The sequence below is a fragment of the Streptomyces sp. WMMB303 genome (assembly GCF_029351045.1).
Lineage (GTDB): Bacteria > Actinomycetota > Actinomycetes > Streptomycetales > Streptomycetaceae > Streptomyces.
On record NZ_JARKIN010000001.1, the window covers coordinates 1,536,153 to 1,593,823 of the forward strand.

Here is a 57,671-nt window from a genome sequence, read left to right on the forward strand (position 1 = left end):
GTCTTCTTCGCGGCGCTCTCCTCCGCCACCATGACCGCGGCCCCTTCACATTTTGTGATCTTGCTCGCGAAACGTGACCGGAACGATAAATCGACTTCAAGCGCACAGCAACGGGGCACGCCGGTCTGCCACCTTTGTGCCCCGCCCGGCCGCGCGAAAACCGCTCCGTACCCGGGGCGGAATCCCCGTACACTGGGGACGGCGAGAGGCGAGGACGGGGACGAGTAGCGTCTGTGAGCGGCCCAGAGCGATCCGGGGACGGTGGAAGCCCGGAGGCGAGCGCGGCGTGAAGATCACCCCCGAGCCGCCGGAAGAAAGCCCGGAGCACCCCGCTCCCGGGCGAGTAGAACCGGCAGCGCTACCCCAATGAGGGGACGGCGGGCACCGCCCGCCGTCAAGGAGGGTGGTACCGCGGGTCCGCCGCCGGCCAGGCAGGCGAGCTCGTCCCTCCGACGGAAGTGAAGAAGCGCAGCATCTTCCCGATGTCCGCCGGAGGAAGAAGACCCGCCGATGCAATACAACCAGGTGCCCGCCCAGGTCGACCTGCCCGCGCTGGAGCGCGCAGTGCTCGACTTCTGGCACGAGAACAAGGTGTTCGCCCGCACCCTCGAACAGTCCGAGGGCCGCCCGGAGTGGGTCTTCTACGAGGGCCCGCCCACCGCGAACGGCATGCCCGGAGCGCACCACATCGAGGCCCGCGTCTTCAAGGACGTCTTCCCCCGCTTCCGCACCATGCGCGGCTACCACGTGGCACGCAAGGCCGGCTGGGACTGCCACGGCCTGCCGGTGGAGCTCGCCGTGGAGAAGGAACTGGGCTTCAACGGCAAGCAGGACATCGAGAACTACGGCATCGCCGAGTTCAACGCACGGTGCCGGGAGTCGGTGACCCGGCACACCGACGCGTTCGCCGAGCTGACCACCCGGATGGGCTACTGGGTCGACCTGGACGATGCCTACCGGACGATGAATCCCGAGTACATCGAGTCGGTGTGGTGGTCGCTCAAGCAGATCTTCGAGAAGGGCCTGCTGGTCCAGGACCACCGGGTCGCCCCCTGGTGCCCCCGCTGCGGCACCGGGCTGTCCGACCACGAACTGGCGCAGGGCTACGAGACGGTGGTGGACCCCTCCGTCTACGTCCGGATGCCCCTCACCTCCGGTCCGCTGGCCGGCGAGGCCTCGCTGATGGTGTGGACGACCACGCCGTGGACGCTGGTCGCCAACCTGGCCGTGGCCACCCACCCCGACGTCACCTACGTCGTGGCCTCCGACGGCACCGACAAGATCATCGTGGCGGAGCCGCTGCTGGACAGCGCGCTCGGCGAGGACTGGCACATCACCGGCGAGCGCTACACGGGCCGGGAGATGAACGGCTGGAGCTACCGGCGCCCGTTCGCACTGGTGGACATCCCCGGGGCGCACTTCGTCGTCAACGACACCTACGTCACCACCGAGGACGGCACCGGCATGGTGCACCTGGCCCCCTTCGGCGAGGACGACTTCCGGGTCGCCCGCGCCAACGGCATCAGCCCGGTCGTACCCGTCCGCGCCGACGGCACGTTCGAGCCCGGCCTGGACCTGATCGGCGGCCAGTTCTTCAAGAAGGCCGACGAGGCCCTGGTCGCCGACCTGGACGCCCGCGGTCTCCTCTTCCGGCACGTGGCCTACGAGCACAGCTACCCCCATTGCTGGCGCTGCCACACGGCCCTCATCTACTACCCACAGCCGTCCTGGTACATCCGCACGACCCGGATCAAGGAAGCCCTGCTCCGGGAGAACGAGGCCACCAACTGGTTCCCGGACTCCGTCAAGCACGGCCGCTTCGGCGACTGGCTGGACAACAACGTGGACTGGGCGCTCTCGCGCAACCGCTACTGGGGCACCCCGCTGCCCGTCTGGCGCTGCGAGGAGGGGCACCTCACCTGCGTCGGCTCGCTGGCCGAGCTGAGCGAACTGTCCGGCACCGATCAGTCGGGGCTCGACCCGCACCGCCCCTACATCGACGCCGTCACCTTCGGCTGCCCCGCCGAGGGCTGCGCACTGCAGGCGGAACGTGTCCCGGAGGTCATCGACGCCTGGTACGACTCCGGCTCCATGCCCTTCGCGCAGTGGGGCTACCCGTACAAGAACAAGGAGCTGTTCGAGAAGCGCTACCCCGCCCAGTTCATCTCGGAGGCCATCGACCAGACCCGCGGCTGGTTCTACACGCTGATGGCGGTCGGCACCCTGGTATTCGACAAGTCCTCCTACGAGAACGTGGTCTGCCTGGGCCACATCCTGGCCGAGGACGGCCGCAAGATGTCCAAACACCTGGGCAACACCCTGGAGCCGATCCCCCTCATGGAGCAGCACGGCGCCGACGCCGTCCGCTGGTTCATGGCCGCGGGGGGCTCGCCCTGGGCAGCCCGCCGGGTCGGCCACGGCACCATCCAGGAAGTCGTCCGCAAGACGCTGCTGACCTACTGGAACACCGTCGCCTTCCAGGCCCTGTACGCGCGGACGAGCGGCTGGGCGCCCTCCGGGGCCGACCCGGAGCCGCACCTGCGCCCGCTGCTGGACCGCTGGCTGCTGAGCGAGCTGCACGCGCTGATCGACCAGGTCACCATCGCCATGGACGGCTACGACACCCAGCGCGCGGGCAAGCTGCTGTCCACCTTCGTCGACGACCTGTCCAACTGGTACGTCCGCCGCTCCCGGCGCCGCTTCTGGCAGGGCGACGCCGCCGCGCTGCGCACCCTGCACGACGTGGTCGAGACCGTCACCAAGCTGATGGCGCCGATCACGCCGTTCCTGGCCGAACGGGTCTGGCAGGACCTGGTCGTCCCGGTCACCCCCGACGCGCCCGACTCGGTGCACCTGTCCAGCTGGCCGCAGGCCGACCTCAGCCGCATCGACCCCGAGCTGTCCCAGGACATGCTGCTGGTGCGGCGCCTGGTGGAGCTGGGCCGTGCCTCGCGCGCCGAATCCGGTGTCAAGACCCGCCAGCCGCTGTCCCGCGCGCTCATCGCCGCACAGGGATTCGAGACCCTCTCCCCCGAGATGCGCACCCAGATCACGGAGGAGCTGAACGTCGAGCAGCTCGCCTCCCTCGCGGATGTCGGCGGCTCGCTCGTCGACACCACGGCCAAGGCCAACTTCCGGGCGCTGGGCCGCCGCTTCGGCAAGGACACGCAGGCGGTCGCCAAGGCCATCGCCGGGGCCGACGCCGCGGCGCTGTCGGTGGCCCTGCGCGAGGGCACCGGCAGCGTGGAGGTGGACGGCGAGACCGTGGCGCTGAGCCCCGAGGAGGTCATCATCACCGAGACGCCCCGCGAGGGCTGGTCGGTGGCCTCCGACCCCGGTGCCACCGTCGCACTCGACCTGGAGATCTCTCCCGAGCTGCGGCGCACCGGACTGGCCCGGGACGCCATCCGGCTCATCCAGGAGGCCAGGAAGAACTCCGGCCTGGACGTCGCCGACCGGATCGAGCTGCGCTGGCAGTCCGACGACGAGGAGGTGGCGCGGGCGCTGGCCGAGCACACCTTCCTCATCGCGGAAGAGGTCCTGGCCGAGGAGTTCGCCCAGGGCGACCCGGAGGAACTCGAGGGCCCCACCTTCGAGGACGAGGCGCTGTCCCTGAAGTTCCGGCTCCGCAAGGGCTGAGCCGCGCGCCGTACCGCAGTACCGCACCGCCCCCGTCCGCCGACCGCGGCCGGGGGCGGTGCCGCACGCAGCCGCGGTGGCTCCGCGAGGCTGCGGCCGAGCCCTGGGGCGGGGCGGCGAAGCGACCCGGGGGCCGACAGCACGAACGGGCCGGGCCCGGAAGCGGAAGATGCTCCCGGGCCCGGCCCGTCGACAGTGGGCGCTCAGCGCGCCCGGGTCAGCCTTCGTCCTCGTCGATGAGGAAGCCCCGCATCGGCGACGGCGCCTGCTGGCCCTGCGGTCCGCCCTGCGGCCGGACCGGTGCCATCGGCTGGGTCATGGCCGGCGACATCTGCTGCTGGCCGCCGTAGGACTGGCCGGCACCGCCCTGGGTGTGCGGACCGCCGCCGGGGCCGCCACCGGGGCCGCCCATGGAGTGGCCGTTGCTGCCCATGGACTGGTGTCCGCCCATGGTGCCGCCGCCGTTGTTGGGTGCACCGGCGGGAGCACCGGCCCCGGCCGGGGCCATCGACGGCGAGGGCGCGGGCAGCGACGCGGTCGCGGGCGTCCGCGGCGGCGCGAGCGAGTCGTCGGCCTGGTTCTCCAACTGCCGGAGCTGGCTCTCCAGGTACGACTTCAGTCGCGTGCGGTACTCGCGTTCGAAGCCGCGCAGGTCCTCGACCTTGCGCTCCAGGGTGGCGCGGGCGGACTCCAGGGAGCCCATCGCGACCCGGTGCTTCTCCTGCGCGTCCCGCTCCAGCGCGTCGGCCTTGGCGCGGGCGTCCCGCTCCAGGCCCTCGGCGCGGCTGCGGGCCTCACCGACGATCTTGTTGGCCTCGGAACGGGCCTCCGCGATCGCGTGGTCGGCCGTCTGCTGGGCCAGCGACAGCACGCGGGCGGCGCTGTCGTTGTTCTGGCCACCGCCGCCGGGCATCTGGGGACCGCCCTGCGGGCCGCCCTGCGGACCGCCGGGGCCCATCGGACCACCCTGCTGCGGACCGGGGCCGCCGGGACCCATCGGACCGCCCTGCGGGCCCGGACCGCCGGGACCACCGGGACCACCGGGACCACCGGGGCCCGCGGGGAGCTGCGCCTGACCGCCGGGAAGCTGCGGCGGGCCGCCCATACCCTGCTGCTGCTGGGGCGGGACGGGCTGCGGTCCGGATATGGCGGCGGGCACAGGGGCCCCACCTTGCTGCTGCTGCCTGTCCTGAGGTTCAGGAGGCTTTCGCATGCCGCCCTGTTGCTGTTGCTGGTTCTGGGCCGCCGCGCGCGTGGCCGCAGCCAGCTTGGCGCGCAGGTCCTCGTTCTCCCGCAGCAGCCGGGTCAGCTCGGCTTCGACCTCGTCGAGGAAGGCATCGACCTCGTCCTCGTCATAGCCTTCGCGCAGACGGACGGTCGTGAACTGCTTGTTCCGCACGTCCTCGGGGGACAGGGGCATCTCTTCACCTCAACGTAAGTCGTCGGCATATCGGCAAGACCATTCCGATCGTTCACAGCCTGGCCACGACGTTGATCAGGATGTAGACGATGATCATGAGTACGAAGAAGGACAGGTCAAGCGCCACGCCCCCGAAGCGCAGCGGTGGGATGAACCGCCGCAGAAGCTTGAGTGGCGGATCGGTGACAGTGTAGGTCGCCTCGAGAACGACCACCATCGCCTTGCCGGGTTGCCATGAGCGGGCGAACTGAAAGACATAGTCCATCACCAGCCGGAAGATCAGCACGAGCAGGAAGCAGTACAGCGCGATTTGGACCACGTCCAATGCGGTTCTCATCTGCGCGTCCCTCTCCCCTGGGGCTCTCGTGCCGCCTTGGCGGCCTGTTCCTGGACCCTGCGTCTCAGCTCTGGTTGAAGAACCCGCCCTCTGCGATGCGGGCCTTGTCCTCCGCCGTGACATCGACGTTAGCAGGAGACAGCAGGAACACCTTCTGCGTCACTCGCTCGATACTGCCGTGCAGACCGAAGACGAGACCAGCCGCAAAGTCGACAAGTCGCTTCGCATCGGTGTCGTCCATCTCCGTCAGATTCATGATCACCGGAGTGCCCTCACGGAAGTGTTCCCCGATGGTACGGGCTTCGTTGTAGGTCCGGGGGTGCAACGTGGTGATCCGGTACGGCTCACGTTCGGACACAACCTTGGGCATGATCACCGGGGCGCTCTTCTCGACATTCTGGCGTTCAGGTGTGATGGATGACACGGGAGCAATCCTCCCGGCTCGTCCGCTTTCGGCGGCAACCGCCGGAGGGGCCTCCGGCTCCCGCTCCCGCTGCGCCGGAGGGTGAGCAACCCTCACCGGCTCCTCGGGATCCGTCTTTTGGAGCGAATGGTGTGATTGTTCCGACTCGTACCGCCGATGATCCCGTTCGGGCTCGGGCTCGGGCTCGAACTCGTCGTCAGGGTCGAATCCCCGGCCGTCGTACCCATCGTCCTCCACGAGGCCGAGGTAGACCGCCATCTTGCGCATCGCGCCGGCCATTCTCTGCGTCCTCCGCTCTGTGGTGGATCGACTCCATCGACGCTGCCCCCGTCACCGGTGGCCCTGGGATGATCCACGCAGCCTCTCCGACCGGCCTTTTCCGGCGGAAATGACCATATATTCTGCTGTGGCCCCACTCGCTTCGCGACGTTACCGGAGCCGAGGTCGGTCTCCGAGTACCGCACTGCCGACGCGCACATGTGTCGCACCCGCGAGCACCGCCTCTTCGAGATCCGAACTCATTCCCGCCGACATCATCGTCGCAGCAGGATGCGCCACCCGCAGGGTGGTTGAGACTTCCCACAGCCGGTCGAAAGCCGCCCGGGGCCGCCCCGCCAACGGGCCTGCCAGCGGCGCGACGGTCATCACTCCGTCGAGCCGCAGCCCTTGGGCCACCGCCACCGCCTCCGCGAGATCCGCCACACCGTCGGGCGCCACGCCGCCCCGCTCCCCCACCGAACCGGACGGGGCGTCGAGGGCGACCTGGACCAGACATCCGATCTCCCGCTCCGCGCGGACGGCGGCGGCCGAGAGGGCGGTCACCAGCCGCACGCGGTCCACGGAATGGACATGCCTCACATAACCGGCAACCGATCGGGCCTTGTTGGTCTGCAACTGCCCGACGAAGTGCCAGTCGAGTCCCGCGTCCGCACAGTCGGCCGCCTTCTGCGCCGCCTCCTGGTCGCGGTTCTCCGCCACGTCCCGCACCCCCAGCTCGGCCAGCAACCGGACATCGGAGGCGGGGTAGGTCTTGGTCACGACGATGAGCGTGACCTCGGCGCGCCGGCGCCCCGCCAGGCGGCAGGCACCCTCGATGCGCTCCTCCACCCGGGCGAGATTGGCGGCCAGCTCCGCCTTGCGCGCCACCTCGGAGGAGGCCGACGCCGCGGAGTCCGCGAAGGCCGCGGACCGCCCACCCGCGGACTCCGCGGGCATCTCCGACTCGGGGCGCGCAGAAGGCATATCGTCGGTCATCTCTCAGTCCGCCTCGATCCAGACATATCCCGCGAGTCTTCCCGTGGTCCGGTCCCGGCGGTAGGAGAAATGATCAGCGGACTCCAAAGTGCACACGGAGGAGTGACCACGGTCGACGACCCCCGCACGGGTGAGCTGCGCCCGCACCCCGGCGGCCATGTCGACGGCGGGGGTCCCCGCCCGGGTCGTCGCGTACGCCTCGGGAACGGCGGCCGCCACTTCGGCGCGCATCTGCTCCGGAACTTCGTAGCAGCTCCCGCAGACCGCGGGCCCGGTGCGCGCGACGATGCGCTCCGGCACGGCGCCGAGCCCGGCCATCGCCTCGATCGTCGCGCCCACCACACCGGCCTGCACGCCCGGCCGCCCCGCATGCGCGGCGCCGACGACCCCGGCGACGGGGTCGGCCAGCAGCACCGGAGTGCAGTCGGCGGTGAGCACGGCGAGCGCGAGCCCCCGACGCGCCGTCACCACGCCGTCGACGGGCGGCGCCTCGCCTGGAAAGGGGCGATCGACGACAGCGACGTCACGTCCGTGCACCTGATGCATCCAGACCACCGCCTCGGGCGACAGCCCGAGCGCCTGCGCGACCCGCTCCCGGTTGGCGCGCACCGCCTCGGGGTCGTCGCCCACCGCGCCGCCGAGATTGAGCTCCTCATACGGAGCGGCGCTCACCCCGCCCCACCTGTCGGTGAAGGCGAAATGCGCGCCGCTGACCGTCTCTTGTGCCGCTATCACTTCAGGAAGTCCGGCACATCCAGCTCTTCCGCCTGACTGTCGTGGTACGGGCGGGCCGGCGGCACCTGCGGGGTGGCGGACGGCGGCGGGACCTCGCTCACCGGTGCGGGCTCCGGGCGCGGCGGGGCCTCCTCCTCGCGCGGCGGGGCGACGGCACCCAGGCCGCCGAACGAGGGGCGCTCGGGCTCCGGCTCGGCGGCGGGCGCGGGTTCGTCCTGGTAGGCGGGGGCCGAGGAGGCCGCTGCGGACGACTGGCCGAGCGCCTTCTCCCCCTTCTTGGCGGGCGGCTGACCGCCGTCGAACCCGGCGGCGATGACGGTGACCCGCACCTCGTCGCCGAGCGCGTCGTCGATGACGGCGCCGAAGATGATGTTCGCCTCGGGGTGGGCGGCCTCGCTCACCAGTTGGGCGGCCTCATTGATCTCGAACAGACCGAGGTCCGAACCGCCGGAGATGGAGAGCAGCACGCCGCGCGCCCCGTCGATGGACGCCTCCAGCAGCGGCGAGGAGATGGCCATCTCGGCGGCCGCGACCGCGCGGTCGTCGCCGCGGGCCGAGCCGATCCCCATCAGGGCCGATCCGGCCTCGGACATTACGGACTTGACGTCCGCGAAGTCGAGGTTGATCAGACCGGGGGTGGTGATGAGGTCGGTGATGCCCTGCACGCCCGAGAGCAGCACCTGGTCCGCGGACTTGAACGCGTCCAGCACGCTGACCTGGCGGTCCGAGATGGACAGCAGCCGGTCGTTGGGAATGACGATCAGCGTGTCGACCTCGTCGCGCAGTCCCGCGATGCCGTCCTCGGCCTGGTTGGCCCGGCGGCGGCCCTCGAAGGTGAAGGGGCGGGTGACGACACCGATGGTGAGAGCGCCGAGCGAGCGGGCGATGTTCGCCACGACCGGCGCGCCGCCGGTGCCGGTGCCACCGCCCTCGCCGGCCGTCACGAAGACCATGTCGGCCCCCTTGAGGACCTCTTCGATCTCCTCGCGGTGGTCCTCAGCCGCCTTGCGGCCGACGTCCGGGTTGGCGCCGGCACCGAGGCCGCGAGTCAGCTCGCGGCCCACATCGAGCTTGACGTCGGCGTCGCTCATCAACAGGGCTTGCGCGTCAGTGTTGATCGCGATGAACTCGACGCCCTTGAGACCGACCTCGATCATCCGGTTGATGGCGTTCACGCCACCGCCGCCGATACCGACGACCTTGATGACTGCGAGGTAGTTCTGCGGTGCTGCCACGTCGAAGGCCTCTCGCCTCGAGTTACGTATCCCTGTGGGGCGGTTCGAACGCCGACCCGAACCCTAAGTGTGAAGTTTAGGGTTACCAGTGCCTGTCTTACTCGGACTCTTCGCAACGGACACTAAGTCGACAAGTGCTGGGTGTTCAACGAACACGCCGAACCTCCCGTTTTTCTTTTCACCCTATGTGATCAGACCGAGCAGTAGCCATCCAGGGTGCTCACCAGCGGCGATACGCGTCAACTGACACGGTCCCGACCGACGGTGGACCCGGCGCCCGCACCGATCCGCGACCGCAGCCCGTCCGGGGCACGGGATACTCCGCTCCCGCTGCCGATCACGGCCGGGGACCGGGGGTTTGCCCCGGGCGGAACGAGGTACCTGTGCGGGCGGGCCGGGCAGCGGCCGTCCGAGGTGCTCGCCGGCAGCGGGGACCACCCATGGGGACGGACCGCTCCCGGCGAGAACATCAGCCTGATCATGCTGGGCAGCCCGGGTCAACTGACGCGGCCACGGAACGGCGGACTCCAGCCGTTCGCCGAACCCGGCTGGGGGTACGGCGGTTAGCACGGGATGCGGCTAACTGTCCGACGCCGCCGGGGCACTGGGGGCCGTGACATCGAAGTGGGTGGCGTCCTCGGCGGCTTTCATCAGCGCCGTCAGCGCGGCGGCCTTCGCCCGGCCGCGTTCGGCACTTCCCCACCGGACCGTGCGATCCCCCGTCAGTTCCAGGGTGATGTCGTCGAAGGAGCGGACCCGGACGGTGCGGGTGGCGCGGTGGACGGATTCCGGAAGTGCGGCGAGAGCCCGGGCCGCCGCCCGGCGCAGCCGCCCGGAGGAGAAGTACTGCTCGTCGCCCGCCCGCCGCGCTGCGAGGACCAGAAGCGGAACACCTTTCGGCGGCTTGCCGACTGTGGCGAACCGCACGCCTTCGGAGTCGACTTCCACATAGTCGCCCGCTTTCTTCATCACCAGCGACGGGCGGCGTTCGGTGACGGTGAGCGTCAGTCCGTGCGGCCAGGAACGCTCGGCCACCACCTCGCGGACTCTCGGGAGCGCCCGGCGCACCCCGTCCTCCAGTGCCGCCTTGTCGACGGTGACGAGCGGCGCGCCCTCGGGGGCCGCGGCGGCGCGGCTGACGTCGGCCTCGCTCAGCACCCGGGTGCCGGTCACCGAGACGTTCCGCAGCCGCAGCCACGGCGAGCCGTAGAGCACCCAGGTACCGAAGCCGCCCAGCGGGACGGCGAGGAGCAGCAGCAGGGCGAGGGCGCGCCGACGGCGCAGCCGAGGCCCGAACCGGCCGGGGCGCGCCCGTTCCTCCGGGCCGCCCCCGGAACCGGAGTCCGGATCGGCGCCGGCCGCGGCGTCGACGGCGCTGCTCCGGTAGGCGGTCCGGCGGCGCGGCGGCGCCTCACCGGTACCGCCGGACGGCCGGCCGCCGCCCGGCCTTCCGGCCGCTCCGGTTGCCTTGCCGGCTCCGGCAGCTCGGGCTGCTTTCACCACGAGGACCACCCTGCTCTCTGCGTGCTCGGCGAGGCGCCGGTTCCGCGCCGCGCCGGGTCAGTCCCGGCGGTTGGCGGCGATCGCCTCGTTCACCATGCCGACAAGCAGTTCATCGGCGTCCGGACGGCCGAATTCGGCTGCCGCACGGGACATCGCGGTGAGCTGCTGCGGGTCGGCGAGGACCGGGAGCACATTGCCCTGGATCCACTCCGGCGTCAGTTCCGCGTCGTCGACCAGGAGTCCGCCGCCCGCCTTGACGACCGGCTGTGCGTTGAGCCGCTGTTCGCCGTTGCCGATGGGCAGCGGGACGTAGGCGGCGGGCAGCCCGACGGCCGACAGTTCCGCCACGGTCATCGCGCCCGCGCGGCAGAGCATCATGTCGGCCGCGGCGTACGCGAGGTCCATCCGGTCCACATACGGTACCGGCACATAGGGCGGCATTCCGGGCATGTGGTCCACGTGGGGGATCTCGTTCTTGGGCCCGACCGCGTGCAGGATCTGGATACCCGCGCGCTGCAGATGCGGAACGACCTGCTGGACGACCTCGTTGAGCCGGCGCGCGCCCTGCGAGCCGCCGGAGACCAGCAGCGTCGGCAGGTTGGGGGCCAGCCCGAAGGCGGCACGGGCCTCGGGCCGCACGGCGGAGCGGTTGAGGGTCGCGACGGAGCGGCGCAGCGGGATCCCGACGTAGCGGGCACCCCGCAGTTTGCTGTCCGGCGTGGAGACTGCGACACCGTGCGCGTAGCGCGAGCCGATCTTGTTGGCGAGCCCGGGCCGGGCGTTGGCCTCGTGCACCACGATGGGCACCCCGGCGCGCTTGGCGGCCAGGTAGCCGGGCAGGGCCACATAGCCGCCGAAGCCGACGACGCAGTCGGCCTTCGTGCGCTCCAGGATCTGCTCGGCGGCCTTGATGGTGCCGCGCAGCCTGCCCGGCACCGTGATCAGCTCGGGCGTGGGTTTGCGCGGCAGCGGAACGGCCGGGATCAGTTCGAGTTGGTAACCGCGCTCCGGCACCAGCCGCGTCTCCAGGCCGCGCTCGGTACCGAGCGCCGTGATCCCCACGGTCGGGTCCTGCCTGCGCAGGGCGTCCGCGAGGGCGAGCGCGGGCTCGATATGGCCGGCGGTCCCCCCACCGGCGAGTACGACGTGCACGCTGTTTCACCGCTCTCCGGACGGCGGCCTTCCGACGCGCCGTCTCATCGTCTTCTCTCTCTTCCGGCCGGGGGCGCTCCCCGATCGCAGCGCCCCTGCCGACCCTCCCCGGGACGTGCGCTGCCACAGGAGGGGCTGTCGCACGGCCAGGGCAGCGCGCGCCGCCGGATCGCTGCGCGCGAAGGCGATCAGCAGTCCGACCGCGAACATCGCCGGCAGTAGGGCGGACCCACCGTAGGAGAACAACGGGAGGGGGACACCGGCGATCGGCAGCAGACCGAGCACCGCGCCCACGTTGATCACCGCCTGAGCGATGATCCACGTCGTCACGCCTCCCGCGGCATACCTGACGAAGGGTTCCTCCGTGCGTCCGGCCACGCGGATACCCGCATAGCCTAGAGCCGCGAAGAGGGCGAGCACCGACAGCGTCCCCGCCAGTCCGAGTTCCTCCCCGGTCACGGCGAAGATGAAGTCGGTATGGGGTTCGGGCAGTTGACCCCATTTTTCCACACTCGCGCCGAGTCCGGAACCGAACCAGCCCCCGGAGGCCAGCGCGTAGATGCCGTGCACGGCCTGCCAGCACCGGTCGTCCGGGCCGGGGTCGGTGGCGCCGATGCAGGCCAGCCGGGACATTCGGTTCGCGCTGGAGGTGACCAGCAGCACCGCGGCGGTGAGCGCCACCGCGAGCACCCCCGTGAACAGCCGGGTGGGTGCGCCCGCCAGCCACAGCAGCCCGAACAGCACGGCGGCGAGGATGATCGCGGTACCCATGTCCCCGCCGAGCATGATGAGCGCGAGCAGCAGGAAGGCGACCGGGACCAGCGGCACCAGCAGATGCTTCCACTGGGTGAGCATCTTCTTCTCGCCCTTGCGCGCGAGCAGGTCGGCGCCCCACAGGACCAGGGCCAGTTTGGCGAACTCGCTGGGCTGGAGCTGGAACGGGCCGCCCAGGTGGATCCAGTTCTGATTCCCGTTCACCTCCTGCCCTATACCGGGGACCTGTACCAGGCACATCAGGAAGACCGAGGCGACGAGCAGTGGATAGGCCAGCGCCCGGTGCATGCGCACCGGCATCCGGCAGGCGGCCAGCAGCAGAACCGCGCCGATCGCGGCGGCCACCACCTGCTTGCGGAAGTAGTAGGTGGAGGGCAGTCCGGACTGGAGGGCCTGGATCTGCGAGGCGGAGAAGACCATCACCAGGCCCAGGACGATGAGGAGCACGCTGCCGCCGAGAATCAGATAGTAGGCGGTCAGCGGACGGTCCCAGGCGCGCTTGGCCCGCGCGAACGCCCGCTGCGGCGCCGAGGTGCCCTGCGGTACGCGCGGGTGCCGCGGCGGGCGCACGGGTGCGGGCTGACTGCGCGCGCGCCGGGGCGTGGGTGGTTTCGCGGATCGCGCCGTCATCCGTATCCCCTCCGTCTCACCCCCGTCCTCGGTCGGCGGGGAGCGGGGTCACTGCTCGCTCGGGCCCACGGCGGCGAGGGCTCCGACCGCATCGGCGAACGCGTCGCCGCGTGCGTTGTAGTTGACGAACATGTCCATCGAGGCGCACGCGGGTGCCAGGAGCACGGTATCGCCGGGTCGCGCCAAGGACGCCGCCCGGTTGACGGCCTCCGCCATCGCCCCAGTGTCGGTGCGGTCGACGTCGGCCACGGGCACATCGGGCGCGTGTCGCAGCAGCGCTTGACGGATCAGCTCCCGGTCGGCGCCCAGCAGCACCACGCCCCGCAGCCGCGGGGCGGCCCCGGCGACCAGTTCGCCGAACGTCGCGCCCTTCGCCAGTCCGCCCGCGATCCACACCACCGAGGGGTAGGCGGCCAGGGAGGCCGCCGCGGCGTGCGTATTGGTGGCCTTGGAGTCGTCGACGTAGGCCACACCGTCCGCCTCGGCGACCCGGGTGATGCGGTGCGCGTCCGGGGTGAAGGCGCGCAGCCCGTCCCGTACCGCTGCCGCCGGTACGCCGAAGGCGCGGGCCAGCGCCGCGGCGGCGAGCGCGTTGGCGACGTTGTGCGGCGCCGGGGGGACCGCGGGGGCGGCGTCCGGGGCCGGGCTGAGGTCGCCGACCTCGGCCAGCTCCTGCGCCTGCTCCTGCCGGTCGGCGACGAAGGCGCGGTCCACCAGGACACCCTCGACGACGCCGAGTTGGGAGGGCGCCGGGGTGCCGAGGGTGAAGCCGATGGCGCGCGCGCCCTCGACCACGTCGGCGGCCCGCACCAGGTCCTCGGTGCGGGGCGCCGCGCCGTCCGGGTCGACGGGCTCGTCGGCGTTGTAGACGCAGGCGACCTGGTTGCCCTCGTAGATACGGCCCTTGGCGGCGGCGTACGCCTCCATGGAGCCGTGCCAGTCGAGGTGGTCGGGGGCGAGGTTGAGGACGGCGGCGGAGTGCGCGCGCAGGCTGGGCGCCCAGTGCAGCTGGTAGCTGGACAGCTCGACGGCGAGCACATCCAGGTCGCCGTAGGGCTCCTGCCCCAGGACGACGTCGATGAGCGAGACGCCGATGTTGCCGACCGCCGCCGTGCGCAGCCCGGCCGCGCGCAGGATGCAGGCCAGCATCCGGACCGTGGTCGTCTTGCCGTTGGTGCCGGTGACCGCGAGCCACGGCGGGCTGCCGGGACCGCGCAGCCGCCAGGCCAGCTCCACATCGCCCCACACCGGTACCCCGGCCTCGGCCGCCGCCGCGAAGAGCGGACTGGTGGGCTTGAAGCCGGGCGTGGTGACGACCAGCTCGGTGCCCTCGGGGAGGGTGCGGTCGTCGCCGAGCCGCACGCTGATCCCGAGCGCCTCCAGTTCGGCGGCCTGCCGGCGCGGGCCCTCGCCGTCGCCGCCGTTGACGGAGGTGACCCGGGCCCCGAGCCGGTGCAGCACCTTGGCCGCGGGCATGCCGCTGACGCCCAGTCCGGCGACGGTGACGTGCTTGCCGGACAGCTCGGCGCCCAGCTCCGCCAGGTTCGTCCGGTCCTCGCTCACTTGCTCGCCGCCCAGCCCGCGTAGAAGATGCCGACACCGACGATGGCGCACATGCCCTGGATGATCCAGAACCGCACCACCACAAGGACTTCGGACCACCCCTTGAGTTCGAAGTGGTGCTGGAGCGGAGCCATCTTGAAGACCCGCTTCCCGGTGAGCCGGAAGGACCCGACCTGGATCACCACGGACATGGTGATCAGCACGAACAGGCCGCCGAGGATCGCCAGCAGCAGCTCGGTGCGCGAGCAGATCGCGAGCCCGGCCAGCGCGCCGCCCAGGGCCAGCGAGCCGGTGTCGCCCATGAAGATCTTCGCCGGCGAGGTGTTCCACCACAGGAAGCCGAAGCAGGCACCCATCAGCGCGGCCGCGACCACGGCCAGGTCGAGTGGATCGCGGACCTCGTAGCAGCCGGGTCCGGCCGTGGCGATGTGCGCGCAGGACTCCTGGTACTCCCAGACGCAGATGAACACGTAGGCGCCGAAGACCATCACCGAGGCGCCGGTCGCCAGGCCGTCGAGGCCGTCGGTGAGGTTCACGCCGTTGGACATGGCCAGGATCATGAACAGTGCCCAGACCACGAACAGCACCGGTGGCAGTGCCCAGCCGAAGTCCTGGGTGAAGGAGAGCTTGGTGGAGGCCGGAGTGAGCTGCCGGGCGTCCTCGAAACTGAGTGCGAGGAGGGCGAAGGCGATACCGACGATGAGCTGGCCGGCCATCTTCGCCTTCGCGCGCAGCCCGAGGCTCCGCTGCTTGACGATCTTGATGTAGTCGTCGAGGAAGCCGACCAGGCCCATCCCGGCGAACAGGAAGAGCACCAGCACACCGGAGAAGCTGGGCTGCTCCCCCGTGATGAGCTTGGTCAGCACGTAGGCGAGCACCGTCGCCAGGATGAAGGCGATACCGCCCATCGTGGGGGTACCGCGCTTGCTGTGGTGGTTGCGCGGGCCGTCGTCGCGGATGAACTGGCCGTAGCCCCGTCTGGCGAGCAGCTTGATCAGCAGCGGAGTCCCGATCAGGGACAGGAAGAGGCCGATGACCCCGGAGAAGAGGATCTGCTTCATCGTCATCGGGCGGCGCCCTCACCCTCCCTCGACCCGTCCGCGAGGAGAGCCGCGGCCACCTTCTCCAGCCCCACCGACCGGGAGGCCTTCACCAGTACGACATCTCCCGCGCGCAGTTCCCCGCGCAGCAGGCCGACGGCCGCCTCAGTGCCGGACACATGCACCGACTCCTCACCCCACGAACCCTCGTTCTTGGCACCCATGTCGAGCCAGGCGGCCTCCCGGCCTCCGACTGCCACGAGTTTGCTGACGTTGAGCCGGACGGCGAGCCGTCCGATCGCGTCGTGCTCGGCGAGCGCGTCGTCGCCGAGCTCGGCCATCTCGCCCAGCACCGCCCAGGTCCGGCCCCCCCGGGCCTTCGCCGCCTCCCCCATGGCGGAGAGCGCACGGAGCGCTGCCCGCATGGAGTCGGGATTGGCGTTGTAGGCGTCGTTGACGACCGTGACGCCGTCGGCGCGCTCGGTGACCTCCATCCGCCAACGGGAGAGCGTGTCAGCGGAGGAGAGCGCATCGGCGATGTCCCCAGCGGACATGCCCAGTTGGTGGGCGACGGCCGCCGCGGCGAGCGCGTTCGACACGTGGTGCTCACCGTACAGGCGCATGGTCACATCGCCGCACCCGGTAGGTGTGTGAAGGGTGAAGGCTGGTGTGCCGCGTTCCGACAACCGCACGTTTTCAGCCCGTACGTCCGCTTCCGGGGCCTCACCGAAGAACAGCACCCGCGCGCTCGTCCGAGCCGCCATGGCGCGGACGAAGGGGTCGTCGGCGTTGAGCACCGCCACTCCCCCCTCCTCGGCCGAGGGCAGCGTCTCCACCAGTTCACCCTTGGCCTGGGCGATCTGCTCCCGCCCGCCGAACTCGCCGATGTGGGCGGTGCCGACATTGAGCACCACCCCGATCCGCGGCGGTGTCAGTTCGGTGAGGTAGCGGATGTGGCCGATACCGCGGGCGCCCATCTCCAGCACCAGGTGCCGGGTGGTCTCGTCGGCGCGCAGGGCTGTCAGCGGCAGACCGATCTCGTTGTTCTGCGAGCCTTCCGGCCACACCGTGGGTCCCAGCCGCCCCAGCAGCTGGGCGATCAGATCCTTGGTGCTGGTCTTGCCGCTGGACCCGGTCAGCGCGACGACCTGGGTGCCGAGCGTCCGCACGGCGTGCCGGGCCAGCGCGCCCAGGGCCCGGGGGACGTCGTCGACGACGACAGCCGGAACACCGACCGGGCGGGTGGCGAGCACGGCGACGGCACCGGAGGCCACGGCGTCGGCGGCGAAGTCGTGGCCGTCGGCCCGCTCCCCGGCGAACGCCGCGAAGAGCGTGCCGGGGCCCGCTTCCCGGGAGTCGATCACCACCGGCCCGGTGATCCGCGCGTCCGGGTCCGTCATGTCGTGCTGCCGTCCGCCGGTGAGGGCGGCGATCTCTGCGAGGGAGAGGGGGATCATCGCTTCTGGTTGTCTGTCCGGTGCTGCGCGGCGGAAGGGGACGAAGAAGACAGGGGGTCGGAGGCGGACACAGGGGACGGGGACGGCGGTGCCGCCGGGGCGGCCGCCGCCTGCTCGGCCGCCCGGGCGCGGATGGCGTCGTGCAGCACCTGGACGTCGTCGAAGGGGCGCACCACTCCGGCGATGTCCTGGCCCTGCTCGTGGCCCTTGCCCAGGACGAGGACGGTGTCGCCGGGTCCGGCCCGGCCGACGGCGGCCCGGATCGCGGCGGCGCGGTCCTCCTCCAGGAGCACCGTGCCGCGCTCGTAGGCGGGCACCTCGGAGGCACCGCTGAGCATGGTGGCCAGGATCGCGAGCGGATCCTCCGAGCGCGGATTGTCGGAGGTGAGCACCGCCGTGTCGGACAGCCGGGCGAGCGCCGCTCCCATGCCGGGCCGCTTGTGCGGGTCGCGGTCGCCGCCGCAGCCCAGGACGGCGTGCACGGCGCCCTCGGTGACCTTGCGGACGGCGTAGAGCACCGACTCCACGGCGTCCGGCTTGTGTGCGTAGTCGACGATGGCCAGGTAGTCCTGCCCGGCGTCCACCCGCTGCAGCCGGCCGGGGACGCCGGGGACGGTGCCGATGCCCTCGGCGGCCGTGCTCGGGTCGATCCCGGCGACGACCAGCGCGGTGAGCGCGGCCAGCGCGTTGGCCACGTTGAAGGGTCCCGCGAGCGGCGCGGCGGCCAGTACTTCCCGTCCGTCGGGTCCCACCGCGGTGAACGTGGAGCCGAGCGGGCCGACCTCCACGTCCCGGGCCCGCCAGTCCGCGTCCGGGTGGCCCTCGGCGGAGAAGGTGGTGACGGGGAAGCCCTCGCCGCGCAGTTCGGTCAGCAGCCGGAAGCCGTACTCGTCGTCGAAGTTGACCACCGCGGCCCGCGAGCGCTCCGGGGTGAAGAGCTGCCGCTTGGCCTGGAAGTAGTCCTCCATGTCCGGGTGGAAGTCGAGGTGTTCGGGGCTGAGGTTGTTGAACACCGCGACGTCGAAGACGCAGCCGTCGACCCGGCCGAGGACCAGCGCGTGGCTGGAGACCTCCATCGTCACCGAGCCGACGCCACGCTCGCGCATCACGCCGAACAGCGCCTGCAGGTCGGTGGCTTCGGGCGTGGTGCGCTCCGACTTGATCCGCTCGTCGCCGATCCGCGACTCGACCGTGCCGATCAGCCCGGTCAGCCCGCCGCCGTCCACGGCGCCCGCGGTGCGCGGCTCGCCCTTCTCGGCGGCCTTGCGCAGCCCGCCGTCCACCAGGTACGCGGTCGTCGTCTTGCCGGAGGTGCCGGTGATGCCGATCTGGAGCAGATCGTCGCCGGGAGCGCCGTAGATGGTGGCGGCCAGCTCCCCCATCCGGCCGCGCGGGTCGGGGACCGTCAGCACCGGCAGCCCGGTGGCCTCGGCCCGTGCCGTTCCCCCGGGGTCGGTCAGCACCGCCGCGGCACCCAGGCTCTGGGCCTGCTCGACGAAGTCGGCGCCGTGCAGCCGGGCGCCGGGCAGCGCGGCGTAGACGTCGCCCGGGCGCACGGCGCGCGAGTCGTGGGTGATGCCGGTGACGGACACGCCGGCGTCCGCCGCTCCGCCCCCTCGCGGCGCATCGCCGGGACCGGTGGCGGACGCGTCGGCGCCCAGCAGTCGGGCCAGCTCCGCGAGCGGAACGGGTGCGACCCGTGCGGGCCGGGGCGGCCCGGGGAAGGACTCGGGGGAGGTCTGATCAGCTTGTGGCACGGCGGTGAGCGTACCGGGCGGGGAGCCCGCGTCGCGAAGCGAGGGGCGCGGCGGGGCCGCCCCCTGGGGGTTGTACTCGCTGTCAGTGATCGTTCTCACGTGGCGCACGCCTCAGTCGTTCCGGCTCTTCCCCGCGCTCACGGGCAGCTTCGCGGGCTCGGCCCCGGTCGGGGGGATCTGCAGGGTCTTGAGGGAGAACTTCATGACCTTCTTGTAGACGGGACCGCACACGTCGCTGCCGAAGTAGCTGCCCTTCTTGGGGTTCTGGACGGCGCAGTAGACGGTGATCCGGGGCTTGTCGGCGGGCGCGAACCCGGCGAAGGAGGAGGTGTAGCCGTGGTAGCGGCCGGTCTCGGGATCCACCCGGTTGGCCGTACCGGTCTTCCCCGCGACGCGGTAGCCGGGGATCTTGGCGGTGGTTCCGGTGCCCTCCATGTCGGAGACCACGGATTCCAGCATCCGGGCGAGGGTCTTGGCCGTCTTCTCGCTGACGACCCGGCGCTTGTCCGGTGCGTCGGCGGGCCGGAATCGGCCGTCCGGGCCGGTGGTGCCGCGGACGAGTGTGGGGGCGATCCGCTCCCCGCCGTTGGCGATGGTGGAGTAGATGGAGGCGGCCTGCACGGCGTTGAGGGACAGTCCCTGCCCGAAGGGGATCGTGTACTGCTGGGAGGCGCTCCACTTCCCGGGTTCGGCCAGCAGGCCGTCGGTCTCGCCGGGGAAGCCGAGCCCGGTGGGCCGGCCGATGCCGAACTTGCGCAGATAGCGGTAGAGGACCTTGTTGGCCTGCCGCTGCGTGCTGCCGAGCTGCTCGGTGGCGAGGATGGTGCCGATGTTGCTGGATTTGGCCAGGACGCCGTTGAGGGTCAGGTGCCAGGTGGGGTGGTCGATGTCGTCGGCGAAGGACCGGTCGGCGCGCTTGAGCCGGTTGGGCACCGTGACCGCCGTCCGGGGAGTGGCCTTGCCCTCCTCCAGGACCGCCGCCATCGACATCACCTTGCTGGTGGAGCCGGGCTCGTAGGCGTCCTGGACCGCGGGGCTGCCGAAGGAGTCGACCTGCGCACCGCGGATGTCGTTCGGGTCGAAGCCCGGCGCGCTGGCCATGCCGAGCAACTGGCCGGTCCTGGTGTCCTGCACGACGACATAGCCGCTGTCGGCGTGCGACTCGGCCACCTGGTCGGAGATGGCCTGCTGCGCGGACCACTGGATGTCGCGGTCCAGGGTGAGCTCCACGTCGGAACCCGGCTCGGCCGCCTGCTCGCGGACGCCCGCGGTGGGGACCTGGCGGCCGCCGGACTGGGCGTAGGTGACCTTGCCGTCCTCCCCCGCCAGCGTGCCGTTCAGCTTCGCCTCCAGACCGGCGCCGCCCTTGCCCGCGGAGTTGACGAAGCCGAGGACCGTGGCGGCCAGCTCCTTGTTCGGGTAGACCCGTTTGGCGTGCTTCTCCTGATAGATCCCGGCCAGCACGTCGGGCTTCCCGCCCTCGGGCGCCGCCGCGGCCTCCTCGGCGAGCCGCGCCTTGAGCTTCTTGACCTTGCGCCAGGTCTGCGGGCTCTGCTGCCGGGCGAGCAGCACATAGCGGGTACCCTTCCGCGAGAGCTTCCCGGCCAGCTCGGCGGGCTTCTTGCCGAGCAGCGGCGCCAGCAGTTCGGCGGCCCGCTCGGGGGCGTCCTCGATCTTCGTCTGCTCCGGGCTGAACAGATACGGATCGGCGGTGATGTCGTGGGCGTCCACGGTGCTCGCCAGCGCGGAGCCGTCCCGGGCGGTGATGGTGCCCCGCTCGGCCGCGAGGGGGACGGTGATGTAGCGGTTGACGGCGGCCTTGTCCGCGTACGCGCTCGCGTCCACGGCCTGGACCTGCAGCAGCCGCACCGTGAAGACCAGCATGACCAGCGTCAGCCCTACGGCGACCAGCCGCAGCCGGGGCCGCGGGTTCACCAGCCGCAGCCGGGCCGCGCCGCCCCGCGGGGGACGTGCGCCGCCGCCCCGGCGCGCCGCGGAGGGCCGTGCGCCGCGGGACGCCGCTGCGGTGGCCGGCCGGCCCGGCCCGGGGACCCGGCGCGGCTTCGCGGCCCGGCCCCGGTCGGCGGTGCGGTTCCGGTCGGGGGTGCGCTCCGGCCCGGACGCCGTCCCGGGGCTCCGGCGGGCGCCGCGCTCCGACTCGCGGGGACGTTCGCTCATGGGTCCTCCCGCCCACCACGCGCCGGGCGGGGATCGCCGCGCACGGTGCCGTCGGGGTCCAGGAAGACGGGGGTGCCGCTGGGGACCAGGCCCTGCTCCCGGGCCCGCTCCTCCAGCCGGTCCGGCGCGGAGTAGCCGTCCACCTCCTGCTGGAGGGCCTGCTGCTGGTCGGTCAGCTCCTCCGTCTGCTTCTCCAGTCTGCTGAGCTGGAAGGAGCCCTTGTTCAGGGAAGCGTTCAGCAGCAGCAGGGCCAGCAGGCCGCTGCCCAGCAGCAGGACGATCAGCAGGACGAACGGGGCGCGGGCGGCCGGCGACCCCCCGACGGGGACCAGCCGGGCCAACCGCGCCAAGCGTCGCTGCGCTGTCATGTCCCCTCCCGGATATGGCGGCCGGTCATGTCGCCTCCCTGATCCGCTGGGCGGCGCGCAGCCGCGCCGGCGCCGCCCGCCGGTTCTCGGCGATCTCCTCGTCGGTGGGCACCTCGGCGCCGCGGGTCAGCAGCCGCAGCCGGGGCTGGTACTGCTCGGGCACGACGGGCAGCCCGGGTGGCGCCGTGTTCCGGGAGCCGGTGGCGAACAGTTGTTTGGCCAGCCGGTCCTCCAGTGAGTGGTAGGCGAGGACGACCATCCGGCCGCCGACCGCGAGCGCCTCCAGCGCGGCGGGCAGGGCCCGCTCCAGCACCGCCAACTCCCCGTTGACCTCGATGCGCAGCGCCTGGAAGGTGCGCTTGGCCGGATTGCCGCCGGTGCGCTTGGCGGCCTGCGGCAGCGCCTCCCGGATCACCTCGACCAGCCGGCCGCTGCGGGTGAACGGCTCCTTCTCGCGCTCCCGCACGATGGCCTCGACGATGCGGCGGGCCTGCTTCTCCTCGCCGTAGGAGCGCAGGATGCGCACCAGGTCGCCGGGCGGGTAGGTGTTGAGCACCTCGGCCGCGCCGGGCCCGCTCGTCTGGTCCATCCGCATGTCCAGCGGCGCGTCCTGGGCGTAGGCGAAGCCGCGGTCGGCCTCGTCCAACTGGAGCGAGGAGACCCCCAGGTCGAACAGGACCCCCTGGACGCGCGGCACCTCCAGCCGGGAGAGCACCTGTGGCAGTTCGTCGTAGACGGCGTGCACCAGCGTGGCCCGGTCGGCGTAGGGGGCCAGCCGTTCGCCCGCGAGTTCGAGTGCGGCCGGGTCCCGGTCCAGGCCGACGAGGCGGGCCGCCGGGAAGGTCGACAGCAGCGCCTCGCTGTGGCCACCCAGGCCCAGGGTGCAGTCGACGACGGTCGCGCCGGGCTCCGCCAGCGCGGGAGCGAGCAGGTCCAGGGTGCGCCGGAGCATCACCGGATTGTGGCGTTCGCCGACGGGCCGCTCGTTGGTGGTCACTGTGCCCTCTCAGATCTGGCGGGCACCGTGCACATGCTCCTTGGTCCCCGCCCGCTCGAAGGGGAGTGGCCGCCCGCGCCGAACGGGCGCCGGAGGCCGGGAGCGGGAGGAGGCCGAGCCGCACGTGCGCGCCCGCGCACGCGAGGGGATTCGGGGATCCTTGGGGAGAGTGTTCGCCTCCCACTTCGCGTCACTTTAGTCCACTCGTCCCCTCGGTCAACTACGGGACCAGGCGCGTCCCGACAACGAGTGACAACCGCGCGCGCGGTCGGCGGCACCCGCGCACGCGACTGCGGTGTGCACCCGGGCGGAGGAGACGACAATGGGCCGTGTGGGTTACCTCACACCCTCGCGCGCCGCCCGATTTCACCGCTCTCCGGGCAGGCCGTCCGCTCGGGGAACGTCTAACGTCGTACACATGTCGATACCCACACCTGACCCGCAGTCCGCACCGTCCGTGACCGACGAGATCGTCACCGCGAACCAGGAGTACGCGGACGACTTCACCGACCCCGGCATGGACGCCCCCCCGGTCCGCTCAGTCGCCGTCGTCGCCTGCATGGACGCCCGTCTGGACCTGCCCGCCGCGCTGGGGCTGGAGCTGGGCGACTGCCACACCATCCGGAACGCGGGCGGTGTGGTCACCGACGACGTCATCCGCTCCCTCACCATCAGCCAGCGCGCCCTGGGCACCCGTTCCGTGGTCCTCGTCCACCACACCAACTGCGGACTGCTCAACCTCACCGAGGATTTCCGCCACGAACTGGAACTGGAAGTGGGCCAGCGGCCGTCCTGGGCAGTCGAGTCCTTCAAGGATCTGGACCAGGACGTGCGCCAGTCCGTCGAACGGGTACGGACCTCGCCCTTCCTGCCGCACCGGGACGACGTCCGCGGCTTCGTCTTCGACATCACGACGGGCCTGCTGCGCGAGGTCGCCCCGGCCTGACCGGCAGGGCCGCGGCCCGGAGTCACCCGGGAGAGTGACGGGAGGGCCCGTCGACGTGAAGAATACGCAACGACGCACACTGCAGGGCCCGGTGGCAGGCACGCGGCGGGCACATACAACGGGGATGGGGCCGAGGAGGGCCGGTGACGACCTATGACGAGCGGGCGGACCTGAGCGAACTGAGCGCCACGGCGGGCGAGGTGCGCCGCTGTGTCGAATCGGTGATCGAGGGGAAGCCCGACGTCGTCCGGCTCTCGCTCACGGTGCTGCTGGCCGAGGGCCACCTGCTGATCGAGGACGTGCCGGGCGTCGGCAAGACGATGCTCGCCAAGGCGCTGGCCAGGACGATCGACTGCTCGGTGCGGCGGATCCAGTTCACCCCTGATCTGCTGCCCTCCGACATCACCGGGGTCAGCGTCTACGACCAGCAGCGCAAGGACTTCGAGTTCAAGCCCGGGGCGATCTTCGCGCAGATCGTGATCGGCGACGAGATCAACCGCGCCTCCCCCAAGACCCAGTCGGCGCTGCTGGAGTCGATGGAGGAGCGCCAGGTCACCATCGACGGGCAGACCTACGAGCTGCCCGACCCGTTCATGGTGGTCGCCACCCAGAACCCGGTGGAGATGGAGGGCACCTACCCACTGCCCGAGGCGCAGCGCGACCGGTTCATGGTGCGGGTCTCCATCGGCTATCCGAGCCCCGCGGCCGAGCTGGAGATGCTCGATGTGCACGGCGGCGCCTCCCCGCTGGACGACCTCCAGCCGGTGGCGCACGCGCACGACATCGCCAAGCTGATCGGGACCGTGCGCGGCGTGCACGTCTCGGACGCGGTGCGGCGGTACGCGGTCGAGCTGGTGGCCGCCACCCGCTCCCACTCCGAGCTGCGGCTGGGCGCCTCGCCCCGCGCGACGCTGCACCTGCTGCGGGCCGCCAAGGCGTCGGCCGCGCTCGGCGGGCGCGAGTTCGCGCTCCCCGACGACGTGCAGTCGCTGGCGGTCCCCGTCCTGGCGCACCGGCTGCTGCCCACCGCGCAGGCCCAGTTGAACCGCCGTACCGCCGAGCAGGTGGTGGCCGAGATCGTGCGGCAGGTGCCGGTGCCCGCCGTCGGCCCCGGCCCCGCCGCACCCGGAACGGCACCGCCCGGTCCGGCTCCCTACGGGCCGCCGCCCGCCCACGGACCGCATGCCCCCCTGAACCGGCCGCAGACCGGGCAGGCCCGGGGCTACTGATGGCCTACGGAGCGGTCCCGGGCGCCCCGACCGCCTCCGGCCCGGCCCCCGGCGCGGCGGCGTCCGGTGACGGTTCCGGCCCGGAGGAGCGGAGCGGCTCGCTGCGCCACGCGTTCGGCGGTCTGACCACCCGCGGCCGCTCCTTCCTGGCGGCCGGGCTGGCGGCGGTGCTGTGCGCGTATCTGCTGGGCCAGGACGAACTGCTGCGGGTGGGGGTGCTGCTGGGGGTGCTGCCGCTGGTGTGTGTGCTGGTACTGCACCGCACCCGCCACCGCGTGGCGGGCTACCGCAGGCTGTCGCCCTCGCGGGTACCGGCGCGCTCGGAGGCCCGTGTGCACCTGCGGGTGGACAACGTCTCCCGGCTGCCGACCGGACTGCTGATGCTGCAGGACCGGGTCCCCTACGTCCTGGGACCGCGGCCCCGGTTCGTGCTGGACCGGGTGGAGCCGGGCGGTCGCCGCGAGGTCTCCTACCGGGTCCGCTCCGACCTGCGCGGACGCTATCCGCTGGGCCCGCTCCAACTGCGGCTGACGGACCCGTTCGGGATGTGCGAGCTGACGCGCTCGTTCAGCACCTGGGACACCCTCACCGTCGTACCGCCGGTCGAGGCGCTGCCGCCGACCCGGTCGGCCGGGCGGACCGGCGGCTACGGGGAGGGCCGGCAGCGCGCGCTCGCCCTGGCCGGGGACGACGACGTGATCCCGCGCGGCTACCGGCACGGCGACGACCTGCGCCGGGTGCACTGGCGTTCGACCGCTCGCTACGGCGAACTGATGGTGCGCCGCGAGGAGCAGCCGCAGCAGGCCCGCTGCACCGTCCTGCTGGACACCCGCCGGGCCGGCTACCCCGGCTCGGGGCCCGACTCCCCGTTCGAGTGGGCGGTCGCGGGCGCCGCGTCGGTGTGCGTGCACCTGCTGGAGCGCGGCTGCTCGGTACGGCTGCTGACCGACACCGGAGCCGCCGCACCCGGGCCGGAGAACGGCGGATTCCTCGCGGAGAACCCGGACACGGCCGGACTGCTGCTCGACACCCTCGCCATCGTCGAGCACTCGAACGAACAGGGGCTGGCCGGGGCCTATGAGGCGCTGCGCGGCGGGGACGCCGGGCAGCCGGGGCTGCTGATCGCGTTCCTGGGAGCACTGGACGAGGAACAGGCACTCACCGTCGGCCGGCTGCGGCAGCGCTCGGACCGCGCGGTGGCCTTTCTCGCCGCCCCCGCGTCCCGCCCGCAAGACGGCACCGGGCAGGCGGCAGGGGGCGCCGCCGGGCCGCCCGGGACCCCCGCCGAGCCACCCGGATCCCGCGCCGCGCTCCGCGTCCTGCACGAGGCCGGGTGGACCGCGCTGACCGGCGGACCCGGAACGCCGCTGGCCGCACTGTGGCAGGAAGCCGAACACGCGAGCGCGAAGGGAGCCGAACGGTGAGCGGACGGGGACGGCTCGCATTCTGCGCCGCGCTGGCGACGCTGGCCGCGGCCTGCGCACTGCTGCCGCTGGTCGAGCCGGCGGCCTGGCTGATCCAGGCGGCGGTGCTGATCGGGGTGCAGGCCGGAGTGGGCGCCGCCGCCCGCCGGGTCCCGCTGGCCCGCCCGCTGACCGTGCTGGCGCAGGCGCTCACCTCGCTGCTGCTGCTCACCGTCGTCTTCGCACGCTCCGCCGCGCCTGCTGGATTCCTGCCGGCACCCGGGGTCTTCACCCACTTCTCCGCGCTGTTCGAGCAGGGCGTCCAGGACGTGAGCCGGTACGCGATACCCGCGCCGCTCACCGACGGCATACGGCTGATGCTGATCGGCGGGGTGCTGCTGATCGGGCTGCTGGTGGACACGGTCGCCGTGACCTACCGGAGCGCCGCCCCCGCCGGGCTGCCGCTGCTCGCCCTGTACTCGGTGGCGGCCGGACTCTCCGAGGGCGGCGCACGCTGGCTGTGGTTCCTGTGCGCCGCGGGCGGCTATCTGCTGCTTCTGCTGGCCGAGGGGCGGGAGCGGCTCTCCCAGTGGGGCCGGGTCTTCGCCGACCGCACCCGGCCGGGCGCGGCGCCGCACCAGCCGGGCAGCGTCGCGGGCCCCGCGGCGGCACCCGTGCGCACCGGTCGCCGGATCGGAGTGCTGGCCCTGGGCGTCTCGCTGCTGGTGCCCACCGCACTGCCCTCGCTCAGCGGCGGCCTGCTCGACGAGGTGGGGACGGGTGGCGGAGGGGGGCGCGGGCAGGGCGGCGGCACGGTCTCGGCAGTGAACCCGGTGGTCGCGCTCAAGAACAGCCTCGACCAGCCGCAGGACCGCACCGCGCTCGTCTACCGGACGGACGGCGAGGACGACAGCGAGGACGAGGGGCTCTACCTGCGCATCGTCGCGCTGGACAGGTTCGACGGCGCCCAGTGGAAGCCCTCCGAGCGGCGGATCGGCGAGATCCCGGACCGGCTGCCCGCCCCGCGCGGGCTGGGGCCGGACGTACGGACCAGCACCGTGCGCACCACCATCCAGGCCAGCGACGCCTACGCGCAGGACTGGCTGCCCATGCCGTTCCCCGCCGACCGGGTGCGCCTGGAGGGCAAGTGGCGCTTCGAGCCCGAGGGCCGCACCCTGGTCGGCTACGACAAGCAGACCACCCGCGGACTGCGCTACACGGTCGAGAGCCTCCGGGTCCGGCCCACCGCCGAGCAGCTGCGCAACGCGCCCGACCCGCCGCCCGCACTGGAGCGCGAGTACACCGCCGTTCCCGGCACACTGCCGGACGTCGTCCCCAGGACCGCGCGCCAGATCACCCGCGGTGCGGCGAACGACTACGAGCGGGCGGTACGGCTCCAGGACTGGTTCGCTGTGGAGGGCGGCTTCTCCTACGACACCGAGGTGGAGGCGGGCACCGGCGTCAATGCCATCGCCGACTTCCTGCGGCAGAAGGAGGGCTTCTGCGTCCACTTCTCCTTCGCCATGGCCTCGATGGCCCGCACCCTGGGCATCCCGGCCCGGGTCGCGGTCGGTTTCACTCCCGGCACGGCGCGCGGCGACGGAGCGATGGAGGTCGGCTTCCAGGACGCGCACGCCTGGCCTGAGCTGTACTTCGAAGGTGTGGGCTGGACACGTTTCGAACCCACCCCCACCCGCGGCAGCACCCCGCCCTACGCCCGGCCGGACGCACCGGATCCCGACCGCGACTCCGGCGAGGTGCTGCCCGACCGCGGCGGGAGCGACGAGCCCACGGTCGCCCCCTCGCCGTCACATGAGTGCACCGCCCAGCAGAAGCGCTCCGACCCCGAGTGCGGGCTGGCGGCTCCGCTGCCCGGCTCCGGCAGCTCCGAGGAGGGGCCGTCCGCGGCCACCGTCGCCGGTATCGGCGCCGCGTCACTGCTCCTGCTGGCGCTGTTGCTGCTGCCGATGCTGCTGCGGATGAGGAGACGCTCCCGGCGGCTGCGGTCCCCGTCCCGGGGCACCGGTCCGGAGAGCGCCGAGGGGGTGCTCGCCGCCTGGCAGGAGCTCCTGGACACCGGATGGGACTACGGCATCGTGCCGGAGGACTCCGCGACCCCACGCACGGCCGCCGAGCGGCTGGCCCGGGTGGGAGAGCTCCAGCCCCCCGAGGCCGAGGCGGTACAGCGGATCGCACTCGCGGTCGAACAGGTGCTGTACGCGCCCGAGCCGCAGCCGGCCCCCGGGATCACCCGCGACGTGCAGCGCGTCCGGTCCGGGCTGCGCGCTGCCGCGCCCCGCACCCTGCGGGTCCGCGCCCTGCTGCTGCCTCCGTCCACCGGACGGCTGCTGCGGGCCGCCGGCCACCGTGGGCGGGTGCTGCGGGCCCGGTGGACCCGCGTGCTGCGCCGCCCACGCCCGGCCGAGTAGCCGGCGCGGGGCAGCGCGGACCCGGTTCCCAGGCCCGGTCGGCGGAGGACCGGGGGCTGCGTCCGCCGGCCACCCCCGTCACCGGCCGGGCCGGTGCTCCGGGCGATCCGGCCGCCTGGCGCGCCAGGATCGCCGCAACCCGAGGGACGCCGTCCGGCACACCAACTCCGGGCCGACCGCCGACCGGGCACCGGAACACATACGGCGGTGCGGGAACCCGGCGAGGGTTCCCGCACCGCCGAAGACCTGCGCTGTCGTTGCTCTGGGGAGTCGTCGCCGCGCGGCAGGGGCACTGCGGGCACGGCACGGCCGGAAACCCGGTCCGGGCCGCGGCACGTCGCCGCGTGACGTTGCGAGGAAGAGCGAAAGTATGCGGAACGGGGCGGTGACCCCGCTGTCAGTGGTGGCCCTCGTCGCGGCGGCGCTGCCACCGCTCCTCGATACGGGACATCACCGACCTGCGGTTCCGTGGCTGCTGGCGGCGCGCCGAATCCGAGCCCTGCGAGGACTCGCCCTCGCTCGCGGCCTGCTCCTCGCCCTGCTTGGGCGCCTTCCGCCACCCGGTCACGGCGAGGACCGCACAGCCCAGCATGACCAGGAAGCCGACGACGCTGATCCAGATCTGCTGAGCGACCATTCCGGCCATGAGGAGCGCGATACCCACCAGAAAGCCCGCCACCGCTTGGTAGACCCGCTTGCGGGTGTACCGACGCAGCTCACTTCCCTCGAGCGCTGTTGCGAACTTGGGATCTTCGGCGTACAGCGCTCGCTCCATCTGCTCGAGCATCCGCTGCTCGTGCTCAGAGAGCGGCACGGAGTCCTCCTACTCGTCGGTCGCGGGGGCGACCGGATGCGACTCTTTCAGGATAGGCAGGGAATCGCCCCCGTGAAACCCGCCCCTCTACGCCAATTCCTCCCACCACACCCGATATGACGGACGGGGTGCCCACGGTGTGCTCCGTTCATTCCCGCACCACCTTTCCGCCATGCCGGACGGCGTGCTTCGATCATACGGCGCGCAGCGGCTGATCGGGCGGTCGTGCGAGCAGACCCCCGCCGGGCGGCGGGTGCGCCCTCAGCGGTCGGCGGGCCGCGTGCCGGAGGGCGGGATCTCGGCGAGCACATGGAGCCGGCTGGCCACGGACTGGAAATCGGGCAGTTCGGCAGCGGCCGCCTCCAGCCGGGCCAGCGCGTCCAGCGCGTCGGGCTCGGTGTCCACCAGCGCGCCGGGCACCAGGTCGGCGAAGACCCGTACGCCGTGCACGGAGATCACCTCGAGCCCGGTGCTGGTCACCAGCGCCGTCAGCTGTTCGGGGGTGAACCGGCGGGGCATGGGATCGCTCTCGCCCCACCGCCCGCCGGGCGAGGTGAGGGCGTGCCGGGCCTCGGTGAAGTGCCCGGCCAGCGCCCGCGCCAGGACGGCTCCGCCCAGTCCGGAGGCCAGCACACTCAGCGTGCCGCCCTCCTCGCGCAGCGCGGCGACGGCGTTGCCGAGGCCCTCGGCCGGGTCGTCGACGTACTCCAGGACGCCGTGGCAGAGCACCACGTCGTACGCACCCCGCTCGGCGACCTCGAAGAGTCCGCGCACATCGCCCTGGACACCGCGCACCCGGTCGGCCACCCCTGCTTCGGCGGCACGTCGCTCCAGCGCGAAGAGGGCGTCGGGGCTGGGGTCGACGACGGTGACGCGGTGCCCGAGCCGGGCGACGGGCACCGCGAAACTGCCGGTGCCGCCGCCGGTGTCGAGGACCTCCAGTTCGGCGTGGTCCGCCAGTTCGGCGCGCTGGTCGAGGGCTCCCCTGAGGACGTCCCAGACCACGGCGGTCCGGAGGGTTGCGCTGGGGCGGGACATGCGGTTGCTCCTCGGCTCAGGGACGGGCGGGTCCCACCCTATTGCCTCCGCCGCCCACCGATCCGCCCGGCGGGGCCCTGACCACCGGGCCTCCTCACCCCGCCCGCCGGTCCCGGGGGTGGACGGGGCGCTCGTCCCCCTCGGCCGTGCGGGGCTGCGGCAGGGCCGGCTGGGTGAGGAGCATCCGCTCGACCAGCCGGAGGAACATCCCGGCGTAGTGGATCAGGTCGTCGGCGTCGCGCGGGTCGGCGGCTCCGGCTATGCCCGCTTCGGCCCGCGCCCGGCGGTCGGCGCCGGAGGCGAAGAGCGCCGCCCATTCGGTCAGTTCGGGGGCGACTTCGGGCAGCACTTCCCAGGCGCTGCGGATGGCGGGGCGGCGCGGCCGGCGCGGGGCGCCGCCCCGGCGGCGGGCGGGGGCCGGGTCGGCGGTGCCCCGTACGGCGAGGACGGCGGCGGCCGTGCGCAGTGCGGCGAGGTGGGCGGTGGCGTAGCGCTCGTTGGCCGGTTGCAGCGCCGCCGCCTCGTCGAGCCCGTGCCGGGCCTGCGCGAGCAGGTCGCGTGCGGCGGGCGGGGCGGTGGCCCTGCGGAGCACGGGGTGGATGTCGTGGGGGTGGCTGGCGGGCGGCGCTGTCGGCTGCGGGGGCACCGGGCGTGCTCCCCGGGACGGACGCTTCACGTGGATCAACCTCCCGTCGGCTGATACCGGTTCGGGAACCGGTCGTATGGGCACATCGTGACGCATGCCACTGACAATCGGCCTGACCAGCACATACGCCGTGCCGGGCAGCGAACTGCCGGGGCCCGGTCGGATGGAGGAGCCGCCGGTTGGCGTGCCGGGCCCGGCCTGCTGCATACTTTGAACTGACCAGTCAGTTCAAAAGTCGCGGTGCCCGGCGCGGGGGCCGGGCACGGCGCGCCCGTCGGCGCAGCGACACGCAGCGGGACGCGACACACAGCGGGAGGGGCCGTGGCACACGGGCGAGGAGCCGCCGTCTCGGCGGCGGACTTCGGGCTGACGGGGCCGCGCGGCCCCGTCTTCGACGGAGTGGGATTCACCGCCGGAGCGGGCTCGCTGATCGCGGTGACCGGGCCGTCGGGCTCCGGCCGCACCTGCCTGCTGCTGGCGCTCACCGGCCGGATGAAGGCCGGCAGCGGACGCGCCGAGGTGGCCGGACACCCGCTGCCCAAGCGGCTCGCCGCCGTCCGCCGGATCACCGCGCTGGGCCCGGTGCCCGGCGTCAACGACCTGGACCCGGCGCTGACCGTCACCGAGCAACTCCGCGAGCGGGTGCTGCTCCAGCGGCGGTTCGGCGGTCCGCTCCGCGGGCTGCTGCGGCCCCGCCGGGAGCGGGCCGCGGCCAGCCGGGAGCGGCTGCAGACGGCTCTGGACACCGCGGGTCTCGACCTGGACGCGCTGCCCAGGGGCGGGCGCACGGCCGTACGGGACCTGGGGCGGCTGGAGGAGCTGCGGCTCTCGATGGCGCTGGCGCTGCTGGGCGAGCCCGGGCTGGTGGCCGTCGACGATGTCGACCTGAAGCTGTCGGAAGCCGAACGCGCGGCGGCCTGGGAGCTGTTGCGCACGGTGGCCGACGGCGGCACCACGGTGCTGGCGGTGTGCAGCGAACCGCCGCCCGAGGGCGCCGTGGTGGTCCGTACCGGTGCGGCGCGCCCAGGCGGTGCACAGACCGGCCCGGACGGCTCCGCGCCCGCAGCCGAAGCGCACGAGGACGCCGATGACGCCGATGACGCCGAGAAGGACGAGAAGGACGAGAAGGAGGGGGCGGAGGATGCGCTCGCCGAGGCTAGCCGCGCTTGAGCTCAAGCGATTCGGCAGAGGGCGGCTGCCGCGAGCGGCGATGGCCGCGATGCTGCTGCTTCCGCTGCTGTACGGAGCCCTGTACCTGTGGTCGTTCTGGAATCCCTACGAGCGGCTGGACCGGGTACCGGTGGCGCTGGTGAACGAGGACCGGGGCGCCACCGTGCAGGGAAAGAAGGTCGACGCGGGCGACGACATCGTCAAGGGGCTGCACGACAGCGACTCCTTCGACTGGCAGGAGACCAGCGCGGCCGACGCCCGCAAAGGGGTCGAAGACGGGCGGTACTACCTGTCGCTGACGATACCCGCCGACTTCAGCAAACGGGTCTCCTCCAGCTCGGGCGACTCCCCCGAGACAGGTGCGCTCAAGGTCCGCACCAATGACGCGAACAACTACATCGTCGGACAGATCTCCCGCACCGTCTTCTCCGAGGTCCGCTCGAGCGCCTCCAGCAAGGTCTCGCGGAGCTTCTTCGACAAGATCTACGTCTCCTTCTCCACGCTGCACGGCAAGACCGCCGAGGCCGCCGAGGGCGCGGACGACCTGGGCGACGGCATCGGCAAGGCGAAGAAGGGCGCGGGCAGGCTCAAGAACGGACTCGGTGACGCCGAGGAGGGCAGCGGCCGCCTGAAGAACGGTACGGCCGACCTGCACAAGGGCGCCGGATCCCTGGAGACGGGCGCGGACCGGGTCGCCGAGGGCACCCAGAAGCTCGCCGACAAGGTGAACGGCGGAGTCGAGAAGGTCCGTCCCTTCCTGCGGGCGCACAGCGGCGACGTCGGCAAGGCGGCGCGGGAGGTGGCCCGGACGAGCAAGACGCTGAAGAAGAACCTCGGCAAACTGCCCGGCGAGGCGCGGCGTGCGCAGACCGACACCCGCAAGGCCGCCGACGCGCTCTCCACGCTCTACGAAGCACGCTGCGGAAAGGGCGCCCCGGGAACCGCCGCGCCGTCCCCTTCCGGGGCGCTCCCCGAAAGCGGCAAGGACTCCGGCGGCGAAGGCGCCGACGGCGGCGGTGTGCCGCAGTCCGGGGGCGGGGCCTCCGCGACCGGACGGCCCGCCCCGGCCCCCGCCGTGGCCCCCGACTCCTGCCCGAAACTGAAGAAGGCCGTCGCCGCCGCCGAACGTTCGGCGAAGGTCGCCGCGAAGGTCAACGGGTACGTCGAGAACGAGCAGAACCTCGACGAACTCGGCCGCCACCTCGACGACCTCAACCGCGCCGCGGACGCCGTCGCCGACCGGGCCCCGCACCTGGACCAGGACGTGGCCGACGCGGTGCGGCAGATCAACGAGCTCAACAGCGGCGCCCACAAGGTCGCCGAGGGCGCCGGGAAGCTGCACACCGGGCTGGGCACCGCCAAGAACGGCGCCGCCTCGCTCGACACCGGGCTGGGCGAGCTCTCCGACGGCGCCGCCTCCCTCGACGGCGGTCTGTTCAAACTCGCCGACGGCTCCGGAAAGCTGGCGAGTGGTCTGCACGACGGCGCGAAGAAGATCCCGGACTACGGCAAGAAGGAGCGCGAGGACCGCACCGGGGTGATGGCCGACCCCGTCGACCTCGCCTCGCACAAGGCACACGCGGCACCCAACTACGGCACCGGCTTCGCGCCCTACTTCATCCCGCTCTCGCTCTGGGTGGGCGCGATGATCGCCTACATGCTGCTCCAGCCGTTGAACCGGCGCGCGCTGGCCGCGGGCGCCCCGGCCTGGCGGATCGCGCTGGCGGGCTGGCTGCCGGTGGCCGCGATCGGAGTGGCCCAGGTGGCCGCGCTGATGAGCGTGCTGCACTGGGGGCTGGGCCTGCAGATGGCCCGCGGCCTGGCCACGGTGGGCTTCCTGATGCTCGTGACGGCGTGCTTCACGGCCGTCGTCCAGTTCCTCAACGCGCGCTTCGGGCCCGCGGGCCGGATCCTCGTCCTGGCGATGCTGATGCTCCAGCTGACCTCGGCCGGTGGCACGTACCCGATCCAGACGAGCCCGCACTTCTTCAACGTGCTCCACCCGCTGCTGCCGATGAGCTACGTGGTGGAGGGGCTGCGGCACCTGATCACGGGCGGTGAACTGTGGCCGGTGCAGCGGGCCTGCCTGGTCCTGCTGGCCTTCACCGCGGGCGCCCTGGCGCTCACGGCGGTCACCGCGCGCCGCAAGCAGGTGTGGACGCTGGACCGGCTGCGTCCGGAGATCTCACTGTGAGGCCCGCGCGGCTCCGAGAGGAGAATGGCCGCATGACAAGCGCCCGGACCAGCCCTTCCACTTCCCGCAGCCGCAGTGCCACCAGGGACAAGCTCTTCCATGCGGCGGTCACCCTCATCGCCGAGCAGGGGTTCTCCTCCACGACCGTGGAGGAGATCGCCGAACGGGCCGGGGTGGCCAAGGGCACGGTCTACTACAACTTCACCAGCAAGACCGAGCTGTTCGAGGAGCTGTTGCGGCACGGCGTGGAGCTGCTCACCGCCGATCTGCGCAAGGCCGCGGAGGAGACCGACGGCCGGGGCGGCAGCCGGGTGGACGCGCTCGACGCGATGGTCCGCGCGGGGCTGCAGTTCATCGACCACTACCCCGCCTTCACCCAGCTCTACGTCGCCGAGCTGTGGCGCACCGGACGGGCCTGGAACGACACCCTGCTGATGGTGCGCAAGGAAGCGGTCGCCGTGGTGGAGAGCGTGCTGCGGGCGGGCGTCGCGGAAGGGGAGCTGAGCGAGGAGATCGATGTCCAGCTCACCGCCGCGGCGCTGGTCGGCATGGTGCTGGTGGCGGCCCTCGACTGGAAGGCGTTCCAGCCGGAGCGCTCGATCGAGGACGTGCACGGGGCGCTGTCCCTGCTGCTCCAGGGCCGGGTCGGCGCCGGCCGTCCCGGCTGACCGCGGAACCGGCACCCCGCGGGGGGCGGCCCCGCCCCCCGCGGGGCCGCCCCCGCCTTGGAGGGGGGTGGCTTCCGGAGGGGCGCCGGCACCGTTCCGCGGCCCCGTGTCGGCGGTGCGGCCCCGTGCCCTTCCGTTGCCCTCACTCTGCCGTCCGCACGGATGACGGCCTATCCGTGCGGATACTCAAGATCTCTCCTGAGTGCGGGTACCTACTTCTCGGGCCGGCACGGGCGGCGCCGGGGCGCCGGACGGGGGCCGCTAGGGTCGGTGGACATGGCACGGGTTGTGGTGGTCGGGGCGGGGATGGGCGGCATGGCGGCGGCGGCCAGACTGGCCGTCGCGGGGCACGAGGTCGTGGTGCACGAGCGCACCGGGACCTACGGGGGCGCTGTGCGGCAGTACGCGCGTGACGGCTTCGCGTTCGACACCGGCCCGGGGCTGCTGCAGTTGCCGGCCGTCTACCGCGATCTGTTCGTCAAGACCGGCCGGGAGCGGCTGGAGGACGTGGTGGAGCTGGTCCAGGTGCCCGTCACCGCCTGCCATGTGTTCGCCGACGGCAGCACCGTCACCCTGCCCGACGCCTCCCGGGGCAAGGTGATCGCCGCGCTGGACGAGGCGTTGGGCGAGGGCGCGGGCGAGCGCTGGTCCGCGGTGCTGACCCGGGCCCGCACGGCGTGGGAGGCCACCCGGCGGCCGCTGCTGGAGGAGCCGCTGCGTGGGGAACCCTCCTCGCGGGGCCTGCTCGCCGCGGAGGGCGCCTACCCGGCGCCGCGCCCGAAGGGTCTGCCGGGCCTCTTCCGGGCCCTGCGCCGGCGGGGAGCCGGCGGGCCGACGCTGGCCGAGGTCGCCCGGGACGAGTTGCGCGACCCCCGGCTGGCGGCGATGCTGTGCGGCTCCGTCTGGACGCAGGGCCTGGACCCGGCGGCGGCCCCCGCGAGCGCCGCCGCTCTCGCCTACCTCGAGGACACCTTCGGCACCTGGTACGTGCGCGGCGGTCTGCGGGCGCTGGCCGACGCGCTGCACGCGCGCTGCCGGGCCCGCGGGGTGGTCTTCCACTTCGACAGTCCGGTGGCGGGAGTGCGGGAGAAGGACGGACGCGCGGCGGGTGCGGAGCTCGCCGACGGCTCGGCGGTGGACGCGGAGGTGGTGGTCGCGGGCGGCGGACCAGCTGCACCCGGCGGGCAGGGAACCGCCGACCGGGGCATGTCCCGGCTCACCGTGCTGCTGGCGCTGCGGGGTGCACGCCCCGCGGGTACCCCGCACCGCACACTGGTGCACCGCGCCGAGACTCCCGGGCAGCCGCTGACCGTGCTGCGGCCGGACGATCCGGCGCTGCGCCCGGACGACGCGCACGAGACGGCCGTGCTGACGCTGCCGGTGCCCGGTGGCCTTCCGGCGGAGGCGGCGGAGCCGCTCGTCGAGAACCTGCTGGCGGCGTCGGACGCGGCGGGGCTGGAGCTGCGGGAGCGGGTGCTGTGGCGGGAGGTGCGCACCCCCGCCGACATCGAGGCGGAGACCGGCGCCCCGGGCGGCCGGGTGCCGCCGCCGGGGCTGTCCGGCGGCGGTGGCGCCTTCCTGTACCCCGCCAACACGACGGAGCTGCCTGGGCTCTACGCGGCGGGCGGGTGGTCCCATCCGGGAGGCGGACTGCCCGCCGCGGGGATGACGGGCGCCATGGTGGCCGGGCTCGTGCAGGACCCGGAGTGGCGCGGCTCGGTCTGAGCAGGCGGCCCGGGCCCGGTGCGGATCGCTGCCGTGCCGCGGTCGGGGCTCAGTTCGGACCGCCGCCGTAGTAGCCCTGCGGGTACTGCGGGGCCTGCTGCGGATACGGCTGGGGCTGCCGGCCGGCGGCGGGGTCGGCGTCGGCGTACGGGTCGTAGCCGTAGGGCTGCGGCTCCGCCGGGGGCAGTGGTGCACCGCCCTCGCGCTGCTGGGGTACCCAGACCCCGCCCGGCGGCGTCTCGGACACCTCGGGCCGGGGGTACTGCTGCGGATAGCCGTATCCGTCGCCGTACGAACCGCCGTAGCCCGCATAGGGGTCCGGGTACTGCTGGTAGCCGGCCTGGTCCTGGTAGCCGGAGTGATCCGGGTAGCCGGTCTGGTCCGGGTAGCCGGTCTGGTCCGGGTAGCCGGTCTGGTCCGGGTAGCCGGTCTGGTCCGGGTAGCCGCCCGCCGAGGCGTGGTCCTGGTAGCCGGCGTACTGCTGGTATCCGCCGTAGTGCCCGGGCCCGCCGTCCCCGTGAGCCGGAGGCTGGTCGGGGGCCGGGGCGAAGACCGAGGTCTCCTCCTCGTAGCCGCCGTAGCCCCCATAGGGGCCGTAGGGGCCGTAGGGGTCCTGGCCCGGGTAGCCGTAGCCGGTCCCCTGGCCGCCCGGATCGCCGCCCTCGCCATCCCAGGCGGCGGGCTCCTGCCGACCGTACTGGCCGTAGTCGTCGACCGGATCGGGCACCGGCACGGTGCCCGCGGCCGGGGTGTCGGCGGGATCGTGGGTGCGCAGGTCGGAGACCTCCAACGAGGCCGTGTCCGGAGCGGGGGACGCGGCGCCGCGGCGGCGCCGGCTGGAGCCGGGGCCACCGCCGAGTGCCCACCCGGCGGTGAACCCGCTCCGTACCGAGAGAGTGACGAAGGTCTGGCCGACGGCGAAGGCCGCGATACCGAGGCCGATCACGACGACCGACGGCAGCGCCGTCCCCGCCACCACGCCCAGGAAGCCGGTGAAGGCCAGCAACCGCCAGCGCAGCCTGGCCTTGTACTGGAGCAGTACCTCGCCCAGCAGCCACAGCGCAACGATGCCGAACGCGATATAGAGGACCGTCCAGCCCATCTACGCCCCTCTTCCGCTCCCGCCGCCCCGTGGGCGGCCCCGTGGCTCAAGCCTTGCGAAGGCCCAGGGTAGCCCTCTCCCGGAGACCGAGATTCTGGTGGATCTCCAGCGTCGCCGTGGAGTGGTTGAGCGTGATGAAGTGCAGCCCCGGAACACCCTCGGCGAGCAGCCTCGCACACAAGTCCGTGGCGTACTCGATCCCGACCGAGCGTACCGCCGCCGGATCGTCCTGTACGGCGTGCAGCCGCTCGATCATCCCGGCCGGCAGCGTGGCGTTGCTCAACTGCGCGAACCGCTCGATCTGCTGCACGCTCGTGACCGGCATGATCTCCGGAATGATGGGCGTGCTGCAGCCCGCGGCGGCGACCCTGTCCCGCATCCGGAGATAGTCCTCCGCCTGGAAGAACATCTGGGTGATCGCGTAGTCGGCACCGGCATTGCACTTGTTCACGAAATGCCGGATGTCGCTGTCCCAGTCGGTGGAGCGCGGGTGCATCTCGGGGAAGGCCGCGACACCGACGCAGAAGTCGCCGGACTCCTTGATCAGTTCGACGAGTTCGGAGGCGTAGTCGATCCCCTCGGGGTGCTTGACCCACTCCCCCAGCGGATCGCCGGGCGGATCGCCGCGCAGTGCGAGCACGTTGCGGATGCCCGCGTCGGCGTACTGTCCGATGACGTTGCGCAGTTCCGCCCGCGAGTGGCTGACCGCCGTCAGGTGTGCGACGGGGGTCAGTGTGGTCTCGTTGGCGATGCGCTCGGTGTTGCGGACCGTGCCCTCACGTGAGGAACCGCCCGCGCCGTAGGTGACGGACACGAAGGTCGGGGACGCCGCCTCGATGCGTCGCAGCGCGTCCCACAGCGTCCGCTCGCCTTTCGCGGTCTTCGGCGCGAAGAACTCGAAGGAGAAGGACTGCTCTCCGCTCGCGAGCAGATCACGCACAGTCGGCGGACGGTCTGTCCTGGGAGCTGAGATACCGATGGCCATGTCTGCAGGCTAGCGGCCTGGCCTGCAGAGCGGCTCGACACCGGGGTGTTACGGGGGGATCTGTCCGTTTCCCGGATGGCCGAGGTCCACCTGTTGGACGGTACCGCCCTCCGTGCTAAGCGGCCGGGGCGGTCACGGCGCCGGTGGAGGGGCATCCGCGGCAGCCGCCTCCCGCAGCCGCGCGGCCAGCGACGCGGCCGCGGCCCCGGGATCATCGGCCTCGGTGAGCGCGCGGACCACCACCACCCTGCGGGCCCCGGCGTCCAGCACCTGGTCGAGATTGCCCGCATCGATGCCGCCGATGGCGAACCACGGCCGAGACGCCGGATCTGCGGCGGTACGGGCGGCAGTGTGACGGACGAGATCCAGCCCCGGTGCGGGACGGCCCGGCTTGGTGGGGGTCGGCCAGCACGGCCCGGTGCAGAAGTAGTCGACGCCCGGCTCGACCAGCGCCGCGTCCGCCTCGGCGGGGCTGTGCGTCGAGCGGCCGATCAGCACCTCGTCGCCGAGCAGGGCACGGGCCGCGGGCACCGGAAGGTCACCCTGGCCGAGATGGAGCACCTCGGAGGCGGCGGCGTGGGCCACGTCCGCACGGTCGTTCACGGCCAGCAGGGTCCCGTGTCGGCGGCAGGCCTCGGCGAGCACCTCCAGCTGCGCCAGCTCCTCGGCCGCCTCCAGCCGCTTGTCCCGGAGCTGGACGATGTCCACACCGCCTGCCAGGACGGCGTCCAGGAACGCGGGCAGGTCGCCCTGCGCCGTGCGTGCGTCGGTGCACAGGTAGAGGCGCGCCTCCGCGAGCCGCTCGCGGGCGGGAGCGGACCCCGGGGGCGCCGCGGGCGGGGTGGCGGTACTGCGGGACGAGCGGGACGTGCGGGACATGGCGGTGTTCGGATCCCCCCGGGAGGGGGTGCGTGGACCCTCGGGTGATCCACGCACCCGGTGCTGTCGGTGTGCTGGTGCGCCGCCGCGGGCGGCGGGATCAGACGGCGAGTGCCTGCGCCCGGCGCTTGACCTCGGTGCCCCGGTTCTCCCGCAGCGCCGTCACCGGCGAGCCGGGCAGCGACTCATCCTCGGTGAACAGCCATTCGAGCATCTCTTCGTCGCTGAAGCCGTCGTCCCGCAGGAGGGTGATGGTGCCCGCGAGGCCCTTCACGATCCGGCCCTCGCCGACGAAGGCAGCCGGAACCTGCAGCACCCGGTTCCCGGACTCCGCCTCCCGCCGCACCGCGAGCAGTTGGCCTTCCTTCACGAGCTGCCGCACCCGGGTCACCTCGACGCCGAGCATCTCGGCGACGTCGGGAAGGGCGAGCCAGGCGGGGACGAGCGCGTCGGTCTTTGCGTCAATCTCGGTCACGGGTTCCAGACTGCCATCCGAAACCGGTGGTCACTACCGCGCGGCCTTCTTCAGGGCCACGGCCGCGTCGCCCAGCAGGGCCCGGTCCACGGCTGTGCCCTGCTGAATCAGCTTCCGGCCCTGCGCGAGATCGCGCGGACGGCCGACGGCCAGCAGCGCGGTCGGCCGCTCGTCACGCAGCCAGCACACGCTCCAGGCGGGGTCCCGGGGCGAGCCGCGCCACACCAGTTCGTCGCCGGGGGCGTGGTGGCCGACGTACTGCACGAAGCGGCCGAACTGCTCGGACCAGAAGTAGGGCACCGGATCGTAGGCGACGCTCTCCGGCTCGCCGTCGGCGTGTCCCTCGGCGAGCAGGTTCGCCGCGACCGTACGGGGTCCCTGGAGCGCGTTGTCCCAGTGGTGGATCAGCAGCCGCTCGCCGTAGCGGGCCGAGGGGAACGAGGCGCAGTCCCCCACCGCGTAGCAGCCGGGGGCCGAGCTGCGCAGCCGCGCGTCGGCCAGCACGGAGCCGTCGGGCCCGAGCGCCAACCCGGAGCCGGCCAGCCATCCGGTGGTGGGCCGGGCTCCGATCCCGACCAGGACCGCGTCCGCCGGCAGCCGCGTCCCGTCGGCGAGCAGTACCCCGCCGCGCTCGACCGCCGCGACGGCGGCGCCGGTGCGCAGTGTCGCCCCGGCCTCCGCGTACCAGTCCCGCATCGGCGCGGAGACCTCGGCCGGGAGCGCGCCCGGCAGCGGTGCGGCGGCGGTCTCCACCACGGTGACCGCACAGCCCCACTCGCGGGCGACCGTCGCGAACTCCGCCCCGATCCAGCCGGCGCCGACGACCACGACCCTGCCACGGGAGGCCAGCACCGGACGCAGCCGCCGTGCGTCGTCCAGGGTGCGCAGCACATGGACGCCGGGCACTCCCTCGCTGCCGGGCAGAGTGCGGGGCTCGGCGCCGGTGGCCAGGACCAGCCGGTCGTAGTGGACCGGCCCCGCGTCGGTGACCAGCAGCCGCTCGTCGGGGAGCAGCCCGGTGGCGGTCCGGCCCAGCTCCAGCTCGATCCCCAGCCCCGCGAAGTCGATGTCGAAGAGCGGCACCTCCGCTTCCTCGCCCCTGCCCAGCAGCACGGCCTTGGACAGCGGAGGCCGGTCGTAGGGCGGGTGCGGTTCGGCTCCGAGGAGCCGTACGGAGCCGGGCCAGCCCTGCTCGCGAAGCTGCACGGCGGTCTGCACGCCCGCCATACCGGTGCCCACGATCACGACCCGCTGCTGTTTCTGACTGTCGCTCACATCGCTCACTGTATGCCGGTCGGCCCTCGGAGCCATCGGCCACCGGACGGAGACGGTGTCCGGACGCGGTCGTAGGGCCGCCGCCTGCGGCGCGGGGGGCGGTCCGGGCGGGCCTTACCCGTGCCGCGCGCACCGCAGTAGGGTGGGCCGCGGCAGTCACGACATACGCGGGAGCCCGGACGCACCGGGCTGAGAGGGAGGCTGCGGCGGCCTCCGACCGTCCGAACCTGATCCGGGTCATTCCGGCGAAGGGAGCAGCAGCAGCGCCATGCGCGGCACAGGAACCGGTACCCACGCGGCGAGCCCCGACGTGCTCGTCCTCGGCGGCGGCCTGATCGGCCTGGTGACGGCCTGGCGGGCCGCGCAGCGCGGCCTGAGGGTCACCGTGGCCGACCCCGAACCAGGCGGCGGCGCCGCACAGGTGGCGGCCGGCATGCTGGCGGCCGTCACCGAACTGCACTACGGCGAGGAGACCCTGCTGGATCTCAACCTCGCCTCGGCGGCCCGCTATCCGGAGTTCGTCGCCGAACTGGAGGACGCCTCCGGCCTGGACATCGGCTACCGGGCCTGCGGTACCCTCGCGGTCGCGCTCGACGCCGACGACCGCGCCCACCTGCGCGAGCTGCACGCGCTGCAGCGGCGGTGCGGGCTGGAGTCGCAGTGGCTGACCGGCCGCGAGTGCCGTCGCCTGGAGCCGATGCTGGCGCCCTCGGTGCGCGGCGGAGCCCGGGTGGACGGCGACCACCAGATCGACCCCCGGCGCCTGGCCGCGGCGCTGCTGCACGCCTGCGAGCGCACGGGAGTCGCCTTCCGGCGCTCCCGCGCGATACGGCTCCTGCACCGACGGGACCGCGCCGCGGGGGCTGCGCTGGCGAACGGCACCGAACTGCGCGCGGAGCAGACGGTGCTCGCGCTGGGCGCCCGCAGCGGCACCCTGGAGGGCCTCCCCCCGTCGGTGGCGCCGCCGGTGCGCCCGGTCAAGGGGCAGGTGCTGCGGCTGCGGATGCCCGGCGGCGCGGCCGGCCCCTTTCTCTCCCGTACGGTCCGCGCGGTGGTCCGCGGCGGTGCCCTCTACCTGGTGCCGCGCACGGACGGCGAACTGGTGGTCGGCGCCACCAGTGAGGAACTGGGCTGGGACACCACGGTGACCGCGGGCGGTGTCTACGAGCTGCTGCGGGACGCGCACGAACTGGTGCCCGGCGTCACCGAGCTGCCGCTGGCCGAGACCCGCGCCGGACTGCGCCCCGGCTCCCCCGACAACGCGCCGCTGCTGGGGCCCACCGCGCTGCCCGGCCTCCACCTGGCCACCGGCCACTTCCGGCACGGCGTCCTGCTCACTCCCGTCACCGGCGACGTACTCGCCGAGCTGCTGGCCACCGGTGAGCTGCCCGCACCGGCCCGGCCCTTCGCACCGCGGCGCTTCGCCCCCGCAGACTCCCGCGAGACCCAGGAGCAGCCCGTATGACCTCCACCCCGACGACGACCGTCTCGGTCAACGGCGAGCCCCGCCGGGTGGCCGCGGGGCTCACCCTCGACCGGCTCGTGGCCGATGTCACCGCCGCGTCGAGCGGGGTGGCCGCGGCGCTCAACGAGGACGTGGTCCCCCGGGGCCGCTGGGCGGACACCCCGCTCGGCGAGGGTGACCGCGTCGAGATCCTCACCGCAGTCCAAGGAGGCTGATCCCGTCATGGCCGACGATCCGCTGACCATCGGCGACACCGCCTTCACCGCCCGGCTGATCATGGGCACCGGGGGCGCGCCCAGCCTGGACGTCCTGGAACGGGCGCTGCTGGCCTCCGGCACCGAGCTGACCACGGTCGCGATGCGGCGGCTGGACCCCTCGGTGAGCGGCTCCGTGCTGTCGGTGCTGGGCAGGCACGGCATCCGCGTACTGCCGAACACCGCTGGGTGCTACACGGCGGGTGAGGCGGTGCTCACCGCACGGCTCGCACGGGAGGCGCTGGGCACCGACTGGGTGAAGCTGGAGGTCATCGCCGACGAGCGCACCCTGCTGCCGGACCCGGTCGAGCTGCTGGACGCCGCCGAGACGCTGGTGGACGACGGCTTCACGGTGCTGCCGTACACCAACGACGACCCGGTGCTGGCGCGGAAGCTGGAGGAGGCGGGCTGCGCGGCGATCATGCCGCTCGGCTCCCCCATCGGCTCCGGCCTGGGCATCCGCAACCCGCACAACTTCCAGCTCATCACCGAGCGCGCCGGTGTGCCGGTGATCCTGGACGCGGGGGCCGGCACGGCCTCGGACGCGGCGCTGGCCATGGAGCTGGGGTGTGCCGCGGTGATGCTGGCCTCGGCGGTGACCCGGGCCCAGGAGCCGGTGCTGATGGCGGAGGGCATGCGGCACGCGGTGGAGGCGGGGCGACTGGCCTTCCGCGCGGGCCGCATCCCGCGCCGCCACTTCGCCGAGGCGTCCTCGCCCACCGAGGGCCTCGCGGCGCTGGATCCGGAGCGCCCCGCCTTCGCCGGCTGAGGGTCCGCCGCCGTCCGGGGCCCCGCGCCCGCCGTCCCGCCGTCCGGGGCCGGGGTCCGTCCGGGCAGCACTCCGGCGGCGCCGCCCACCCCCGGGTGGGCGCCACGGAGTGTCACCGTTCGGCCCCAGAACAGCGGCAACCCGCAACCGCGCGGCCCCGCCGCCGCACCGCCCTCGTAAACTCGGCGCAATGGACACCACCCTCCAGGACCCGTCGCCTGCCTACGGACGAGGAGACCCGCTGGTCGGACAGGTGCTCGACGGCCGGTACCGCGTCGACGCCCGGGTAGCCATCGGCGGCATGGCGACCGTCTACCGCGCGGTGGACACCCGCCTGGACCGCGTGCTGGCCCTGAAGGTGATGCACACCTCCCTCTCCGCGGACGAGACGTTCGTGACCCGCTTCATCAGGGAGGCCAAGTCCGCGGCCCGGCTGGCGCACGCGAACGTGGTCGGGGTCTTCGACCAGGGCACCGACGGCACCTACGTCTATCTGGCGATGGAGTACGTGGAGGGCTGCACGCTCCGCGACGTGCTGCGGGACCGCGGCGCCCTGCGCCCCCGCGCGGCACTCGACGTCCTGGAGCCGGTCCTGGCGGCACTGGGCGCGGCACACCGGGCCGGTCTCGTGCACCGGGACGTGAAGCCGGAGAACGTGCTGATAGGGGACGACGGGCGGGTGAAGGTCGCCGACTTCGGTCTGGTACGGGCGGTGGACAGCCAGACCTCCGCGACGACGGACTCGATCCTGGGCACGGTCTCCTATCTGGCGCCCGAGCAGATCGAGGACGGCACTGCCACTCCGCGTACGGACCTGTACGCGTGCGGCGTGATGCTCTACGAGATGCTCACCGGCAGCAAACCGCACTCGGGCGGCTCGCCCGCGCAGGTGCTCTACCAGCATCTGAACAAGGACATGCCGGCGCCTTCGGCAGTGGTGCCGGGGATGGCGGCGACCCTGGACGGCCTGGTGGCGCTGGCGACGGCGCGCTCGCCCGAACAGCGCCCCGAGGACGCGGTCGCCCTGCTGGCGCGGGCCCGCACGGTCCGCGCGGAGCTGACCGACGAGCAGCTGGACGCGGTCCCGCCGCAGGCCACGCAGGGCGGCACCGGCCCGGCCGAGGACGCGGCGCGGCTCTCGGGGGTCTCCGGGGTCTCCGAAGACATCGCCGCCGCGGCCGCGCACGCCACGGCCGGAAGCGAGGCCGACACCTCTGTGATCCCCCGCCCCGCGGGAGGTTCCGCCGCCGATCCGGCCCCGGACGCGGACCCGCTCAACCGCACGGCGCTGCTGTCGCCGCCGCCGTCCGACCCGCCGGACGACTCCGCCGCGGGTGCCGGGGCCCGGCGACGGAGGGTGCAGCCGCGCTGGGTGCTGGTGACCCTGGCCGTACTGCTGGTGGCGCTGGTCGGCACGGGCATCTGGTACGTCAACTCCGGGCAGTTCGTGCGGACCCCCGCGGTGCTGGACGAGACCCGCGCCGAGGCCACCAAGACGCTCTCGGAGGCCGGACTGGACGTGAAGGTGAAGGAGGACTTCAGCGAGCGGGTCGAGCGCGGCCATGTCATCGGCACCGACCCGGAGCCGGGTGAGCGCGTCCGCAAGACCGGCACGGTCACACTGACCGTCTCGCGCGGCCCGCACATGGTGAAGGTGCCCGACCTCGAGGACACCCCGCTGTCGGACGCCCGCCGCAAGCTCGAGGACGCCGGCCTGAAGCCGGGGACGGTCGAGCGGCGTTTCGACGAGGAGACCGCGCGGGGCTCCGTGCTCGCCACCGACCCCGAGCCGGGCAGCAAGCGCAGGCCGGGCGCCGCGGTGGCCCTCACCGTCTCCAAGGGAGCTCCGGTGGAGGTGCCCGATGTGGTCGGCGACAAGCGGAGCGACGCGACCGAGGAGCTGGAGAAGGCGGGCCTGAAGGTCCGGATCGCCACCGAGCGTGTCCACTCCGAGCACGAGAAGGGCAGCATCGCCCGCCAGTCCCCGACCGACGGCGCCCGGGCCGCCGAGGGCGACACGGTGACGCTGACGGTCTCCAAGGGCCCCGACATGATCGAGGTGCCGGACGTGGAGGGCAGCAGCGAGGACGCGGCCACCGAGAAGCTGGAGGGCGCCGGCTTCGAGGTGACGGTGCGCCGCATCTTCTTCGGGGACACCGTCTTCAACCAGTCCCCCGACGGGGGAGAGAAGGCGCCCCGCGGCTCGTCGATCACCATCTGGCTGCGCTGAGCCCGCGCCGGGCCCAGCCCGGCCGCGCGGCTCCCCGCGGGGCGCTCCCGGCGGGATGTCGGCGGCGCTTCCCCGGTGACCGATCCACCACCCCCGGCCCACAATGTCCGACTTGACGCGCATATCCCGTCACGGGGCGTACCGGGGGACTTGGTGGCGTGTGACCCCACCCATAGGACGCACGTCACCTACGAACACACCTAGTGGAAAGAAATCCGCCGCGCCACCTGGAATGCAACTCCGCCATACCCGTCCGCCGGCCACCCCCCGCCACGAATTCGGGTAGTACGTCACACCTTTGATTCCGCAGAACGGGCCCTTTAACAATTGCGGTCGTCGCACGGCGCCGAATCAGCACTCGGCGCGTCTCCCCGGCTCCCCGCCACTGCGACACGACGCCAGCGATGAAAGGTTCCGTACTTCCTCATGCCCAGCATCTCCAGCCTCAGTCTCAGCCCCAAGGCCAAGAAGATCTCGACCATAGGCATCGGCACTGCGGGCGCCGCGGCGCTGGCCCTCACCGTGCTCCCCGGTACCGCGCACCACGGCGACGCCGGCCAGGCCACGGCCAAGAAGGTCCAGGCCGACAGCGTCGCCTTCAGCTCCGATTCCTCGGTGCTGCCCGCCCAGGGCAAGGACCTCACCGCCCAGCAGCAGTCCATGGCCCCGGCGCCCGCCGACACCGAGCAGGTGGCGAGCGTGAAGAACGCCGCCACCACCGCCAAGAGCTTCACCAGCACCGACGAGGCGGCCGCCGCGATCAAGGCCGACGCCGAGAAGCGCGCCGCCAAGGCCGCGGCCGAGAAGAAGGCCGAGGCAGCGGCCGCCAAGGAGCGGGCCGCCAAGGCCGCGGCCGACCGCTCGAAGCGCGCCGCCGCGCCCAGCTACCCGGACAACCTGGACGGCTGGATCCGTGAGGCTCGCGCCATCATGGCCAAGCACGGCATCCCCGGCTCGTACGAGGGCATCAAGCGCAACATCATCCGCGAGTCCGCCGGCGACCCCCGCGCGATCAACAACTGGGACATCAACGCCCAGAACGGCGTGCCCTCCAAGGGCCTGCTCCAGGTGATCAAGCCCACCTTCGACGCCTACCACGTCGAGGGCACCGCCTGGGACCAGTACGACCCGGTCGCGAACATCGTCGCCGCCTGCAACTACGCGGCCGACCGGTACGGTTCGATGGACAACGTCAACTCGGCATACTGAGTGGTGTGACCACGAACGAGACGCAGCACCTGCGCAATCCCATTGGCGGCCATGTCCCCGTAGCCGGGGGCCTGGCCGCCACTGGCCTTTCCTACGCCACCGATATCGAAGCCGAGACACTTCAGGTTTTCGTGGCGAATCCGCGCGGCTGGGCGACGCCCACGGGAAACGCGGAACAGGATGACGCATTCCGCACCGCCTGCGCGGCGCGTGGACTTCCGGTTTATGTCCACGCTCCTTATCTCATCAATTTCGGCTCGCACAACGAGGACACCGCGGCCAAGTCGGTCCAGTCCCTGCGGCATTCGCTGCGGCGCGGGCGCGACATCGGCGCGCTGGGCGTCGTCGTCCACACCGGCTCCGCCACCGGAGGGCGCGCCCGGGCGACGGCGCTGGCCCAGGCGCGTGCGCTGATGATGCCGCTACTGGAGGAGCTGACCCACCAGGACGATCCGTGGCTGCTGCTGGAGCCGACCGCCGGGCAGGGCGCGTCGCTCTGCTCCCGGATGCACGAACTCGGCCCGTACTTCGAGGCGCTGGAGCACCACCCGAAGCTCGGCGTCTGCCTGGACACCTGCCATGCCTTCGCCGCCGGGGACGACCTGGCCGCACCCGGCGGGGTGGAACGCGCACTCCGCGAACTGGAGTCGGTGACCGGTCCCGGAAGGCTGCGGCTGATCCACGCGAACGACTCCCAGGACGTGGCGGGCGCGTGCAAGGACCGGCACGCGAACATCGGCGCCGGTCACATCGGGACCGGCCCGTTCGCCGAGTTGCTGGCCCACCCGCTGACCGAGGGCGTGCCCCTCGTGATCGAGACGCCGGGCGGCAAGGCCGGGCACGCGGGGGACGTGGCGCTGCTGAAGAAGCTCAGAGAGGCGTGAGACGGCAGCCGGGTCGGCCCCCGGGCCCCTGCCCGAGCAGGCGGGTCCCGGAACGGGGGCCCGGTCCCTTGGCCGGCGCGTCCGGGTCCGGACTCGGAGCGCGGCACCCGGCGGCTGGGGGGGCGCCCTCGCCGGCTCACGGCTCGGGACCGTCCCCCGGCTCCTCCTGGTAGGAGTAGCGCTGCTCCCGCCAGGGGTCCCCGATGTTGTGGTAGCCGCGCTCCTCCCAGAAGCCACGGCGGTCCGCCGTCATGTACTCGATGCCCCGGACCCACTTGGGGCCCTTCCAGGCGTACAGATGGGGCACCACGAGCCGGACCGGGAAGCCGTGCTCGGCGGTCAGCAGCTCACCGGCGCGATGCGTGGCGAAGACGGTCTTCGCGGAGGTGAAGTCCGAGAGCCGTACGTTGGAGCTGAAGCCGTACTCCGCCCACACCATCACATGGGTCGCGTCGGGCGCGGGCGGGGCCAGCTCGAGGATGCTGCGCGCGAGCACGCCGCCCCACTCGGCGCCCAGCATGCTGAACTTGGCGACACAGTGCAGGTCGGCGACGACGGTGCGGTACGGCAGCGCGGAGAACTGCTCGTGGTTCCAGCAGTGCTTCTCGCCGTCCGCCGTGGCCCCGAAGACCCGGAACTCCCAGCGCTCCCGGCGGAACTTCGGTACCGGGCCGTAGTGCGTCACCGGCCATCCGCGCTGGAGCCGCTGCCCGGGTGGAAGCTCCGGTTGCTCCCCTTCGCGGCTTTGCGGCTGACCCATGCCCCCATGGTGACAGACCTCGGGCGATGGTCTCGACCAACCCCCGCGCGGGTGATCCGCGTGGCGTCGTCGCAGCTCACCTCCGCACATACGGGCACATCCGGTAAGCCTTCACTTACTGGACCCGGCCGGTGGGCGGTGACAGGATGCGCGATTGCGCGCCACGCGCGTTCTGCCCGGTACCCGCGCCATGCCCCTGGAAGGAGCCCGCCACCATGCAGGGCGACCCCGAGGTCATCGAGTTCCTCAACGAACAGCTCACCGCCGAGCTCACCGCCATCAACCAGTACTTCCTGCACGCCAAGATGCAGGAGCACCTCGGCTGGACGAAACTCGCCGAGTACACCCGCTCCGAGTCCTTCGACGAGATGCGGCACGCGGAGCGGCTCACCGACCGGATCCTCTTCCTGGAGGGCCTGCCGAACTACCAGCGGCTCTTCCATGTGCGGGTCGGCCAGGACGTGACGGAGATGTTCCGGGCGGACCGGCAGGTCGAGGTCGAGGCCATCGACCGGCTCAAGCGCGGCATCGAGCTGATGCGCAACAAGGGCGACATCACCTCGGCCAACATCTTCGAGGACATCCTCGCGGACGAGGAGCACCACATCGATTACCTGGACACCCAGCTCGATCTGATCGACAAGCTGGGCGAGCCGCTGTACCTCTCCCAGCAGATCGAACAGAAGGCCGCGGACGAGACCTGAGGGCCGGAGCGGGGCGTGCGGCAGGCGGCGGACCGCCGTGCGCGTCGCGTGGTGCGGGTGCGCGGTTTCTCGGGGCAGGCCGTGCGCGGCGTCCCGGATCAGGCCGCGTGCGCTGCCGCGACCGGTGCCGCGGCGACGGCGACTCCGGCCGGTTCCGCGGTGGCCCCGACCGGCGCCGCGCGGGTGACGAGAGGCGCCTCGCCGCGCTCCGGCGCGGCCCTGCGGGGGCACTCGGCGCGGCCCAGGATGCCCTGGATGCGGCGCACGCAGGAGCCGCAGTCGGTACCCGCCTTGCTGGCGGAAGCGATCTGGCGCGGGGTGCACGCCCCTGCCGCCGCGTGCTGTCGTACCTGCTCTTCGGTGATGCCGAAGCACGAGCAGACGTACACGCGGGTCACCTCCGCCTCGGATCGGTCAGCCTTGCCTTGCTGAGGTTAACCTAACCTTACCCACCCGGACGTGTCCACATACACCGCCGGGGCCCGCGTCACACCGGACGCGGGCCCCGGCGGCGGGGGTGCGGAGCGGCCGGCCCGCAGCCGCGGCAGCTCACTGGTCGCGGTACATCTCCGCGACGAGGAAGGCCAGGTCGAGGGACTGGCTGCGGTTGAGCCGCGGATCGCAGGCCGTCTCGTAGCGCTGGTGCAGGTCGTCGACGAAGATCTCGTCGCCGCCGCCCACGCACTCGGTGACGTCGTCGCCGGTCAGCTCCATGTGGATGCCGCCGGGGTGGGTGCCCAGACCCTTGTGGACCTCGAAGAAGCCCTTGACCTCGTCCAGCACGTCGTCGAACCGGCGCGTCTTGTGGCCGCTGGCCGCCTCGAAGGTGTTGCCGTGCATCGGGTCGCAGACCCAGGCGACCGTGGCACCGGAGGCGGTCACCTTCTCCACCAGCTCCGGCAGCCGGTCGCGGATCTTGTCCGCCCCCATCCGGGTGATGAAGGTGAGGCGGCCCGGCTCGCGGTCCGGGTCCAGCCGCTCGATGAGCGCCAGCGCCTCCTCCGAGGTCGTCGTCGGCCCCAGCTTCACCCCGACCGGGTTACGCACCCGGGAGGCGAACTCGATGTGGGCACCGTCGAGCTGCCGGGTGCGCTCCCCGATCCAGACCATGTGCCCGGACACGTCGTAGAGATCACCGCTGCGCGAGTCGACCCGGGTGAGAGCCGACTCGTAGTCGAGCAGCAGCGCCTCGTGCGAGGAGTAGAACTCGACCGTCTTCAGCTCTTCGGGGTCGGTGCCGCAGGCGTGCATGAACTTCATGGCCTGGTCGATCTCGCGGGCCAGCGCCTCGTACCGCTGCCCGGACGGGCTGGACTTGACGAAGTCCTGATTCCAGGCGTGCACCTGGCGCAGATCGGCGTAGCCGCCGGTGGTGAAGGCACGGACCAGGTTCAGCGTGGCGGACGAGGCGTGGTACATCCGCTTCAGCCGCTCCGGATCCGGCCTGCGCGCCTCCGCGGTGAACTCGAAACCGTTGACCGAGTCGCCCCGGTAGGTGGGCAGTGTCACCCCGTCCCGGGTCTCGGTCGGCTTGGAGCGGGGCTTGCTGTACTGGCCGGCGATCCGGCCGACCTTGACGACCGGGACCGAGCCCGCGTACGTGAGCACCGCGCCCATCTGCAGCAGCGTCTTGAGCTTGTTGCGGATGTGCTCGGCACTGACCTGGTCGAACGCCTCGGCGCAGTCGCCGCCCTGGAGCAGGAACGCCTCACCGCGCGCGACCGAGCCCAGCCGCTCCCGCAACTGGTCGCACTCGCCCGCGAAGACGAGCGGCGGATAGGACTCGAGCTCGGTCAGAACCGTACGCAGCGCCTCGTGGTCCGGCCAGTCGGGCTGCTGTGCTGCAGGGAGGTCTCGCCAGGTCTGGGCACCGGCGTCGGAGTGGGCGTTCACAGTCACGGACCCAAGGTTACGGGGTTTCGCGCGCACCCCGTCCGGCTGCCCGCCATCCGAGACCGCGATCACAGCACCGGTGAGACCGCGGTCACAGGCAGGTGCCGGCGCCGCCGCCGGTGCCGGCAACGCCCCGCGGCACGCGAGGGAACCACCGCGGGGGAGCCGCGTCCGCTAGGGTGTCCGGCATGCACGCGCTGTCGACCATGAACTGGTGGTGGCCCGCCCGCACGGCGGCCCGCCACGACGCGCGTATGCACTGAGAGCTCACGCCACGCGCCAGGCCGCCCGAGGGGCGGCCTTTCGCATGTCCGCGGCCGTTCCTCCGTACTCGCGAAGGGACCCGCATGCACCACATCACCACACCCGCACCCGCCTCCCCGCCCGCCACCGCTTCACCGGCCGCCCTCGTCGCACGGCTGAGCCGGGACGACGCGCCGCCGTTCGCGCTGCTGCGCAGGCGCACCCCCGGCCGGGACGCCGACGTCGTCGAGGTGCTCATCGGCAGCGTGCGGCACCCGGCGCGGCTGGCCGACCTGCCGGTGCCCCCGGCGGGCCGCGCCGGCGCGCTGGCTCTCGTGCCGTTCCGGCAGATCCACGAGCGGGGGTTCGACGTCCGCGACGACGGCACCCCGCTGTCCGTGCTGCTGCCCGAGGAGCGTCACGAACTGCCCCGGGCCGACACCCTCGCCGCGCTGCCCGACCACCGTGTACGGGTCGAGCAGGGCGCCTTCGACGTGGCGGACGACGCCTACGAGGAGATCGTCCGCCGGGTCGTCACCGACGAGATCGGCGCCGGCGAGGGCGCCAACTTCGTGATCCGCCGCGACTACGAGGCCCACGTCCCCGGCTTCTCCCGTGCCGACGCGCTCGCCCTCTTCGGCCGGCTGCTCCGCGGCGAGCAGGGCGCCTACTGGACGTTCGTCGTGCACACCGGCGACCGGGTACTGGTGGGCGCCAGCCCGGAGGTGCACGTGCGGATGAGCGGCGGCACCGTCGTGATGAACCCCATCAGCGGCACCTACCGCTACCCGGAACGGGGCCCGGACGCGGCGGGACTGCTGGACTTCCTGGCCGACCGCAAGGAGAGCGAGGAACTCTCCATGGTCGTGGACGAGGAGATGAAGATGATGTGCACCGTCGGCGACGAGGGAGGCGTCGTCGTCGGACCGCGGCTGCGGGAGATGGCCCACCTGGCGCACACCGAGTACGAGCTGCGCGGCCGCAGCACGCTGGACGTGCGCGAGGTGCTGCGCGAGACGATGTTCGCCGCCACGGTGACCGGCTCCCCGGTGGAGAACGCCTGCCGGGTGCTGGGACGGTACGAGAAGGGCGGGCGCGGCTACTACGCGGGGGCGCTCGCCCTGCTCGGCCACGACGAGGGCGGCGCCCAGACGCTGGACTCCCCCGTCCTCATCCGCACCGCGGACATCGACCCCCGCTCCGGACGGCTGCGGGTGCCGGTGGGCGCCACCCTCGTGCGCGCCTCCGACCCGGCCGCCGAGGTGGCGGAGACGCACGCCAAGGCGGCGGGGGTGCTCACGGCGCTGGGCGTGCGCGAGGCACCGGCCGGTGCGGCCGACGGCACGCGCCCGCAGCTCGCGGACGACCCCCGGGTGCAGGCCGCGCTGGCGGAGCGGCGCTCCGGGCTCGCCCCCTTCTGGCTGCGGATGCGGGTGGGGCCGCCCGCGCGGAACGACGCGGCTCCGGTGCTGGTCGTCGACGGCGAGGACACCTTCACCTCGATGCTGGCGCACCTGCTGGGTGCGACGGGACACCGGGTGCGGGTACGCCGCTACGACGAGCCGGGGCTGCACCGGGCGGCGCTGCGACACGAGGGGCCCGTCGTACTGGGACCGGGTCCCGGCGATCCGCGCGCCGCGGCGAACCCGAAGATGCGGCTGCTGCGCGCGCTGGCCGCCGATCTGGTGCGCGCCCGGCGGCAGACGCTGCTGGGAGTCTGTCTCGGGCACGAACTGCTCGCCGCCGAGCTGGGACTGGAGCTGGTCCGCAAGCAGCACCCGCACCAGGGCGCGCAGGAGGTGATCGACCTGTTCGGGCGGCGGGAGACGGTCGGCTTCTACAACTCCTACACCGCCCGCTGCGACGAGGAGGCCGCCGCCGAACTGGCACTGCACAGCGTCGAGCTGAGCCGCGATCCGGTCGGCGGCGAGGTCCACGCGCTGCGCGGGCCCGGCTTCGCCGGGGTGCAGTTCCACCCGGAGTCGGTGCTGACGCTGGACGGCGCGGCGGTGGCGGCACGGCTGCTGGCCGCGGCCGACGCGGCGCGCCCGGCGGTGCGGACAGCGGCACGGACCGCGGACTGACGCCGGGCCCGGGCCCCTCCGCAGGCGCGGGCCCGGGGTCCGGGCCGACGTGGGGCGCGGAGCACCGCCCCGACGCCGTCAGCCGAAGAAGACGCCTGCCTCCTCGTAGAGCGCCGGGTCGACCGTCTTCAGCTTCTCGGTCGCCTGCGCGAGCGGGACGCGGACGATGTCGGTACCGCGCAGGGCGACCATGCTGCCCCACTCCTCGCCGCGCACCGCGTCGATGGCGTGCAGGCCGAAGCGGGTGGCCAGCCAGCGGTCGTAGGGCGTGGGGGTGCCGCCGCGCTGGATGTGTCCGAGCACCGTGGTGCGGGCCTCCTTGCCGGTGCGGGACTCGATCTCCTTGGCCAGCCACTCGCCCACGCCCGACAGCCGGACATGCCCGAAGGAGTCCGTTGACCCGTCCTTGAGCACCATCTCGCCGCCCTGGGGCATCGCGCCCTCGGCGACGACGACGATCGGCGCGTAGCTGGCCTTGAAGCGGGAGGTGACCCACCCGCAGACCTGGTCGGTGTCGAAGCGCTGCTCGGGGATGAGGATGCAGTTGGCGCCGCCCGCCAGTCCCGAGTGCAGTGCGATCCACCCCGCGTGCCGTCCCATGACCTCCACCACCAGCACCCGCATATGGGACTCGGCGGTGGTGTGCAGCCGGTCGATGGCCTCGGTGGCGACCGTGACGGCGGTGTTGAAGCCGAAGGTGTAGTCGGTGGCGGACAGGTCGTTGTCGATCGTCTTGGGTACGCCGACGCAGCGGATGCCGTGCTCACCGGTCAACCGGGCCGCCACGCCCAGGGTGTCCTCGCCGCCGATCGCGATCAGCGCGTCGACCTCGTACTTGGCGAGGTTCTCCTTGATGCGCCGCACGCCGTCCTCCTCCTTGAAGGGGTTGGTGCGTGAGGAGCCGAGGATGGTGCCGCCGCGCGGCAGCATGCCGCGCACCGCCCGGATGTCCAGCCGGACCGTCTCTCCCTCCAGCGGTCCCCGCCAGCCGTCGCGGAACCCGGTGAAGTCGTAGCCGTACTCCTGGACTCCCTTACGGACCACGGCCCGCATGACCGCATTGAGACCGGGGCAGTCGCCGCCGCCGGTCAGCACTCCGACCCGCATGGGATCTCCCTTCTCCGCGTGGACGCGCCTGGACACGCGCCGTGAGGACGGCGCGACGCCCGTCACGCTAGCGGTGATCCACGTCACACGGGATGCGGTGTGCGGGGGTTTTCGTTGGGAGATGCGGGATTTGAGCCGCAGGCCTCACTCATACGAAGGACACAGGTCGAATCCGCCCGGGTCAGCCACCCGATGGTGCGGGCCGCCGGGCGCGCACCACCGCGGGGCCCGGACCACAGCCCCGTGTCCAGTCCCGGGCCGGAGCGTCGCCTCAGTCGTCCAGACCGCGCTCGATCGCGTACCGCACGAGCTCCACCCGGTTGTGCAACTGCAGTTTGCCCAGGGTGTTCTGGACATGGTTCTGCACGGTGCGGTGCGAGATGACGAGCCGCTCGGCGATCTGCTTGTAGCCCAGACCCTTGGCGACCAGGCGGAGCACCTCCGTCTCCCGGTCGGTCAGCTTCGGCACATCCGGGCCTTCCTCGGCGGCCGGGGGCGGGTCGGCGGCCAGCCTGCGGTACTCGCCCAGCACCAGTCCGGCGAGCCCCGGGGTGAAGACCGGATCGCCCAGCGCCGTACGCCGCACCGCGTCCAGCAGCTCCTGCGGGCCCGCGGACTTGACCAGATACCCCGTGGCCCCGGACTTGACGGCCTCCAGCACATCGGTGTGCTCACCGCTGGCCGACAGCACCAGCACCCGCGGTGCGGACCCGGGACCGACCAGTTCGCGGCAGACCTCCACGCCGGGCCTGCCCGGCAGGTTCAGGTCCAGTACCAGGACATCGGGCGCGGTGGCGCGGGCCCTGCGGACCGCCTGCTCGCCGTCGCCCGCCGTGGCGACGACCTCGAACCCGGCCTCGGCCAGGTCCCGGGCGACGGCCTCGCGCCACATCGGATGGTCGTCCACGACCATCACCCTGACGGGTGCCGTGCCGCCGTCCGGCCCGGTCCGCCGCTCCTCAGTCGCCATCCTTGGGAACCCTCATCTCCACTTCCGTCCCCTGCCCGGGCACCGACAGCAGCTCGGCGGTGCCGCCCAGTTCCCGCAGCCTTCCCCGGATGGACAGCGCGACGCCCATCCGCCCCTCGGCCTCGGCGGCCGCCAGCCGTCCCGCCGGGATGCCGGGGCCGTCGTCCCGCACGGACACGATCACCGCGTCCGGCTCGTCCTCCAGCAGGATCCAGGCGTGCGCCCCGGCCCGCGTGCCGTGCCCGGCGTGCCGCTCCACATTGTCCAGCGCGGCGCCGACGGCGGCCGCCAGCTCCGCGGCCGTGCGGCCGGGCAGCAGCACCGGTGCACCGGGCTCGGCGAACGTGACCCGGGCCCCCGCGTACGAGGACAGCAGCGCCCGTACGTCGCACCGCGCGGCCCCGGACTCCGGGACGCTCCCGGGATCCGCGCCGCCGCGATCGTCCCGCGGGACGGGCACGACACCGGGCGCCGTGGCGGGGGCAGGGGCCCGTCCCGGTTCGGGCACCACCCCGCTGGAGACCAGGGCACGCAGGGCGACCTCCTGCTCGCCCGCCATCCGACCGAGCTCCGCCGACTCCCCGCCCAGGGCCGTTCCCCGGCGCTGCACCATGGCCAGCACCTGCAGGACACTGTCGTGGATGTCCCGGGCCAGCCGCTCCCGCTCGCGGGTCGCCGCCTCTATCCGGAGCGCCCGCGCCAGGGTGCGCTCGCTGGCGCGGGCCACCTCGATGACGTAGCCGATGGCGACACTCGCCACGCAGACGAGCAGCACATTGTGGAAGGTGGAGCGGGTGATCATGCCGCGTTCGACGACGTTGGCGATCCCGACCAGCACCGAGGCACCCGCGGCCCAGCGCCAGCCGCCCTTGAGCGCGAACGCGAGGACGGGTCCGGCCACCCAGATGGACGGCAGGGTCGGACCCACCTGGTGGTGCCCGTCCACCACGGGTGTCAGCAGGATGCCGGAGAGGCCCAGCGCGATGTCCGTGACCAGGAACGGCAGCGTGCAGCGGTCGGCCGAGCCGAGGTTGCGCAGGGTGGCGAACGTCCAGCAGCCGAGCAGCAGCAGGAAGAGCACGCCCGGGAGCGGCGTGCTGTACTGCGGGTAGCTCCAGGCGAAGACACCGGCGGCGTAGAGCACCGCGAGGATCCGGTAGCCGGTCAACGCCCGCCACAACGGCTGCTCGACGGACATCGTGCGCACCGCCACACCGGCCCCCTCTCTCCGCGGTGGAACACCGCCGCGGTCGTTCCGCGCTCCCCCGCCCCGCGCCACGTCCGCCCGGGCCCGACCGGAGACCGGGCCGTACCGGGTCCGCGGACCCGGTACGCCGGAGGACCCGAACGGGCCCCCGGCCCGCCGGACGGGCGGACCCTAGGCCGCCTGTCCGCCCCCGGCCCGGTCCTGCCCGGACCGGTCCTGCGTCTGCCGCTCCTTGCGCGCGGCCTCGGCGGCCTTCTCCGCCTTGGCCGCCTCGGCCAGTTGGCGCTTGGCCGCAGTCGCGTAGATGTCCACGTACTCCTGCCCGGAGAGCTTCAGGATCGCGTACATCACCTCGTCGGTGACCGCGCGCTGGATGAACCGGTCGTTGTCCATGCCCTGGTACCGGCTGAAGTCCAGCGGCTCACCGATCCGGATGCCCGGGCGCATCAGC

Annotated in this window: 49 protein-coding genes and 1 riboswitch (2 of these 50 cut by a window edge); of the genes, 17 read left to right on the plus strand and 32 right to left on the minus strand. The window is 72.8% G+C overall.

The features are described 5' to 3' along the window. Window positions 1-32 carry the 5' portion of a TraR/DksA C4-type zinc finger protein gene (locus P2424_RS06980; protein WP_276474912.1) on the minus strand. The gene continues 841 nt to the left of window position 1, outside the view, so 32 of the gene's 873 nt are visible here — the first part of the coding sequence; it begins with the start codon at window positions 30-32; its stop codon lies beyond the left edge, outside the window. Window positions 33-510: 478 nt separating this feature from the next. Here P2424_RS06980 and ileS point away from each other — a divergent pair, with 478 nt between their 5' ends. Beyond that, window positions 511-3,639: an isoleucine--tRNA ligase gene (gene ileS, locus P2424_RS06985; protein ID WP_276474913.1), complete on the plus strand. Its 3,129-nt coding sequence runs from the start codon at window positions 511-513 to the stop codon at window positions 3,637-3,639. 217 nt (window positions 3,640-3,856) lie between these two features. On the opposite strand, the gene P2424_RS06990 is transcribed toward ileS, so the two are convergent. The 16 genes from P2424_RS06990 to rsmH all read right to left on the minus strand — a co-directional run bounded on the left by P2424_RS06990 (window position 3,857) and on the right by rsmH (window position 22,463). Continuing rightward, a complete protein-coding gene (locus P2424_RS06990) occupies window positions 3,857-5,059 on the minus strand; it encodes a DivIVA domain-containing protein (protein ID WP_276474914.1) in 1,203 nt (400 codons plus the stop codon). A 52-nt stretch (window positions 5,060-5,111) separates the two neighbouring features. Next, window positions 5,112-5,396 carry a YggT family protein gene (locus P2424_RS06995; protein ID WP_019355489.1) on the minus strand — a complete coding sequence of 95 codons (285 nt, stop codon included), beginning with the start codon at window positions 5,394-5,396 and terminating at the stop codon, window positions 5,112-5,114. A 64-nt stretch (window positions 5,397-5,460) separates the two neighbouring features. Continuing rightward, window positions 5,461-6,099: a cell division protein SepF gene (gene sepF, locus P2424_RS07000; RefSeq protein ID WP_276474915.1), complete on the minus strand. Its 639-nt coding sequence runs from the start codon at window positions 6,097-6,099 to the stop codon at window positions 5,461-5,463. Between the two features lie 150 nt (window positions 6,100-6,249). Next, window positions 6,250-7,074 carry a YggS family pyridoxal phosphate-dependent enzyme gene (locus P2424_RS07005; RefSeq protein ID WP_276474916.1) on the minus strand — a complete coding sequence of 275 codons (825 nt, stop codon included), beginning with the start codon at window positions 7,072-7,074 and terminating at the stop codon, window positions 6,250-6,252. A gap of 3 nt (window positions 7,075-7,077) precedes the next feature. After that, on the minus strand, window positions 7,078-7,809 hold the full coding sequence (pgeF, locus tag P2424_RS07010) for a peptidoglycan editing factor PgeF (RefSeq protein WP_276474917.1): 732 nt from the start codon (window positions 7,807-7,809) through the stop codon (window positions 7,078-7,080). After that, window positions 7,806-9,044, minus strand: a complete 1,239-nt coding sequence (gene ftsZ / locus P2424_RS07015; RefSeq protein WP_276474918.1) for a cell division protein FtsZ — start codon at window positions 9,042-9,044, stop codon at window positions 7,806-7,808. The genes pgeF and ftsZ overlap by 4 nt, the downstream gene beginning before the upstream one ends. Before the next feature lie 579 nt (window positions 9,045-9,623). Next, window positions 9,624-10,547 carry an FtsQ-type POTRA domain-containing protein gene (locus P2424_RS07020; RefSeq protein ID WP_276474919.1) on the minus strand — a complete coding sequence of 308 codons (924 nt, stop codon included), beginning with the start codon at window positions 10,545-10,547 and terminating at the stop codon, window positions 9,624-9,626. A 57-nt stretch (window positions 10,548-10,604) separates the two neighbouring features. Then, entirely contained in the window at window positions 10,605-11,699 is a 1,095-nt protein-coding gene (gene murG / locus P2424_RS07025; protein ID WP_276474920.1) for an undecaprenyldiphospho-muramoylpentapeptide beta-N-acetylglucosaminyltransferase, read from the minus strand. Window positions 11,700-11,705: 6 nt separating this feature from the next. Continuing rightward, a complete protein-coding gene (gene ftsW / locus P2424_RS07030) occupies window positions 11,706-13,103 on the minus strand; it encodes a putative lipid II flippase FtsW (RefSeq protein ID WP_276474921.1) in 1,398 nt (465 codons plus the stop codon). 48 nt (window positions 13,104-13,151) lie between these two features. Next, complete coding sequence (gene murD, locus P2424_RS07035; protein WP_276474922.1) at window positions 13,152-14,666, minus strand: UDP-N-acetylmuramoyl-L-alanine--D-glutamate ligase; 1,515 nt, start codon at window positions 14,664-14,666, stop codon at window positions 13,152-13,154. Then, the gene (gene mraY, locus P2424_RS07040) at window positions 14,663-15,727 is read right to left on the minus strand and encodes a phospho-N-acetylmuramoyl-pentapeptide-transferase (protein WP_026004439.1); all 1,065 of its coding nucleotides are present in this window, start codon (window positions 15,725-15,727) and stop codon (window positions 14,663-14,665) included. The genes murD and mraY overlap by 4 nt, the downstream gene beginning before the upstream one ends. A gap of 2 nt (window positions 15,728-15,729) precedes the next feature. After that, the gene (gene murF, locus P2424_RS07045; protein ID WP_276474923.1) at window positions 15,730-17,163 is read right to left on the minus strand and encodes a UDP-N-acetylmuramoyl-tripeptide--D-alanyl-D-alanine ligase; all 1,434 of its coding nucleotides are present in this window, start codon (window positions 17,161-17,163) and stop codon (window positions 15,730-15,732) included. Further along, window positions 17,160-18,920, minus strand: coding sequence for a UDP-N-acetylmuramoyl-L-alanyl-D-glutamate--2,6-diaminopimelate ligase (locus tag P2424_RS07050; RefSeq protein WP_276474924.1), 1,761 nt, complete (start codon window positions 18,918-18,920; stop codon window positions 17,160-17,162). The genes murF and P2424_RS07050 overlap by 4 nt, the downstream gene beginning before the upstream one ends. Before the next feature lie 111 nt (window positions 18,921-19,031). Further along, a complete protein-coding gene (locus tag P2424_RS07055) occupies window positions 19,032-21,098 on the minus strand; it encodes a penicillin-binding protein 2 (RefSeq protein ID WP_276474925.1) in 2,067 nt (688 codons plus the stop codon). Continuing rightward, window positions 21,095-21,466, minus strand: a complete 372-nt coding sequence (locus tag P2424_RS07060) for a septum formation initiator family protein (protein WP_276474926.1) — start codon at window positions 21,464-21,466, stop codon at window positions 21,095-21,097. The genes P2424_RS07055 and P2424_RS07060 overlap by 4 nt, the downstream gene beginning before the upstream one ends. Before the next feature lie 25 nt (window positions 21,467-21,491). After that, window positions 21,492-22,463, minus strand: coding sequence for a 16S rRNA (cytosine(1402)-N(4))-methyltransferase RsmH (gene rsmH / locus P2424_RS07065; protein WP_276474927.1), 972 nt, complete (start codon window positions 22,461-22,463; stop codon window positions 21,492-21,494). Between the two features lie 418 nt (window positions 22,464-22,881). Here rsmH and P2424_RS07070 point away from each other — a divergent pair, with 418 nt between their 5' ends. The 4 genes from P2424_RS07070 to P2424_RS07085 all read left to right on the plus strand — a co-directional run bounded on the left by P2424_RS07070 (window position 22,882) and on the right by P2424_RS07085 (window position 28,470). Continuing rightward, the gene (locus P2424_RS07070; RefSeq protein WP_276474928.1) at window positions 22,882-23,409 is read left to right on the plus strand and encodes a carbonic anhydrase; all 528 of its coding nucleotides are present in this window, start codon (window positions 22,882-22,884) and stop codon (window positions 23,407-23,409) included. 143 nt (window positions 23,410-23,552) lie between these two features. Further along, the gene (locus P2424_RS07075) at window positions 23,553-24,638 is read left to right on the plus strand and encodes a MoxR family ATPase (protein ID WP_276474929.1); all 1,086 of its coding nucleotides are present in this window, start codon (window positions 23,553-23,555) and stop codon (window positions 24,636-24,638) included. Next, window positions 24,638-26,062, plus strand: a complete 1,425-nt coding sequence (locus P2424_RS07080) for a DUF58 domain-containing protein (protein ID WP_276474930.1) — start codon at window positions 24,638-24,640, stop codon at window positions 26,060-26,062. The genes P2424_RS07075 and P2424_RS07080 overlap by 1 nt, the downstream gene beginning before the upstream one ends. After that, on the plus strand, window positions 26,059-28,470 hold the full coding sequence (locus P2424_RS07085) for a DUF3488 and transglutaminase-like domain-containing protein (protein WP_276474931.1): 2,412 nt from the start codon (window positions 26,059-26,061) through the stop codon (window positions 28,468-28,470). The genes P2424_RS07080 and P2424_RS07085 overlap by 4 nt, the downstream gene beginning before the upstream one ends. Before the next feature lie 397 nt (window positions 28,471-28,867). Here the strand turns inward: P2424_RS07085 and P2424_RS07090 are convergent, their stop codons facing one another. From P2424_RS07090 to P2424_RS07100, 3 genes are all read right to left on the minus strand, one after another. Further along, on the minus strand, window positions 28,868-29,284 hold the full coding sequence (locus P2424_RS07090; RefSeq protein WP_276474932.1) for a DUF3040 domain-containing protein: 417 nt from the start codon (window positions 29,282-29,284) through the stop codon (window positions 28,868-28,870). A 261-nt stretch (window positions 29,285-29,545) separates the two neighbouring features. Next, window positions 29,546-30,322 (minus strand): methyltransferase, encoded by a 777-nt coding sequence (locus P2424_RS07095; protein ID WP_276474933.1) that lies wholly within the window; start codon window positions 30,320-30,322, stop codon window positions 29,546-29,548. Between the two features lie 94 nt (window positions 30,323-30,416). Then, entirely contained in the window at window positions 30,417-30,968 is a 552-nt protein-coding gene (locus P2424_RS07100) for an SAV_6107 family HEPN domain-containing protein (RefSeq protein WP_276474934.1), read from the minus strand. A gap of 321 nt (window positions 30,969-31,289) precedes the next feature. Here P2424_RS07100 and P2424_RS07105 point away from each other — a divergent pair, with 321 nt between their 5' ends. The 4 genes from P2424_RS07105 to P2424_RS07120 all read left to right on the plus strand — a co-directional run bounded on the left by P2424_RS07105 (window position 31,290) and on the right by P2424_RS07120 (window position 36,725). Further along, window positions 31,290-32,138 carry an ATP-binding cassette domain-containing protein gene (locus P2424_RS07105; protein ID WP_276474935.1) on the plus strand — a complete coding sequence of 283 codons (849 nt, stop codon included), beginning with the start codon at window positions 31,290-31,292 and terminating at the stop codon, window positions 32,136-32,138. Continuing rightward, window positions 32,110-34,332: a YhgE/Pip domain-containing protein gene (locus tag P2424_RS07110; RefSeq protein WP_276474936.1), complete on the plus strand. Its 2,223-nt coding sequence runs from the start codon at window positions 32,110-32,112 to the stop codon at window positions 34,330-34,332. Before P2424_RS07105 ends, P2424_RS07110 begins: the two co-directional genes overlap by 29 nt. Window positions 34,333-34,364: 32 nt before the next feature. Next, window positions 34,365-35,000 (plus strand): TetR/AcrR family transcriptional regulator, encoded by a 636-nt coding sequence (locus P2424_RS07115; RefSeq protein WP_276474937.1) that lies wholly within the window; start codon window positions 34,365-34,367, stop codon window positions 34,998-35,000. Between the two features lie 276 nt (window positions 35,001-35,276). Next, on the plus strand, window positions 35,277-36,725 hold the full coding sequence (locus P2424_RS07120; protein WP_276474938.1) for an NAD(P)/FAD-dependent oxidoreductase: 1,449 nt from the start codon (window positions 35,277-35,279) through the stop codon (window positions 36,723-36,725). A gap of 49 nt (window positions 36,726-36,774) precedes the next feature. Here the strand turns inward: P2424_RS07120 and P2424_RS07125 are convergent, their stop codons facing one another. From P2424_RS07125 to P2424_RS07145, 5 genes are all read right to left on the minus strand, one after another. Then, complete coding sequence (locus P2424_RS07125) at window positions 36,775-37,827, minus strand: hypothetical protein (RefSeq protein WP_276474939.1); 1,053 nt, start codon at window positions 37,825-37,827, stop codon at window positions 36,775-36,777. A 46-nt stretch (window positions 37,828-37,873) separates the two neighbouring features. Beyond that, window positions 37,874-38,812 carry a methylenetetrahydrofolate reductase [NAD(P)H] gene (metF, locus tag P2424_RS07130; protein ID WP_276474940.1) on the minus strand — a complete coding sequence of 313 codons (939 nt, stop codon included), beginning with the start codon at window positions 38,810-38,812 and terminating at the stop codon, window positions 37,874-37,876. A gap of 132 nt (window positions 38,813-38,944) precedes the next feature. After that, window positions 38,945-39,691, minus strand: a complete 747-nt coding sequence (gene thiE, locus P2424_RS07135) for a thiamine phosphate synthase (protein WP_276474941.1) — start codon at window positions 39,689-39,691, stop codon at window positions 38,945-38,947. Between the two features lie 100 nt (window positions 39,692-39,791). Then, complete coding sequence (locus tag P2424_RS07140; RefSeq protein ID WP_019358771.1) at window positions 39,792-40,166, minus strand: Rv2175c family DNA-binding protein; 375 nt, start codon at window positions 40,164-40,166, stop codon at window positions 39,792-39,794. A gap of 33 nt (window positions 40,167-40,199) precedes the next feature. Further along, window positions 40,200-41,393 carry an FAD-dependent oxidoreductase gene (locus P2424_RS07145; RefSeq protein ID WP_276478857.1) on the minus strand — a complete coding sequence of 398 codons (1,194 nt, stop codon included), beginning with the start codon at window positions 41,391-41,393 and terminating at the stop codon, window positions 40,200-40,202. Between the two features lie 205 nt (window positions 41,394-41,598). After that, window positions 41,599-41,712, plus strand: a riboswitch (TPP riboswitch). On the opposite strand from P2424_RS07145, the gene thiO reads away from it, so the two are divergent. The 6 genes from thiO to P2424_RS07175 all read left to right on the plus strand — a co-directional run bounded on the left by thiO (window position 41,710) and on the right by P2424_RS07175 (window position 48,252). Next, window positions 41,710-42,906, plus strand: coding sequence for a glycine oxidase ThiO (gene thiO / locus P2424_RS07150; RefSeq protein WP_276474942.1), 1,197 nt, complete (start codon window positions 41,710-41,712; stop codon window positions 42,904-42,906). Its footprint overlaps the riboswitch before it by 3 nt. Further along, the gene (gene thiS / locus P2424_RS07155) at window positions 42,903-43,121 is read left to right on the plus strand and encodes a sulfur carrier protein ThiS (protein ID WP_276474943.1); all 219 of its coding nucleotides are present in this window, start codon (window positions 42,903-42,905) and stop codon (window positions 43,119-43,121) included. Before thiO ends, thiS begins: the two co-directional genes overlap by 4 nt. A 7-nt stretch (window positions 43,122-43,128) precedes the next feature. Next, window positions 43,129-43,929, plus strand: a complete 801-nt coding sequence (locus P2424_RS07160; RefSeq protein WP_276474944.1) for a thiazole synthase — start codon at window positions 43,129-43,131, stop codon at window positions 43,927-43,929. A gap of 190 nt (window positions 43,930-44,119) precedes the next feature. Further along, entirely contained in the window at window positions 44,120-46,159 is a 2,040-nt protein-coding gene (pknB, locus tag P2424_RS07165) for a Stk1 family PASTA domain-containing Ser/Thr kinase (RefSeq protein ID WP_276474945.1), read from the plus strand. A gap of 426 nt (window positions 46,160-46,585) precedes the next feature. Next, on the plus strand, window positions 46,586-47,368 hold the full coding sequence (locus P2424_RS07170) for a transglycosylase SLT domain-containing protein (RefSeq protein ID WP_276474946.1): 783 nt from the start codon (window positions 46,586-46,588) through the stop codon (window positions 47,366-47,368). Between the two features lie 5 nt (window positions 47,369-47,373). Beyond that, a complete protein-coding gene (locus P2424_RS07175; protein WP_276474947.1) occupies window positions 47,374-48,252 on the plus strand; it encodes a deoxyribonuclease IV in 879 nt (292 codons plus the stop codon). A gap of 136 nt (window positions 48,253-48,388) precedes the next feature. Here P2424_RS07175 and P2424_RS07180 read toward each other — a convergent pair whose 3' ends face one another. Beyond that, complete coding sequence (locus P2424_RS07180; RefSeq protein ID WP_276474948.1) at window positions 48,389-49,012, minus strand: sulfite oxidase-like oxidoreductase; 624 nt, start codon at window positions 49,010-49,012, stop codon at window positions 48,389-48,391. 215 nt (window positions 49,013-49,227) lie between these two features. Here P2424_RS07180 and bfr point away from each other — a divergent pair, with 215 nt between their 5' ends. Further along, complete coding sequence (gene bfr, locus P2424_RS07185) at window positions 49,228-49,716, plus strand: bacterioferritin (RefSeq protein ID WP_276474949.1); 489 nt, start codon at window positions 49,228-49,230, stop codon at window positions 49,714-49,716. 98 nt (window positions 49,717-49,814) lie between these two features. On the opposite strand, the gene P2424_RS07190 is transcribed toward bfr, so the two are convergent. Beyond that, window positions 49,815-50,105: a (2Fe-2S)-binding protein gene (locus P2424_RS07190; protein WP_276474950.1), complete on the minus strand. Its 291-nt coding sequence runs from the start codon at window positions 50,103-50,105 to the stop codon at window positions 49,815-49,817. Window positions 50,106-50,265: 160 nt separating this feature from the next. Then, complete coding sequence (locus P2424_RS07195) at window positions 50,266-51,609, minus strand: 3-deoxy-7-phosphoheptulonate synthase class II (RefSeq protein WP_276478858.1); 1,344 nt, start codon at window positions 51,607-51,609, stop codon at window positions 50,266-50,268. 347 nt (window positions 51,610-51,956) lie between these two features. On the opposite strand from P2424_RS07195, the gene P2424_RS07200 reads away from it, so the two are divergent. Next, window positions 51,957-53,936, plus strand: coding sequence for an anthranilate synthase family protein (locus P2424_RS07200; protein WP_276474951.1), 1,980 nt, complete (start codon window positions 51,957-51,959; stop codon window positions 53,934-53,936). 78 nt (window positions 53,937-54,014) lie between these two features. On the opposite strand, the gene P2424_RS07205 is transcribed toward P2424_RS07200, so the two are convergent. The 4 genes from P2424_RS07205 to P2424_RS07220 form a co-directional block, all read right to left on the minus strand. Then, entirely contained in the window at window positions 54,015-55,043 is a 1,029-nt protein-coding gene (locus tag P2424_RS07205; RefSeq protein WP_276474952.1) for a 6-phosphofructokinase, read from the minus strand. Window positions 55,044-55,314: 271 nt separating this feature from the next. Continuing rightward, complete coding sequence (locus tag P2424_RS07210) at window positions 55,315-56,013, minus strand: response regulator transcription factor (protein ID WP_276474953.1); 699 nt, start codon at window positions 56,011-56,013, stop codon at window positions 55,315-55,317. Beyond that, window positions 56,003-57,211: a DUF5931 domain-containing protein gene (locus P2424_RS07215; RefSeq protein WP_276478859.1), complete on the minus strand. Its 1,209-nt coding sequence runs from the start codon at window positions 57,209-57,211 to the stop codon at window positions 56,003-56,005. The genes P2424_RS07210 and P2424_RS07215 overlap by 11 nt, the downstream gene beginning before the upstream one ends. Window positions 57,212-57,391: 180 nt before the next feature. Further along, window positions 57,392-57,671, minus strand: the final stretch of a protein-coding gene (locus P2424_RS07220) for a lysophospholipid acyltransferase family protein (RefSeq protein WP_276474954.1). The gene runs 500 nt beyond the window's last position; 280 of the gene's 780 nt are visible here — the last part of the coding sequence; its start codon lies off the right edge, out of view — the gene reads right to left on this strand; it ends in the stop codon at window positions 57,392-57,394.

Bases quoted from the DNA above. Each gene is read 5' to 3' on its own strand.
- thiO (WP_276474942.1), top strand. From the start codon at position 41,710: ATGCGCGGCACAGGAACCGGTACCCACGCGGCGAGCCCCGACGTGCTC.
- P2424_RS07145 (WP_276478857.1), bottom strand. From the start codon at position 41,393: ATGGCGGGCGTGCAGACCGCCGTGCAGCTTCGCGAGCAGGGCTGGCCC.
- sepF (WP_276474915.1), bottom strand. From the start codon at position 6,099: ATGGCCGGCGCGATGCGCAAGATGGCGGTCTACCTCGGCCTCGTGGAG.
- P2424_RS07095 (WP_276474933.1), bottom strand. From the start codon at position 30,322: ATGTCCCGCCCCAGCGCAACCCTCCGGACCGCCGTGGTCTGGGACGTC.
- metF (WP_276474940.1), bottom strand. From the start codon at position 38,812: ATGGCCATCGGTATCTCAGCTCCCAGGACAGACCGTCCGCCGACTGTG.
- ileS (WP_276474913.1), top strand. From the start codon at position 511: ATGCAATACAACCAGGTGCCCGCCCAGGTCGACCTGCCCGCGCTGGAG.
- P2424_RS07180 (WP_276474948.1), bottom strand. From the start codon at position 49,012: ATGGGTCAGCCGCAAAGCCGCGAAGGGGAGCAACCGGAGCTTCCACCC.
- P2424_RS07055 (WP_276474925.1), bottom strand. From the start codon at position 21,098: ATGAGCGAACGTCCCCGCGAGTCGGAGCGCGGCGCCCGCCGGAGCCCC.
- P2424_RS07110 (WP_276474936.1), top strand. From the start codon at position 32,110: ATGCGCTCGCCGAGGCTAGCCGCGCTTGAGCTCAAGCGATTCGGCAGA.
- P2424_RS06995 (WP_019355489.1), bottom strand. From the start codon at position 5,396: ATGAGAACCGCATTGGACGTGGTCCAAATCGCGCTGTACTGCTTCCTG.
- murF (WP_276474923.1), bottom strand. From the start codon at position 17,163: ATGATCCCCCTCTCCCTCGCAGAGATCGCCGCCCTCACCGGCGGACGG.
- P2424_RS07210 (WP_276474953.1), bottom strand. From the start codon at position 56,013: ATGGCGACTGAGGAGCGGCGGACCGGGCCGGACGGCGGCACGGCACCC.
- P2424_RS07060 (WP_276474926.1), bottom strand. From the start codon at position 21,466: ATGACAGCGCAGCGACGCTTGGCGCGGTTGGCCCGGCTGGTCCCCGTC.
- P2424_RS07125 (WP_276474939.1), bottom strand. From the start codon at position 37,827: ATGGGCTGGACGGTCCTCTATATCGCGTTCGGCATCGTTGCGCTGTGG.
- pknB (WP_276474945.1), top strand. From the start codon at position 44,120: ATGGACACCACCCTCCAGGACCCGTCGCCTGCCTACGGACGAGGAGAC.
- ftsW (WP_276474921.1), bottom strand. From the start codon at position 13,103: ATGACGGCGCGATCCGCGAAACCACCCACGCCCCGGCGCGCGCGCAGT.
- P2424_RS07005 (WP_276474916.1), bottom strand. From the start codon at position 7,074: ATGACCGACGATATGCCTTCTGCGCGCCCCGAGTCGGAGATGCCCGCG.
- P2424_RS07170 (WP_276474946.1), top strand. From the start codon at position 46,586: ATGCCCAGCATCTCCAGCCTCAGTCTCAGCCCCAAGGCCAAGAAGATC.
- P2424_RS07070 (WP_276474928.1), top strand. From the start codon at position 22,882: ATGTCGATACCCACACCTGACCCGCAGTCCGCACCGTCCGTGACCGAC.
- P2424_RS07080 (WP_276474930.1), top strand. From the start codon at position 24,638: ATGGCCTACGGAGCGGTCCCGGGCGCCCCGACCGCCTCCGGCCCGGCC.
- P2424_RS07200 (WP_276474951.1), top strand. From the start codon at position 51,957: ATGCACCACATCACCACACCCGCACCCGCCTCCCCGCCCGCCACCGCT.
- bfr (WP_276474949.1), top strand. From the start codon at position 49,228: ATGCAGGGCGACCCCGAGGTCATCGAGTTCCTCAACGAACAGCTCACC.
- mraY (WP_026004439.1), bottom strand. From the start codon at position 15,727: ATGAAGCAGATCCTCTTCTCCGGGGTCATCGGCCTCTTCCTGTCCCTG.
- P2424_RS07215 (WP_276478859.1), bottom strand. From the start codon at position 57,211: ATGTCCGTCGAGCAGCCGTTGTGGCGGGCGTTGACCGGCTACCGGATC.
- P2424_RS06990 (WP_276474914.1), bottom strand. From the start codon at position 5,059: ATGCCCCTGTCCCCCGAGGACGTGCGGAACAAGCAGTTCACGACCGTC.
- P2424_RS07120 (WP_276474938.1), top strand. From the start codon at position 35,277: ATGGCACGGGTTGTGGTGGTCGGGGCGGGGATGGGCGGCATGGCGGCG.
- thiE (WP_276474941.1), bottom strand. From the start codon at position 39,691: ATGTCCCGCACGTCCCGCTCGTCCCGCAGTACCGCCACCCCGCCCGCG.
- P2424_RS07160 (WP_276474944.1), top strand. From the start codon at position 43,129: ATGGCCGACGATCCGCTGACCATCGGCGACACCGCCTTCACCGCCCGG.
- thiS (WP_276474943.1), top strand. From the start codon at position 42,903: ATGACCTCCACCCCGACGACGACCGTCTCGGTCAACGGCGAGCCCCGC.
- P2424_RS07115 (WP_276474937.1), top strand. From the start codon at position 34,365: ATGACAAGCGCCCGGACCAGCCCTTCCACTTCCCGCAGCCGCAGTGCC.
- P2424_RS07205 (WP_276474952.1), bottom strand. From the start codon at position 55,043: ATGCGGGTCGGAGTGCTGACCGGCGGCGGCGACTGCCCCGGTCTCAAT.